Here is a 57671-nt window from a genome sequence, read left to right as displayed (position 1 = left end):
CCGTATTTTAGGGATGGGTGACATGTTGTCGCTGATTGAAAAAGCTCAAGCTAACGTAGATGAAGAAAAAGCGAAAGAGTTGGAAGAGAAATTCAGAACTCAAAGCTTTACGTTAGATGATTTTGTTGAACAACTGAACCAAGTGAAGAAAATGGGTCCTCTTGAGGACATCATTAAAATGCTTCCTGGGGCAGGTAAAATCAAAGGGCTAGAAAATGCCAAAGTTGATGAAAAACAAATGGGGCGTGTAGAAGCGATTATTTACGCTATGACATCTCAAGAAAAAACGACACCGGATATCATTAACTCCAGTCGGAAAAAACGAATTGCAAAAGGATCTGGAACGTCTATTCAAGACGTGAACCGTTTGCTTAAGCAATTCGAAGACATGAAGAAAATGATGAAGCAAATGTCGAACATGCAACAACAAAAAGGCAAGAAAAAGATGAAAATGCCTGGCTTGGATTCCCTTTTCAAGTGATTTTTTAGGCAAAATATTAGGTGTTAAGAAAAAACACTTTACAAACAAATAAATCCTTGATAATATACTATCTTGTGTGAAACTATTCGGAGGTGCTATTAAACATGGCAGTTAAAATTCGCTTAAAACGTATGGGAGCTAAAAAATCTCCTTTCTATCGTATTGTTGTTGCTGACGCTCGCGCTCCACGTGACGGCCGTCAAATCGAAACAGTTGGTACTTACAACCCATTAACAAAACCAGCTGAAGTTAAAATCAACGAAGAATTAGCGTTGAAATGGTTATCAACTGGTGCTAAACCATCTGATACAGTACGTAACTTGTTCTCTGAACAAGGCATCATGGAGAAATTCCATAACGCAAAAAACGCTAAATAATCGGGGGCGGCATAATGAAGCAGCTGATTGAAACAATTGTTAAACCATTAGTTGATTATCCGGAAGAAGTTCGTGTTGAATTAGACGAAAATGCAAACCGTATTGTCTACAAACTTTCTGTCCATGCTGAAGATATGGGGAAAGTTATTGGTAAGCAAGGTCGTGTTGCGAAAGCAATCCGTACCATTGTTTATTCAGCAGCAAGCAGTCACCACAAAAAGAAGACGTATGTCGACATTTTAGATTAAGACGCAAAGGAGGGAGCTTATGGTTCCTTCCTTTTTTGCACTTTAAATCGGGAGTGATTTTAATGAATTGGTATAACGTCGGTAAAATTGTTAATACACATGGAATTCGTGGAGAAGTGCGCGTCATTTCAAGTACAGATTTTCCTGAAGAGCGTTATGCAGTAGGTAATAAGCTGTCTTTGTTCAAAGATGGAAAATCGCCTCTAGTGTTAACTGTTGCAAGTCACCGTCAACATAAGAACTTTGATTTATTGACATTCGAAGGCTATTTGACGATTGAAATGGTGCAAGAGTTCCGCGACGGCATTTTAAAAGTGTCTGAAAATCAGTTGTTCGATTTAGAAGGGGACGAGTACTATTTCCATGAAATCCTAGGTTGTACTGTGTTTGGTCAGGATGGACAGGAAATTGGAGTGGTGACGGATATTTTGCAAACGGGAGCAAATGATGTTTGGACCGTAACGCCTGCAAAAGGGAAAGCTCATTACATTCCTTATATTGAAGATGTAGTAAAAGAAATTGATGTCGATGAAAAGAAAATCGTCATTGATGTATTGGACGGCTTATTGTCATGATGCGTATTCATGTGTTGTCGTTATTCCCAGACATGTTTAATGGTGTCTTCGGATCTTCGATTTTAAAAAAAGCACAGGAAAAGCAGGCAGTCTCACTGGCAGTAACCGATTTCCGTACGTATTCGGGCAATAAACATAACCAGGTGGACGATTATCCATATGGTGGCGGTGCAGGCATGGTGTTAAAGCCAGAGCCTTTATTTCAAGCCGTGGAGGCAATTACCGCTAGCTCCAAGAAACCTCGCATCATTTTGATGTGTCCTCAAGGGGAGCGCTTTACTCAAGCGAAAGCTGAAGAATTGGCGCTTGAAGAAGAGTTAGTGTTTTTGTGTGGACATTATGAGGGTTATGATGAACGAATCCGCGAACACTTAGTGACGGATGAAATCTCGATTGGGGATTTTGTTTTGACTGGTGGAGAACTTGGTGCAATGACTGTCATCGATAGTGTCGTACGATTGTTACCTGGCGTACTTGGAAATGGAGAGTCACCCGTACAGGATTCATTTTCAACTGGATTGCTTGAACATCCACAATATACACGACCTGCCGATTTCAGAGGGCTGAAAGTGCCAGACGTATTACTTTCAGGAAATCATGCACACATTGATCAATGGCGCAGTGAACAGTCTTTATATCGTACGTGGAGCAGACGACCAGATTTGTTGTCCAATCATGAATTGACAGTAGCTGAGAAAAAGCTCATCGCACGGTGGGAGAATGAAAAAAACAACTAATTTGCCTTGCTAGCTTCGATGAATTGTGGTATCATCTATTCTGTACTTCTATGTGAAGTGCTGAATTACGGTGTTCCGCTGCAGCCATTGTCGCTGGCATGAGCATCTGTCTAAGGAGAGAAAACCATGCAAAACATTATTACTGAAATCACTAAAGAACAACTTCGTTCGGATCTTCCTGAATTCCGTCCTGGTGACACTGTACGTGTACACGTTAAGGTCGTTGAGGGAACTCGCGAACGTATTCAAATGTATGAAGGTATTGTTATTAAACGTCGCGGTGGCGGTGTAAGCTCGACTTTCACAGTTCGTAAAATTTCTTACGGTGTAGGTGTTGAACGTACATTCCCTGTACACACACCAAAAATTGCTCGTTTAGAAGTTCTTCGTCGTGGTAAAGTACGTCGTGCGAAATTGTACTACCTACGTGAATTACGTGGTAAAGCAGCTCGTATTAAAGAAATTCGATAATTATCAAATCAGAAAGGGAGCTTGGCTAACAAGCTCTCTTTCTTTTTGCTTGTCTTTATAAATACTTGTACAATATAAGTAATTGACGCAAGGGGGCAACAAAATGGAACAGACGAAAAAAGAGAAAAATGAGTTATGGGAATGGTCAAAAGCTTTGCTTATCGCATTTGGACTAGCCTGGCTTATTCGATATTTTTTATTTACACCAATCGTAGTTGATGGGGAATCGATGATGCCGACTCTTGAAGACGGAGATCGGATGATTGTCAACAAAATCGGCTATGAAGTGGGGGAACCAGACCGTTTCGATATCGTCGTGTTCCATGCACCTGAGAAGAAGGATTACATTAAACGTGTCATCGGTGTACCAGGAGATCATATCGCTTATAAAAATGATCAGCTTTATATTAATGGGAAACCTCAACCGGAACCATATTTGGACGCCTATAAAAAAGATATTATTGAAGGTACATTAACAGAAGATTTTACACTTGAAGAACTGATTCAAATGGAAGTTGTTCCTGAAGGGCATGTATTTGTCATGGGGGACAACCGGAGATACAGTAAAGACAGCCGAATTATCGGTGTGGTGCCAATGGAAGAAATAATAGGCAGTACGAAAGTTATTTTCTGGCCACCAACTGAAATGGGACTTGTTGAGTAACACAGGAGGAGATTAGAAAATGACCATTCAATGGTTTCCGGGTCATATGGCGAAAGCTCGTCGTGAAGTTACGGAAAAATTAAAATTAGTCGATATTATATTTGAATTGATTGATGCAAGATTGCCGCTGTCTTCACGAAATCCGATGATTGATGAAGTGATCGGACAGAAGACACGTCTTTTGATTTTAAATAAAATGGACATGGCTGATGATTTTCAAACGAAAAAGTGGATTCAATATTTTGAAGAACGTGGGCACCGTGCTGTTGCCATCAATTCGCTTGAAGGCAAAGGGTTACAAGTTGTGACCAAAGCAGCAAGTGAGCTGTTGTTCGAAAAGTGGGAGCGTATGCGCCTTCGTGGAATCAAACCACGAGCTATTCGTGCGATGATCGTCGGGATTCCTAACGTTGGTAAATCAACGTTAATCAACCGTCTGGCGAAGAAGAATCTAGCTAAAACGGGCAATACGCCTGGTATCACAAAAGCCCAACAGTGGATAAAAGTTGGGAAAGAACTAGAGCTTTTGGATACACCAGGTATCCTATGGCCGAAGTTTGAAGACCAGGCTGTAGGTTACAAACTGGCATTGACAGGTGCAATCAAAGACACCATAACCAATATGGAAGACTTGGCTGTATATGGTCTGAAGTTCTTAGCTGCACATTATCCAAAACGTATGGAAGAACGCTACAAATTATCTGAAGTAGATGAGGACTTAGTTGTCACATTTGACCATATCGGGAAACTTAGACGTGCCTACGCAGGTGGTGGGGAAATAGATTATGATCAAGTTGCGCAACTTATTGTACGTGATATCCGTGGGCAACATCTCGGTAAATTGACGTTTGATATTGTGGATGAATTGGTATCAGAACCTGAACAGTAACCTTTTTTACCTTCGGGTAAGAAAGGTTTTTTTATAAATACAAGACGTTTTTTGTGGAATATCAACGGCAACCTTCAAATTGGGTTCTTATTAGAGCAAGGTGTAAATGCACGCTCTCGTTTTATATTCAATATCATCAACATTCATACATATATAGCAAAACACAGACAAAGAGGTGAAGCGGAATGCTAACAATAAAGGCAATTTCAGAACAACTTAGGAACACATCAAAACCTAATGACTGGACGAATGAACTCATGAACGATCAACGGACGGGTGTTCAAAAGCTGGTTGCGTCCTGGCTAAAGAGACTAGAAATGGAGAAAAAAGTTCAACTTGAACATGAAGAAAAGATTCATTTTGACAATAGTCACAAGCTATCGATGAATGATTTGGTAGCTGGCATAGATGAAGCAGGGAGAGGTCCTCTTGCTGGTCCTGTCGTAACTGCGGCTGTCATTTTCAAGGATTACCCGAGCGAACTTTTTGGGATAAATGACTCCAAACAGCTGTCACGCAGTAAAAGGCAGAGTTTCGCAGAAGTCATTAAAAAACATGCACATTGTTATTCCATACATATTCAAGAAGTTGAACAAATTGATACCTTAAATATCTACGAAGCGACACGGTTATCCATGATGCAAGCAGTTGACAACTTGTCGATTGAACCGCACGTCTTATTGGTTGACGCCATGAAGCTGCCTACAACAACATCACAACACTCGATTATCAAAGGGGATGCCAAGAGTCTGGCCATCGCTGCAGCATCGATATTAGCAAAAACAACGCGTGATGAAATAATGGATAAGTTTGATAAAATCTATCCAGAATATCATTTTGCGAAAAATGCCGGGTACGGGACAGCATTACATTTGGAGGCTTTGAGTGAGTTTGGTCCAACGCCCATTCATAGAAAATCATTTGAACCTATAAAATCCATGACTTCATAAAGGAGGTTTGAGCATGTCATCCACTATAAAGCCTTCTATACGAACCGCAGTCACAAGTGAACAGATTTTCTCGTTAAAACACGGTCAAGTAATTCATGGGAGTGTGAAAAAATTATTTCCTGACCAAAGAGCCGAAGTTCAAGTGGGAAATCAAAAAATGATGGCGATATTAGAAGTTCCTTTAAAAGCCGGAGATACTCATTACTTTCAAGTAGTAGGTGATAAAGCAGCTTTGCAATTAAAGGTAGTGACAGATGCTCTAAACTCTTCCAAAGCCACATCCAGTCAAACGAAGCAGTTAATGGACTCCCTTCAGTTGCCGAAAACAACCGAAATGGAGAGTATTGTACAACAGATGGTCAAAGAAAAAATACCTCTATCTAAAGAACAGTTACTATTGGCAGAACAATGGCTGAAAGAAATCCCACCACAGGTTAAAATAGCAGAAGGTTTGTTGGCGATTCAGAAACTGAGTGAGCTCAAATTATTATTTACGAATGAAAACTTTCGCACGTTAATCAGCGGACAAGATAAAAATGGCATACACCAGCTATTGGATGCGTTTAAAATAGCCTTACAAAATGATACGTCCATTCCATCCAGCCAAAAGGGAAACCTAGAGAAAGCATTAGCGCAAATATCTCAGCCTTTCTCAAATGAACTTGGCGGGGCAATACTCGGACAAGTGATTGAACGATTACAATCACAGAATACAAGCGAAAGTGACAAGCTGGCATTGTTGAATTTGTTGAAAGACGTTGGACTTGTCCCAAAACAAGCAACACTTGCCAACTGGTTAAGTTCACAAGTAACATCCATTGAAGCGCCAGTTGATGGGCAAAGTTTGCAAGTTGGACAACTACTTCTTCAATTGCAAGACCCAGTTCGAGCTCAGGAACTATTGAAATTTCTTCAAAACATGATTCAACAAAACCAACTTCTATCAGTTGAAGGAAAAGATGAAATCCAACAACTGATTCAAAAAGTAGTGCAGATAGCACCTCAATCGCGAGAATGGAATGCGGCTATAAAGTCTTTAATAAATGAAGTAATAAAGGCATTTGCCGAAGCAAGTCAATCCCAACCATTTCACACTGACCAGAAATTGTTTGCACCAAAGGATTATGTGTTGTCCATATTAACTTCCTTGAACGGTAAAGAGTTGGACGCAAAGGTATTTGAACAATTAACACTGCTATCTAGTAAATCCAATCAACTACCCGTTCAGCAAGCTTTTATTACAGCAGAAGCTACAATTCAATCTGGAATAAACAGCATAGCGATCGAACAAGCAATGAAACAAATACTTGGCAATATCGGATTTGCTTACGAAGCAAAATTAGCGAAAGGAGCGAATCTGAGCCAAATAAGTGAATCGCTTAAACCGCAATTGCTGGCATTACTACAAAATCAAGTGATTGCAGCCACGTTGAAAGAAACAGCAGAAATGATTGTTTCCCGGTTGAATGGGATGCAAATATTATCGGGTGAAAATGGTCCTCAACATCAGTTTCTTATGCAAGTTCCACTGGATTTTCTCGGAAAACGCATGGATGCCTCACTGCAATGGAATGGTCAAATGAAAGAGGATGGGAAAATCGATTCCAATTATGCCCGTGTCATGTTTTATCTGGACTTAGCTTCTTTGAAAGAGATTGTAATTGATATGCAAATACAAAATCGTGTCATCACAATTAATATTTTTAACGAAAGTGATGCATTAATGCCTTATGCAGAACAGTTCAGGGAAGCGCTTAAAACAGGTCTTAGCTCGTTAAATTATCAATTATCAGGCGTATTTATGAAAAGTTATATAAAGCAATCGGAGCCCCATCCTATATTGACAGAGGCGCAAGTAAGCAAGTGGGGAGTAGATGTTCTAATATGAGGGAAGAAAACAAGACCATCAAAGAAGCTGTCGCATTGACATATAAACAGAATGTAGAAAATGCCCCGACAGTCATAGCTAAAGGCAAAGGTGTAATTGCTGAAAATCTAATAAAAAAAGCACTTGAACATAAAATTCCCATACAAGAAGATCCTAGTTTAGTGTCGCTGCTTGGCCAATTGGATATCAATGAATCGATTCCTGAAGAGTTGTATCAAGCGGTTGCAGAAGTGTTTGCATTTATTTACCGGATTGATAAGTCTCATGGCATGAATAAATAGAAAAACTTTTTTTCGACAAAAAAGTACAGAATATTCGATGTTTCAGTAATATTAAGGACAAGTGTGGACATTGTATGACAGGTTTTATACAATGGTTAAGGTAGTAAATTACTTGACAGAAGTTTGATTGGAGGATGTAAAATGAATATCCATGAATATCAAGGTAAACAACTCCTCAGACAATATGGTGTCGCAGTGTCGAACGGTTTAGTTGCTTTTTCTCCTGAAGAAGCAGTAAAAGCTGCAAAAGAACTAGGCACTGAAGTTGTCGTGGTGAAAGCTCAAATCCACGCAGGTGGTCGTGGTAAAGCTGGCGGTGTTAAAATCGCGAAGAACTTGGATGAAGTTCGTACATACGCGAAGGAACTTCTTGGTAAAGTCCTTGTCACTCATCAGACAGGTCCTGAAGGAAAAGAAATCAAGCGTCTTCTAGTTGAAGAAGGCTGCGACATTAAGAAAGAGTACTACTTAGGTTTAGTACTTGACCGTGCAACTTCACGTGTAACTCTTATGGGTTCTGAAGAGGGCGGAATGGACATTGAAGAAGTTGCTGAAGCAACTCCTGAAAAAATCTTCAAAGAAGTAATCGATCCAGTTATTGGATTAACAGGCTTCCAAGCTCGTCGTATGGCTTTCAACATGAACATTCCAGCTAAGCTAGTAAACAAAGCTGTGAAATTCATGCTTGGTCTTTACCAAGTGTTTGTTGAAAAAGATGCGGCAATCGTTGAAATCAATCCACTAGTTGTAACAGGTGGTGGAGACGTTATGGCACTTGACGCGAAGTTTAACTTCGACGCTAATGCTTTATATCGTCATAAAGACATTTTGGAATTACGCGACTATGACGAAGAAGATGCAAAAGAAATCGAAGCTTCTAAATATGACTTAAGCTATATCTCATTGGATGGCAACATCGGATGTATGGTTAACGGTGCTGGACTAGCTATGGCAACAATGGATACAATCAGCTATTACGGCGGATCACCCGCTAACTTCCTTGACGTTGGGGGCGGTGCGACAGCTGAGAAAGTGACTGAAGCATTCAAAATCATTCTTTCAGACAAAAATGTTAAAGGGATCTTCGTTAACATCTTTGGCGGAATCATGAAGTGTGACGTTATCGCTGAAGGCGTAATCACAGCTGCGAAAGAAGTTGGATTGCAAGTACCTTTAGTTGTTCGTTTGGAAGGTACAAACGTAGAACTTGGGAAGAAATTATTGAATGAATCTGGCTTAAACATTATTGCGGCTGGCTCTATGGCTGATGGCGCGCAAAAAATTGTTGAACTTGTAGGCTAAGAAAGGCAGGGACAAAAGATGAGCGTTTATATTAACAAAGATACGAAAGTACTCGTGCAAGGTATTACGGGATCAACAGCTCTTTTCCATACAAAGCAAATGCTTGAGTATGGTACAAAAATCGTCGCTGGTGTAACTCCAGGTAAAGGCGGAACTGAAGCTGAAGGCGTACCCGTTTTCAATACAGTAGAAGAAGCTGTGAAAGCAACTGGCGCTAACGTGTCCGTTATTTATGTTCCAGCTCCATTCGCTGCAGATGCTATTCTTGAAGCAGTAGATGCTGACTTGGATATGGCGATTTGTATTACTGAACACATTCCTGTTCTTGATATGGTAAAAGTTAAACGCTATATGGAAGGCAAGAAAACTCGTTTAGTCGGACCGAACTGCCCAGGTGTAATTACACCTGAAGAATGTAAAATTGGTATTATGCCAGGATACATTCACAAAAAAGGCCATGTAGGTGTAGTTTCTCGTTCTGGTACACTAACTTATGAAGCAGTACACCAACTTTCTCAAGAAGGTATTGGACAAAGTACAGCTGTAGGTATTGGTGGAGACCCAGTAAACGGAACTGACTTCATCGATGCATTATCTGCATTCAATGAAGATCCAGATACGTATGCAGTAGTAATGATTGGTGAAATCGGCGGAACAGCTGAAGAAGAAGCTGCTGAGTGGATCAAAACTAACATGACTAAACCTGTAGTAGGATTCATTGGTGGACAAACAGCTCCTGAAGGTAAACGTATGGGCCATGCCGGTGCGATTATCTCTGGTGGTAAAGGTACAGCTGCTGACAAAATCAAAGCGATGAATGAAGCTGGCATGGAAGTTGCAGCTACTCCATCTGTTATTGGTGAAACTTTAATCAAAGTGATTAAAGAAAAAGGCTTGTACGATCAATGTAAAACACATTAATCTAAAATAAATGCTCGAAACGTTGTTAATTCAACGTTTCGAGCTTTTTTGATTTTGTCTGATAATATAATTCTTTTTAACAAGCGGTTCTAACATCTAATTTATATAGAAGAAACTCAGAAAAGTAGAAGTCGAAAGTAGTCGAAAACTGGTCAATTTATTAATAACAGATTAATATAAAAGGAGGCGACGCATCGTCGGATGTTTTGCTTCTGTTTCTAAAAAAAAGGAGGAAATGCATGATCAATCTATCATTTTATCATCGTTTATTGGCGCTTCACTATGTTTTGCCTATCCCTCTAAATCGCTTGGAGCCCCTACTTCAAGTAGATTCTGAATTAGCCTCATGCGAGGGAATGGATATCTATCAGCTTTCGAAATTATTGAGACTGACTCCTGAACGAGCCAGGAAATTTAAAGATGCATATGCAAAAGTGCTTGAAACCCCCCTTATACAAGCATATAACTCGAATAACATTACCCCAATCCCATTTAACCATCCTAATTATCCCAAACAATTAAGAACACTATATGACCCGCCAGCAATTCTTTACGCGAAAGGCAATATTGATTATTTAACGATGAAAAATTACGTGTCAGTCGTTGGTGCGAGAGACGCAACGGACTATTCGAGAGCTTCGATGTCATTGATTCTTCCTCCACTTATTGAGTATGATATGGTCATTGTCAGTGGCATGGCGAAAGGTGCTGATGCAATGGCTCATCAGACAACTCATAATCTTGGCGGAAAAACCATCGGAATCCTTGGTCATGGTCACTTCACCCGCTATCCCAAAGAGAACGACCAGTTATATACGATCATGGAAAAGCATCATTTAACTGTGACTGAGTATCCACCGTACGTCACTCCACAAAAATGGTATTTTCCTATGCGAAACCGGCTAATCAGCGGTATTTCTCAAGCGCTGGTTGTAACAGAGGCAAAAGAAAAAAGTGGAACAGTCAGTACCCTCCAACATGCTTTGGACAATGGAAAAGATGTCTATTGTGTCCCTGGTCCCATCACCTCAATGCTGTCACTCGGACCCAACCGGTCGCTATTAGATGGGGCTAAACCAATCTGGAATGGCTATCAAATTGTAGAAGATTTTCAAGGATTGTCTATTCAAAATTGAACAATGTAATGAAAAATGGTTGCATTATAGTAAAATCTGTTATACATTTTGCAACAGGTATTTCTTTTATTGATTTATTAGGAACCTCTATGAGGAGGCACATACATGTCGGATTTTTTAGTGATTGTGGAATCGCCAGCCAAAGCGAAAACGATTGAACGTTATCTTGGCAAAAAGTACAAAGTAAAAGCATCACTTGGTCATGTTCGTGATTTGCCACGTAGTCAAATGGGTGTAGACGTAGAAAATGAATACACACCAAAGTACATCACGATTCGTGGTAAAGGCCCAGTTATGCAGGATCTGAAATCAGCAGCCAAAAAAGCGAAGAAAATTTATCTCGCGGCTGACCCCGATCGCGAAGGCGAAGCAATTGCTTGGCATCTAGCGAATTCATTGAACATTGATATTGAATCAGATTGTCGCGTCGTTTTTAATGAAATTACAAAAGACGCAATTAAAGAATCGTTTAAAAACCCCCGTCCCATTGATATGGACTTGGTAGATGCACAACAAGCCCGTCGTATTTTGGATAGGTTGGTTGGTTATAACATCAGTCCGATTCTATGGAAGAAAGTCAAAAAAGGTCTATCTGCAGGTCGCGTGCAATCCGTTGCGTTAAGACTGATCATTGACCGTGAGAACGAGATTAAGAATTTCCAGCCTGAAGAATACTGGTCAATCGAAGGTAGCTTTGAAAAAGGCAAAAAATCATTTGACGCGATGTACTTCGGCAATGGAAACGAAAAGGTCAAGTTGACAAACGAAGACCAAGTAAAAGAAATCTTGAAACAACTTAAAGGTGACAAGTTCGAAGTCACAAGCGTTGTTAAAAAAGAGCGTAAACGCAACCCAGCGCCATCGTTCACTACATCATCCCTTCAACAGGAAGCGGCACGCAAGTTAAACTTCCGAGCACGAAAAACAATGATGCTTGCTCAACAGCTATATGAAGGTTTGAATGTTGGAAAAGAAGGTACTGTCGGTTTGATTACGTATATGCGTACAGATTCTACCCGAATTTCCGATACAGCGAAGAAAGATGCACACAGTTTTATAGAAGGGGAATATGGCAAGGAATATGTCACCACTTCAACAGGACCGACTAAACAATCGAGCAAATCTCAGGATGCCCATGAAGCGATTCGTCCTACGAGCGTATTGAGATCTCCTGATCAGCTGAAATCAATTCTTTCAAAAGATTTATTCCGTCTCTACAAGTTGATTTGGGAACGGTTCTTGGCGAGCCAGATGTCTTCAGCAGTATTAGATACTGTGACGGTTGATTTAACAAATGAAAATGTTGTATTCCGTGCGAATGGTTCACAAGTGAAATTCCCTGGTTTCATGAAATTATATGTAGAAGGCAACGATGATCAAGTAGAGGAAAAAGATCGTATATTACCGGAAATGGAAAAAGGCGATTTTGTGAAGAAGCTTGAAATTGAGCCGAAGCAACATTTCACACAACCACCACCACGTTATTCGGAGGCCCGACTTGTTAAAACGCTTGAAGAGCTTGGGATAGGCCGTCCTTCGACATATGCACCTACACTTGATACAATACAAAAGCGCGGATATGTATCACTCGATGCAAAGCGTTTTGTGCCAACTGAACTTGGTGGCATTGTCCATCAGCTAGTGTTGGAGTTTTTCCCGGACATTATTGACATCGAGTTTACTGCCCAGATGGAAAAAGATTTGGACAGTGTCGAAGAAGGACAGGAAAAATGGGTTCACATCATTGATAAGTTCTACAGAGACTTTGAAAAGCATGTAACACACGCGGACAAAGAGATGGAGAAAGTCGTAATCAAGGATGAACCTGCAGGAGAAGATTGCGAAAAATGTGAATCTCCAATGGTCTTTAAATTAGGCAGATATGGAAAATTCATGGCATGTAGCAACTTCCCGGATTGCCGTAATACAAAAGCAATCGTTAAAAATATCGGAGTGACGTGTCCAAGCTGTAAGGAAGGCGAAGTCGTTGAACGTAAAAGTAAATCGAAACGTATTTTTTATGGATGCGATCGCTATCCAACTTGTGAATTCGTTTCATGGGACAAGCCAATCAGCCGCCCATGTCCGAAATGTAGCGAATTGCTAGTAGAGAAAAAACTGAAAAAAGGTATTCAAATCCAGTGTACTTCTTGTGATTACAAGGAAGATACACAAGCATAATAAAGATAAGCAACAAGTGTCGGTCCAGTTGGTCCTTAGTGGGCTAACTGGACTGATGTTTGGAGCTGTACATAGAAAAAAAGAAATAAAAATCTGTGAAAGTTTCTATTTTCTCAGATTGTATAGAAAAGGTTGGTGTAGGAATTGACAATCGTCAATGTAATTGGAGCAGGTCTTGCAGGAAGTGAAGCTGCGTGGCAAATCGCCAAAAGAGGTGTACGGGTTCGATTGTACGAAATGCGCCCGGTTAAACAAACAGCTGCTCATCACACGGATAAATTCGCAGAGTTAGTATGTTCAAATTCTTTACGTGCGAACACATTAACTAATGCTGTCGGCGTCATTAAAGAAGAAATGAGAATGCTGGACTCCGTTATAATGGGTGCTGCAGATCAATGTGCTGTCCCTGCGGGTGGCGCTCTTGCGGTAGATCGTCATGAATTTGCGGGGTATGTAACAGAAAAAGTGAAAAATCATCCTCTTGTTGAAGTCATCAATGAGGAAGTAACTGAAATTCCTGAAGGCATTACCATTATTGCTACAGGACCATTAACTTCTCAGGCTTTGGCTGAAAAGATACAACAACTGACTGGTCAGGATTATTTATACTTTTATGATGCAGCTGCCCCAATAGTTGAAAAAGACAGTATTAACATGGACAAGGTTTATGTGAAATCCCGCTATGATAAAGGGGAAGCAGCATACATCAATTGTCCGATGACAGAAGAAGAGTTTGACCGTTTTTATGAAGCTCTGATTTCTGCTGAAGTAGTGCCTTTAAAAGAATTCGAAAAAGAAATCTATTTCGAAGGTTGTATGCCGTTTGAAGTGATGGCTGAACGTGGGAAAAAGACTTTATTATTCGGTCCAATGAAGCCAGTTGGACTGGAAAATCCGAGAACTGGCAAGGTTCCTTTTGCTGTTGTACAGTTGCGACAAGATGATGCAGCAGGCACTTTGTACAACATTGTCGGATTTCAGACACATTTAAAATGGGGTCCACAAAAACAAGTTTTGCAGTTAATTCCAGGTTTGGAAGATGTGGAAATCGTCCGCTACGGCGTGATGCACCGTAATACGTTCATCAATTCACCAAGAGTTTTGAAACCTACATATCAACTAAAGACAAATGATCAATTGTTCTTTGCGGGACAAATGACAGGTGTTGAAGGATATGTTGAATCAGCCGGAAGTGGCTTGATAGCAGGGATAAACGCTGCAAGATTAGCTTTGGGGGAAGAATTACTTGTATTCCCTGAAGCTACCGCACTAGGCAGTATGGCTCGCTATATTACAGAAGCTGATCCGAAAAACTTCCAACCGATGAACGTCAACTTTGGTTTATTCCCTACTTTGTCGCAACGGTACAAAACGAAAGAAAAGCGTGGAGAGAAGCAAGCTGAACGTGCACTTGGCACAATTCAAAATTTTATGAATTCATATTCGATTTAATTGCTGAAAGCCTCTAATTATTGTTATAATTTAGAGGCTTTTTACTTTGTCATATTTATAAATTCGTATACAATTCATTTTTCACGTGTTTTGCCATCCAGCTGCTCCGGCTGTTTCAAGACGGGACGGTTCCTGGCGCTTTAACTATTTGGAGGTGCAGACACCTATGACTCCCTTAGAAGCTTTGTCTCAATTTAAAAGCTATATCCAGCTTGAAAAGAACTATTCAGAACACACTGTTCGAGAATACGAATCGGACTTACTGTACTTTTTTGATTTTTTACAATCAGAAGGTATTACAAGCTTACATGATGTCGAATATATTCACGCTAGACTGTATGTGACAAAACTGTACGATGAATCACTTTCACGTACTTCGATTTCCAGAAAAATATCTGCGATCCGTTCTTTCTTCAAGTTTGGCAACCGGGAATTCGGTTTAAAAGAAGATGCATTTCGCTCGTTATATCATCCCAAAAAAGAGGAACGACTTCCTCATTTTTTTTATGAAGAAGAGTTACAACAACTATTCCAGGCAACTGAAGGCGAAGAACCCATGGTGCTTCGTAATCGGGCAATCCTTGAAATGTTGTATGCAACCGGAATTCGGGTAAGCGAGTTAACATCTTTGGAAGAACGCGATATTGATAAGCGTCTCGGCATCATGAGAGTAATGGGTAAAGGCAGAAAAGAGAGATATGTACCGTTTGGTCAGTTTGCTCAAGATGCGTTGGAACTCTATATGGACGAAGCGCGTCCTAAATTAATGAAACAAGCTAAACACAATTTTGTATTTACAAATATGCGTGGTCAGCCTTTGACTCCGCGTGGTGTTAGATATATACTGAGCGACTTAGTGGAAAAAGCAGCATTGCATACTAAAATCTATCCGCATATGTTGCGGCATACATTTGCAACACATTTACTGAACAATGGAGCCGACTTGCGTACTGTCCAAGAATTACTTGGGCATAGTCATTTGTCTTCGACACAAGTTTATACACACGTAACGAAAGAACATTTGCGAAGAACTTATATGAATGCACATCCTAGAGCATAATGAAGGATGAGCTAAACGAGAGGTGAACTTCATGGGAGAAATACATGCAACCACGATTTTTGCGATTCAGCATAAAGGAAAATCTGCAATGTCTGGCGATGGTCAAGTTACTTTAGGAAATCAAGTTGTCATGAAGCATACAGCAAAAAAAGTTAGACGCTTATACAACGGTCGAGTGCTTGCAGGTTTTGCTGGATCAGTGGCAGACGCTTTTACTTTATTTGAAATGTTTGAAGCGAAATTGATGGAATACGATGGCAACTTACAAAGAGCTGCAGTCGAACTTGCCCAACAATGGAGAGGCGACAAAATGTTACGAAGACTTGAAGCGATGTTGCTCGTGATGAATAAAGAAACACTTTTATTGGTTTCAGGTACTGGTGAAGTAATTGAACCCGATGATGGCATTTTAGCAATCGGTTCTGGTGGGAATTTTGCATTGGCAGCAGGACGTGCACTGAAACAATATGCTGGTGAAACATTGAATGCCACCGAAATTGCCAAAGCAGCACTTACAACTGCAGCTGATATTTGTGTATTTACCAATCATCAAATTATTGTGGAGGCGTTAAGTGAATGAATAAACAACAGTTAACACCAAAACAAATAACCGAGCACTTAGACCGTTTTATTGTCGGACAAAAAGAAGCTAAAAAATCAGTAGCTGTAGCGTTGCGAAATCGCTATCGTAGAAGTTTGTTGTCTGATGAGATGAAAAATGAAGTTATACCGAAAAATATACTGATGATTGGTCCTACTGGTGTCGGTAAAACGGAAATTGCGAGAAGAATAGCTAAACTTACGAACGCACCGTTTATCAAAGTAGAAGCCACCAAGTTTACAGAAGTTGGCTATGTTGGCCGTGACGTGGAATCAATGGTTCGTGATTTAACAGAAGCGGCTGTACGTATAGTCAAAGAAGAAATGACTGAAGGCGTAAAAGCACAAGCTGAGCGATTGGCGAATGATGCCATCGTCCGTCTTCTCGTACCATCCTTGAAAAAGAAACATAATACGCAAAATCCATTTGAAATGTTATTTGGTCAAAAAGCAGAACAGGAAGAACCTGCAAATGACGATACAGACATTCGTTTAAAACGCTCCCAAATTGCCGAAGACTTAAGAGACGGTAAATTGGAAGATGAATGGGTAAACGTAGAAGTTACAGAACAGGCTCCTTCCATGTTTGATGCCTTCCAAGGCTCTGGGATGGAAAGTATGGGGCAGAATATGCAAGATGCATTATCTAACCTGATGCCGAAGAAAAAGAAAAAGCGCCGCTTGCAAGTGAAAGATGCACGACGAGTCTTAACTCTAGAAGAAGCTCACAAGCTTATCGACTCAGAGGAAGTAGCTCAAAAATCCATCGAACGTGCCGAGCAAACGGGAATCATTTTTATTGATGAAATCGATAAGATTGCGAGCAAGGGGGGCAACGGTTCATCTGCGGATGTTTCGCGTGAAGGTGTACAACGTGATATATTACCGATTGTAGAAGGATCGACTGTTCAGACGAAGTATGGTGCAGTCAAAACTGACTACATGCTTTTCGTAGCTGCTGGAGCATTTCACACAGCAAAGCCTTCGGATTTAATACCGGAACTACAAGGACGCTTCCCAGTCCGTGTGGAACTTGAAAAGTTAACAAAAGATGATTTTGTTCGTATTTTGAAAGAACCAGATCATTCATTGATACGCCAGTACAAATCTTTGCTGGAAACTGAAGGGGTAACGCTTGAATTTACTGACAGTGCAATTGAGCGAATTGCTGAAATTGCAACAGAAGTGAATCAAGAGTCCGATAATATAGGTGCACGTCGATTGCATACGATTTTGGAGAAGTTACTTGAAGAGCTTTCTTATGAGGCTTCTGACATTGCTCCCGCGCATATCGACATTACTCCTGTATATGTCGACCAAAAACTTGGAAATATCGTAAAAAACAAAGATTTGTCACAATTTATTTTGTAATGTAAGTTATAGCTATTCCCAAAACAATTAAAAACCTTTAGAATATTTAATAAATAGCAGTACCCAATATAGGAGGCCACATTAATGAATTTATTAGGAAAAACAAGAAAAATTAACTCGATGCTTCAAGCGTCTGCTGGTAAGCCAGTAAACTTTAAAGAAATGGCAACAACTCTTAGCAATGTAATCGAATGTAACGTGTTTATCGTTAGCCGTAAAGGAAAGCTCCTAGGATTCGACATCAATCAACAAATTGAGAACGAGCGCATGATCAAAATGATGGAAGAGCGTCAATTCCCTGAAGAATATACGAAAAACCTTTTTAACGTAAATGAAACATCTTCTAACTTGGATGTGTACAGCGAACATACAGTATTCCCTGTTGAGAATCGTGAGTTATTCAAAGAAGGTTTAACTACAATCGTTCCAATCATCGGTGGTGGGGAACGTCTTGGAACATTAATTCTTGGACGTTTGAAAGCTGAATTCCATGATGATGATTTAATTCTTGGTGAATACGGTGCAACTGTTGTTGGGATGGAAATCCTACGTGAAAAATCAGAACAAATTGAAGTAGAAGCTCGCAGCAAAGCGGTTGTTCAAATGGCGATTAACTCTTTGTCATATAGTGAATTAGAAGCTATTGAACATATTTTCGAAGAACTTGACGGAAATGAAGGTTTGCTTGTAGCATCAAAAATTGCTGACCGCGTCGGTATTACTCGTTCTGTAATCGTTAATGCTTTACGTAAATTGGAAAGTGCTGGTGTTATCGAATCTCGTTCTTTAGGAATGAAAGGAACATACATCAAAGTATTGAACGATAAATTCTTGAACGAATTAGCTCAATTAAAATTAAAATAAGTAAAACCAAACGACAACAAAGGCTCAGCCTTTGTTGTCGTTTTTTGTAGCTTTAAAGGTGAGTAGAAGTCTAGTTGGAATAATTGAAGGCTTAGATGGAAAATATGAAGGTTTAGTTGGGAAAATAGCGACCTTAGTTGGAAAACGATAAAATCGAGCCTGCGTCAGACTCTAACTGTATTCAAAAAAACTGCGATTAGTAAGCCGAACTATTATTGTTTGTAGATTTTTGTTAGAAACACTTGCGAGGTTAGTCTAGATATGGTATATTATCAAATGGTGTTATCACACACGCATTTGGATAGTGACAAGTGGTCCTTAACAAAGTTAAGGTCTTGAGCTCTAGTTGAAGAATGCGGAGGAAAAAAACCATATCAGGAGGAAACAAAACATGTCAGTAATTTCTATGAAACAATTACTTGAAGCTGGTGTACACTTTGGTCACCAAACTCGCCGTTGGAACCCGAAAATGAAGAAATACATTTTTGTGGAACGTAACGGAATCTACATCATCGATCTACAAAAAACGGTTAAGAAGTTAGAAGAAGCATATGACTTCATGCGCCAAGTTGGAGCAGACGGTGGTAAAGTTCTTTTCGTTGGTACGAAAAAACAAGCACAAGAAGCTATCAAAGAAGAAGCAGAACGCTCAGGTATGTACTATGTTAACCAACGTTGGTTAGGTGGTACATTAACAAACTTCGGTACGATCCAAAAACGTGTAAACCGTTTGAAAGCGATCGAAAAAATGGAAGAAGACGGTACTTTCACTGTGCTTCCTAAAAAAGAAGTTGTTCAACTTAAAAAAGAACACGAACGTCTTGTTAAATTCTTAGGCGGTATTCGCGACATGAAAGGTGTACCGGACGTAATGTTCGTAGTAGACCCTCGTAAAGAGCGTATTGCTGTTGCAGAAGCTATTAAATTAAACATCCCTCTAGTTGGAATCGTTGATACAAACTGTGACCCAGATGAAATCGACTATGTAATTCCTGCAAACGACGATGCTATTCGTGCCGTTAAATTATTAACTGGTAAAATGGCTGATGCGTTACTTGAGTCAAAACAAGGTGAAGATCTAACTCCAGCTGAAGCTGCTGAGTAATCCCCACGTATGTTACAGGTGATAAGCGGCTAAACCCCTTATCACCTTTTTTTGAGAAATAACACAGAGTTGATACTTGAATAGGAGGAAACAACAATGGCAGTTACAGCACAAATGGTTAAAGAATTACGCGAAAAAACAGGCGCAGGTATGATGGACTGTAAAAAAGCGTTAGTAGAAGTAAACGGAGATATCGATGCAGCAGTAGACTTTTTACGTGAAAAAGGTCTTTCTAGCGCAGCTAAAAAAGCTGATCGTATCGCTGCAGAAGGTACTACTTACATTTTAGAACAAGGTAATGACGCTGTTCTTCTTGAAGTTAATGCTGAAACAGATTTCGTTGCTAAAAACGAAGGTTTCCAAACATTAGTTAAAGAATTGGCTGAGCACTTGCTTGCTACTAAACCAGAAACAGTTGAAGTAGCAAATGCTTCTACAATGTCTAACGGTTTAACTGTTGCAGATCACATTTCAAATGCGATTGCAAAAATCGGTGAAAAAATTACATTACGTCGTTTTGTTGTTCGCACAAAAACAGACAACGACGCTTTTGGTCCTTACCTACACATGGGTGGCCGCATTGGCGTACTTGTAACTCTTGAAGGATCTACTGATGCTCAAGCAGCTAAAGATGTTGCAATGCACGTTGCAGCTTTAAACCCAACTTATATTTCTCGTGACGAAGTGTCTGAAGAAGAAGTTGACCGCGAGCGTAAAATCTTGACTGAGCAAGCTCTAAACGAAGGCAAACCAGAAAACATCGTAGCTAAAATGGTTGAAGGCCGCCTTGGTAAATATTTCGAAGACGTTTGTTTGCTTGATCAATCATTCGTTAAAAATTCAGATCAAAAAGTTCGTGAGTTCGTGAAATCTACGGGCGGTACTGTTACTGAATTCGTACGTTACGCTGTTGGTGAAGGTATCGAAAAACGCCAAGATAACTTTGCTGAAGAAGTAATGAGCCAAGTTAACAAAGGTTAATACTAAACGAATATATTATTACTCCGGGGAGCACGATTTTGTGTTCCCTATTTTTCGAGAAAAAAGTGTAATGGAGGCTACCCATGAGCGAGACTAAATACAATCGAGTCGTGTTAAAATTAAGCGGAGAAGCTTTAGCAGGAGAACAAGGTTTTGGACTTTCTCCTCAAATYATTAAATCCGTAGCTGATCAAGTGAAAGAAGTTGTAGAGTTAGGTGTTGAAGTTGCTGTTGTAGTTGGTGGCGGAAATATCTGGCGCGGTAAAGTAGGTAGTGAAATGGGTATGGACCGTGCAACTGCGGACTATATGGGCATGTTAGCTACTGTTATGAATTCTTTAGCACTGCAAGATTCACTTGAAAAATCAGGCATTGAAACACGCGTTCAATCATCAATTGAAATGCGTCAAGTAGCTGAACCTTATATTCGTAGAAAAGCAATCCGCCATTTAGAGAAGAAAAGAGTCGTTATTTTTGCTGCTGGAACAGGGAATCCTTACTTCTCTACTGATACGACAGCTGCGCTACGTGCTGCAGAAATTGAGGCAGATGTTATTTTAATGGGCAAAAACAATGTGGATGGCGTCTACTCAGCTGATCCAAAAACAAATAGCGATGCCATTAAGTATGACACTCTTTCATTCCTCGATGTCATTCAACAAGGCTTGCAAGTAATGGATTCGACTGCTTCAACACTATGTATGGACAATGATATCCCGCTCATAGTATTCTCAATTATGGAGAATGGAAATATTAAACGTGCCGTTTTAGGTGAAACAATTGGTACGATCGTTAGGAGGAATACGTAATGTCAAAACAAGTGATTGATCAAACAAAAGAAAGAATGACAAAAGCGATTCAAGCTTTAAGTCGTGAACTTTCAACAATTCGTGCGGGTCGTGCGAGTGCTTCTTTATTGGATAAAATCTTTGTTGATTATTATGGTGCACCGACGCCAATCAACCAGATTGCCGGAATCGCGACACCTGAAGCACGCTTGCTGACAATTCAACCTTATGACAAGACTGCTCTTGGTGACATCGAAAAAGCAATTCAAAAATCAGATTTAGGGATTTCCCCATCAAATGATGGTACATTAATCCGTATTGCTATACCAGCTTTGACAGAAGAACGTCGTAAAGACTTAGTGAAATTAGTCAAAAAAGAAGCAGAAGAAGCAAAAGTCGGCATTCGTAACATCCGCCGTGATGCGAATGATGAATTGAAAAAATTAGAGAAGAAAAGCGAGATCACAGAAGACGATTTACGCGGATTTTCTGAAAATGTTCAAAAACTAACTGATGATTATATTGTTCAAATTGATCAAGTTGCCAAAGATAAAGAGAAAGAAATTTTGGAAGTTTAAGCTTTTGAACTTTTTTTCAATTAAGACGTTCCTATTTCATAGGACGTCTTTTTTTATGGGAAAGAAGTAAATTCCATCGATTTTTGATATGATAGGAAAGACGACATTCCGATAAGCGAGTAAAGTGGAGGATTCAGCATGTTACATAAACTCATTCGGAGAAAACCCGAACGACAAAATCAATCGCTGGCGGAGCGTATTTCGCATTCTAAAAAAGAACAAATACCTGAACACATTGCGATTATTATGGATGGCAATGGGAGATGGGCGAAGAAACGGGCTCTTCCACGAGTAGCCGGTCATCATGAAGGTATGAAAACGGTTCGGAAAATTACTCGACTTGCCAATGATTTAGGTGTAGGTGTATTAACCGTATATGCATTTTCGACCGAGAATTGGAAACGACCAAAACTTGAAGTTGATTTTATTATGCGATTGCCCGAAGAGTTTTTAGGTACTTATCTACCTGAGCTGATCGAACAAAATGTGCGTGTGGTCATGATGGGTGAAAGTGAAACATTACCTCGACATACACATAATGCTGTTCGCAAAGCAATGGAAGCAACTAAAGATAATACGGGACTAATATTGAATTTTGCTTTGAATTATGGAAGTCGTGCAGAGATTGCACAAGCGATGCAAAAAATTGCACAACTCGTTGAAGAGGGTTCGCTTAGCTATAGCGACGTAACGGAAGATTTAATTTCACAGCATTTAATGACGTGTGAGTTACCCGAACCTGATTTACTTATCCGCACAAGCGGAGAAGTTCGTCTCAGCAACTTTATGCTTTGGCAATTGGCCTATACAGAGTTCTGGTTTACGGATACGCTGTGGCCAGATTTTGACGAAAGCTGCTTGCTCGACGCAGTGGATAGTTACCAAAACCGAAATCGCCGTTATGGAGGATTGAAGGGAGAAGAAACAAATTGAAACAACGCATCATCACTGCAGTAATTGGAGCTGCATTATTCATTCCGATTGTTTGGCTAGGAGGTCTTCCTTTTACACTTCTCGTTTACGCTATGGCGGCAATCGGATTCTTTGAATTATTACGTATGAAAGGTCATACCATTTTTTCAGTTCATGGAGCAATCGCTCTTCTTGCATTATTTGTTTTTCTAATGCCTAATCAATGGTCGATACCATTAATGGAAACAACGGGGTATACCAAAATAGATTTAGCACTTATTGCTGTACTTTTATTACTTATCTACACCGTTGTCGTGAAGAATCGCTACACATTTGAAGATGCTGCATTTTCTATTATGGGCGTATTGTATATTGGAATCGGATTTTTCTATTTCATTGAAACGCGTATGGATGGCATTGAATATGTCATTTATGCCTTGCTGGTTATTTGGACAACCGATTCAGGAGCTTATTTTACTGGGAAAAAATTTGGTAAAAAGAAATTGTGGCCTGATATTTCTCCTAATAAAACCATTGAAGGATTTATCGGAGGAATCTTGACGGCTATTATTTTTGCTTTACTTTTCCAATGGATTTACCCAATTAGTTCGTCCTATACGATTCTAGTCATTGTGACGATATTAGCTTCCATTTTTGGTCAAATGGGCGATTTGGTTGAATCTGCACTTAAGCGCCACTACAACGTTAAGGATTCAGGTGATATCTTACCTGGACACGGAGGAATTTTAGACAGATTCGATAGCTTATTATTTGTGTTACCACTTTTACATTTCTTGCATTTTGCTGGCTAAGGGGATTTGACGTTTATGACAAAGCTGATTAGTTTATTGGGAGCAACAGGCTCTATCGGTATTCAAACGATTGACATCATAAGAGAACATCCACATCAATTTAAACTAGTGGCTTTTTCTGCTGGACGCAATCTTGAAAAGACTAGAGAAATAATTCGTGAATTTAATCCTACACTTGTATCTGTTCAAGAAGAAGTTGATGCAATTTCACTTAAGAAGGAATTTCCGAGCATTGAACTTGCATATGGTAGCAATGGATTGATCGACGTTGCGACTCACCCAGAAGCGTCCGTTTTAGTAAATGCTGTTTTGGGAAGTGTTGGTCTTGAAGCGACATTAGAGGCAATAAAACAACGAAAGACAATTGCTCTCGCAAACAAAGAAACGCTGGTCACAGCAGGGCATTTGGTGATGGCTGCGGCAGAGAAATACAAAGCTCCTATTTTACCGGTTGATAGCGAGCATTCAGCTCTTTTCCAATCGATGAATGGTGAAAAGAGAAGCCAAGTAAGCAGGTTGATTTTGACGGCATCCGGTGGTAGCTTCCGTGACCGTACGCGGAAAGAATTGGAGAACGTAACAGTACAGGATGCTTTGAGTCATCCTAACTGGTCCATGGGCGCAAAAATCACGATTGATTCTGCAACAATGATGAACAAAGGATTAGAAGTGATTGAAGCACAAGTGCTTTTCGACATGCCTTATGATGATATTGAAGTTGTCTTGCATAGGGAGAGTATCATTCATTCAATGGTGGAATTCCATGACACAAGTGTAATGGCACAACTTGGGACACCAGATATGCGTGTTCCCATTCAATATGCTCTTTCTTATCCGGACAGGCTTCCAAGAAAAAGTGCAAAACGTTTAAATCTTGTTGAAATAGGTAAACTTCATTTTGAAGAAATGAATATGGAACGTTTTCATGCATTAAAACTTGCATACGATGCAGGCCGGGCGGGTGGTACAATGACCACAGTTTTGAATGCTGCAAATGAAGCAGCCGTTGCCTTGTTTTTAAATGGAGAGATTCGATTCCTCCAAATAGAAGAATGTATTGAACGAATTATGGACAAACATACGCTTATTAGTACTCCGGATTTGGAAACGATATTGCATGTGGATGCAATTACGAGAAAAGATGTTCGAAACATGATAAAATGATGAAAGAATGATGACGGCGAAATGCTGTAAAAAAGGTGGGACTTTATGGAGACAACCATTGCTTTTATCCTGATATTTGGTTCACTTGTATTTTTTCATGAACTAGGTCACTTTATTTTTGCCAAACGTGCCGGAATCATGGTACGTGAATTTGCAATTGGCTTTGGTCCAAAAATACTTGGAATCACAAAAGGGGAAACTCTTTATACCCTTCGTCTTCTGCCTCTTGGTGGATATGTGCGAATGGCTGGAGAAGATATGGATTCGGTTGAATTACAGCCAGGATTCCGTGTCGGACTCATGTTAAACTCAAAAGAAGAAGTTCGTAAAATCGTCCTCAATCATAATAAACAACAACAAGACATGTTGTTTTTGGAAACTGAACGTTCCGATTTGGAAAAAGAACTCTGGATTGAAGGATACGATGAAGATGAACGTTTAGTACGATATAATGTTTCACGCAAAGCCGTAATCGTAGAGAATGGCAAAGAAACATTAATAGCACCTTATGATCGCCAATTTGGTTCGAAATCACTTGGCAAGCGTGCTATGACCATTTTTGCTGGTCCTTTATTTAACTTTATTTTATCTTTCTTCATCTTCTTGGCAATTGGTCTGTTGCAAGGGGTTCCGACTTACGAGCCTGTCATTTCGGGAGTCTCTGATGATAGCCCTGCCCTTGCAGCCGGTATGCAGGATGGAGATTTAGTTACTAAAATTGATGGTCAGCCCATTAATAAATGGCAAGATCTCGCTGCAAAGGTACAAGCTAGTGCAGGAGAAGAATTAACGTTTGAATACGTACGAGATGGTGAAACCATTTCTTCAACTATCACACCAAAAACCGTAGAAAAAGACGGCGAAAAGTATGGACAAATTGGAGTTATATATGAAAGTCCAGTTGAAAAAAATCCTTTGAAAGCATTAGCTTTCGGTGCTGATCAAACCATCACTTGGATTGCGAAAATTTTTGAACTCCTTGGCATGTTGGTAACTGGACAGTTTACAATTGATGCTTTGTCAGGACCAGTAGGAATTTATAAAGCAACCGAAGCAGTGGCACAATATGGTGTTTTCAATCTAATGAATTGGGCAGCTATTCTAAGCATTAACTTAGGTATCATGAATTTACTACCACTTCCGGCATTGGATGGTGGACGATTATTATTCTTCTTATTTGAAGCGATTCGAGGGAAACCATTGGACCGACAAAAAGAAGGAATGATCCATTTTGTCGGCATAATGTTATTGATGGTGCTGATGGTTGTTGTTACATGGAATGATATACAAAGATTTTTCTTTTAAAATTTAATCTACGGATGGTATGAGGAGCTTTTAACTTATGAAACAAAGTCTTACATTCATCCCTACACTTCGTGAAACTCCAGCTGATGCAGACGTTAAGTCTCATCAGCTGCTACTTCGTGCAGGGTTTATTCGTCAAAATACAAGTGGCATTTATTCTTTCTTACCTCTTGGAAAACGCGTTCTTCAAAAAGTAGAGAGCATTGTTCGGGAAGAAATGGATGCTATCAATGGTGTTGAAGTGTTAATGCCTGCGATGCAACAAGCTGAACTTTGGCAGGAAACTGGACGATGGTATTCATATGGTCCGGAATTAATGCGTTTAAAAGATCGACACAATCGTGATTTCGCTTTGGGGGCAACACATGAAGAAGTCATTACTTCTTTGCTTCGTGACGAAATCAAGTCATATAAAAAATTGCCTTTAACTCTTTACCAGATTCAAACGAAATTCCGTGACGAAAAACGTCCTCGTTTTGGCTTGCTTCGTGGCCGTGAGTTTCTTATGAAAGATGCTTACTCTTTCCATGCTACACGTGAGAGTTTAGATCAGACTTATGAAGACATGGTCAAAGCTTATTCAAATATTTTCTCTAGATTAGGATTGAATTTCCGTGCGGTTATTGCGGATTCAGGAGCAATCGGTGGAAAAGATACGCATGAATTCATGGTCCTTTCTGAAATCGGGGAAGATACGATTGCATATTCTGACGCATCTGACTTTGCTGCTAATATTGAAATGGCTGAAGTTAAAGTTTCATATGAAGCATCAACAGAAGAGCTAAAAGAGGTCGAGAAAGTAGCTACTCCTGACCAAAAAACGATTGAGCAAGTAGCGAGCTTCCTGAATCTAGATGCTCAACAATGTATCAAAACGTTGGTGTTTAACGTGGATGGGGAATTAGTATTGGTTCTCGCTCGCGGAGATCACGAAATCAATGATATAAAAGTTAAAAATGCATTGCAGGCAAAAGTGGTAGAGTTTGCATCTGAAGAAGAGGTGCAAAACTTGCTTCAATGTGAAGTTGGGTCTCTAGGTCCTGTAAAAATTCCATTAGGTGTAAAAGTCATTGCTGATCATGCTGTAGCGTCGATTCGTAATGGCGTATGTGGAGCAAATGTTGCTGGATTCCATTTAACGAATGTTAATCCAGAACGTGATTTTGCAGTAGACCAGTATGAAGATTTACGTTTCATCATGGAAGGCGACGCTTCTCCTGACGGCAATGGAACAATCGTTTTCGCTAAAGGAATTGAAGTAGGACACGTCTTTAAACTTGGTACAACCTACTCTGAACCGATGAATGGAACTTTCCTTGATGATAATGGCCGTTCACAGCCTTATATTATGGGGTGTTACGGTATTGGGGTTTCCCGTGTCATGGCTGCTGTTGCGGAACAGTTCCAAGATGATAAAGGATTTATCTGGCCAAGTGCAATCGCGCCATATAATGTACATTTAGTGCCTGTAAATACAAAGGACGAAGCACAAGTTGCTCTTTCTGATGAATTATATAATTTAATGAAATCATATCGCTACGATGTGTTATATGATGACCGTGCTGAACGTGCGGGTGTGAAATTTGCCGATTCAGATTTAATCGGTTTACCGATCCGAATAACAGTCGGTAAAAAAGCAGCCGAAGGTTTAGTCGAAGTGAAAATAAGAAAAACCGGCGAAACATTTGAATGGAAAAAAGAAGAGGTAGTTGACCATCTTCAAGCTTTCTTTTCGTCATTAAACGATTAATCAAAAGGAGGACCTTGAAATCGGGTCTTCCTTTCTTTTTCTTATGAAAGAAAGGAGGCATAGAGTATGAGTAACGAACAAGATGCCAAAAAAAGGTTACAACTATTATTACAACAATTGGAACTTACCGCTGATGAATACATGACTCATTTTGAATCGGCTTCCCTAAGTCGTATGACGGTACATAAAAAAGAGCGTGTATGGCGTTTTACTATAGAAGTAGAGAAACTGTTGCCTTATAACATGTTTCAACTATTCAATTTGCGGTTACGTGAAAAGTTTGCTGGCATTGCGGATATAAAATTATCACTTACTTGTGAATCACCTCAAGTCGATGCTGAGTCAATCGCTTCTTACTGGCCGTTTGTATTGCAGGAAATTGATGATATGTCGCCTCCTCTACGAAATCTTCTACATGCACAAATTCCATCTTTCAATGGTCAGACCGTCCATTTTACGTGTGCACAGGAAATTGAATTCCGTACACTAAAAGGCAAATATGCGTCTAAAATTGCTGATGTCTATGCTTCGTATGGTTTCCCAATCTTACCGATTGATTTTAAATTGATCGAACAAGAGGCAGAACTGGCAGAAGCACAGCAAGCGTTTATGGAGCAACGAAGAATCGAAGAAGAAGAGCTGGGCAAGAAAGCATTGGCTGATATGCAGAAACGTGAAAAAGATCGTGCATCAAATCCTGGGGTAACCTTGAATGGACCCTTCCAACTGGGTACCCCGATTAAAGCGGACGAGCCAATTATGGAAATCAAGCAAATTCAGGATGAAGAAAGACGCATCACGATTGAAGGCTTTGTTTTTGATGTTGAGGTAAAAGAACTTCGAAGCGGCCGCTCATTATTAACAGTCAAAGTTACGGATTACACAGACTCGATTCTTGTTAAAATGTTTTCCCGGGACAAAGAAGATGCAGAGCTTATGGGTCTGCTGAAAAAAGGGACATGGCTAAAAGTGCGTGGTTCAGTACAGAACGATACATTCGTTCGAGACTTGATCATAATGGCACAGGATATTATGGAAATTAAAGTGGATTCCAGAAAAGATACTGCTCCAGAAGATGAAAAAAGGATTGAACTTCATTTACACACACCAATGAGTCAGATGGACGCTGTCTCTTCTGTAGATGCCTTGGTAAGTCAGGCAGCCAAATGGGGACACCCCGCTGTCGCAATTACGGATCATGCTGTTGTTCAATCCTTCCCGGATGCTTATGCAGCCGGAAAAAAACATGGTATTAAAATCATTTATGGATTGGAAATCTACATGGTCAATGACGGAGTAAACATTGCCTATGAAGAGGAGCATCGAGCACTAGCGGATGCTACCTATGTCGTATTCGACGTTGAAACGACAGGCCTTTCTGCGGTATACGATACCATTATTGAGCTTGCAGCTGTGAAAATCAGAGATGGTCAAGTCATCGACAAATTCGAAAGCTTTGCAAATCCGCATCATCCATTGTCTGCTACTACCATCGATTTGACGGGTATCACCGATGATATGGTGCGTGATGCACCGGATATTGAAGACGTCATCAAGCGTTTCCACGATTGGATCGGCGATAGCATCATGGTTGCACATAATGCGTCATTCGATATGGGTTTCCTGTACGTAGGCTATAAGAAAGTCGGTCTGGAACAAACGGTCCATCCTGTCATCGATACGTTGGAATTATCACGTTTCCTTCACCCGGAAATGAAAAACCATCGATTAAACACGATGGCCAAAAAATTCAATATCGAGCTCACCCAGCATCACCGGGCAATCTATGATACGGAAGCCACGGGCTACTTACTGTTGAACTTGTTGAAAGAAGCTGAACAAAAAGGGATTCACTATCACGATGAGTTCAACCATCAAACAGGTAATGGAGAGTCGTACAAGAGAGCACGTCCATCTCACTGCACGCTTCTTGCCACGGATGAAGACGGATTGAAAAACTTGTTTAAACTAGTCTCGTATTCCCATATGAACACATTTTTCCGGGTTCCGAGGATCCCGCGTTCCGTTCTAGTCAAGCATCGTAAAGGGCTGTTGATTGGTTCTGGGTGTGATAAAGGGGAAGTATTCGAAGGATTAATGCAGAAATCTCCTGAAGAAGTCGAGGGAATTGCAAAATTCTATGACTACTTGGAAGTCCATCCGAAAGAAGTTTACGCACATTTAATTGAACTCGAGCTTGTGAGAGATGAATGGAATCTTGAAGACATCATTCGAAAAATGATTAAACTGGGCAAAAAAATTGCACGTCCGGTAGTCGCTACTGGAAATGTCCATTATGTAAACGAGAACGATGCGATTTTTAGACAGATTCTAATTGGAGGGCAAGGTGGAGCCAACCCACTGAACCGCCACAAGTTACCGAAAGTTCATTTCCGTACTACAAATGAAATGTTGGACGCTTTCGCCTTCCTGGGTGAAGAAACCGCGAAACAAATTGTTGTGGAGAACAGCCATAAAATTTCGGAGAGAATCGGAGACATCAAACCAATTAAAGATGATTTGTATACGCCGAAAATCGAAGGTTCTGATGAAGAAGTTCGAGAATTAAGCTATGCGATGGCAAGACAGATTTACGGAGATTCATTGCCGGAAATTGTGGAAGCCCGTATTGAAAAAGAACTTACTTCCATTATTGGACACGGATTTGCAGTTATTTATTTGATTTCTCATAAGCTAGTAAAGAAATCTTTGGATGACGGCTACTTAGTAGGTTCCCGTGGTTCCGTTGGATCTTCTCTTGTAGCGACGTTAATGGAAATTACGGAAGTGAATCCATTGCCGCCACATTATGTATGTCCTTCATGCCAGCATGCTGAATTCTTTGATGATGGTTCCGTCAGTTCAGGCTTTGATTTGCCAAACAAAGTCTGCCCGCATTGTGAAATACCTTACAAAAAAGATGGACAAGATATTCCTTTCGAAACGTTTCTTGGATTTAAAGGGGATAAAGTACCCGATATCGATTTGAACTTTAGTGGAGAATATCAGCCGATTGCACATAACTACACGAAAGTACTTTTTGGTGAAGACAATGTTTATCGTGCAGGTACGATTGGAACAGTTGCTGAGAAAACAGCATACGGCTACGTACGTGGCTATGCGAATGATCACAACTTAACAATCCGTGGTGCTGAAATCGACCGACTTGTTCAAGGGTGTACTGGAGTTAAACGTTCGACAGGACAACATCCTGGGGGAATCATTGTTGTCCCGGATTACATGGATATTTTCGATTTTTCACCGATTCAGTTCCCTGCTGATGCACAGGACTCCGAGTGGAAAACAACTCACTTTGACTTCCATTCCATCCATGATAACTTATTGAAACTTGATATCCTGGGACACGATGATCCGACAGCTATCCGGATGTTGCAGGACTTGTCTGGCATCGATCCAAAAACGATTCCAACGGATGACCCTGAAGTAATGAAGATTTTCAGTGGCACGGAGTCACTTGGAGTGACACAGGAACAAATTGGCTGTAAGACGGGTACACTCGGGATTCCTGAGTTTGGTACACGTTTTGTTCGTCAAATGTTGGAAGAAACGAAACCATCCACTTTCTCTGAACTTGTTCAAATCTCAGGACTATCTCATGGTACTGACGTATGGCTTGGAAATGCACAGGAACTTATTCAAAATGGGACTTGTCAGCTTTCGGATGTAATTGGTTGCCGGGATGATATCATGGTGTATTTAATTTACCAGGGTCTTGAACCGTCTCTGGCATTTAAAATCATGGAATCTGTGCGTAAAGGGAAAGGGTTAACTCCGGAATTTGAAGAAGACATGAAGTCAAATGGCGTTCCTGCATGGTATATCGAAGCGTGTAAAAAGATTAAGTACATGTTCCCAAAAGCCCATGCAGCCGCTTATGTATTAATGGCTGTTCGAATTGCATATTTCAAAGTACATTTCCCGATCCTTTACTACGCAGCATATTTCACAGTACGTGCAGCAGATTTTGACTTGCACGCTATGACGAAAGGTTCTGCATCGATCCGTGCAAAAATTGATGAGATTAATGCCAAAGGATTGGATGCCGCTCCGAAAGAAAAAAGCTTGCTGACGGTTATGGAAATTGCCTTGGAGATGTGTGAACGTGGTTACCACTTTAAAAAAGTGGATCTCTACGAATCAAAGGCATCTGAATTTGTCATTGATGGCAAAGGATTGATTCCGCCTTTCAATGCGATTCCGGGACTCGGAACAAACGTAGCCAAAACGATTGTGGAAGCACGGAAAAATGGCGAGTTCCTATCGAAAGAAGATTTAGGACAACGTGGACGTGTTTCCAAAACATTGATTGAATACATGGATCAACTTGGTTGTCTCGAAGGCATGCCAGATGCGAATCAATTGTCGCTATTCTAGGCCTGATTTGCACTGCGAGCATTCGTATGGTATCATTTGTATAACAAGTTGTTGATAGATTTACGGCAAAAGAGTGGGATTTCCCGCTCTTTTCTGTTTGTTATGTCGAAAATAAGTTGCAGCGGGAGGCATATATGAGCAAAATATTAACCGAAGTAGAAAAGCTTGTGACGCCCATTGTTGAAGAGTTGAATTTGGAGCTCGTTGATACGGAGTTCGTAAAAGAAGGTCGTAATTGGTTTTTACGTATTTATGTAGATACTCCTCAAGGTGGCATTGACATTGAGCATTGTGCGCTTGTAAGCGAGCGTATCAGCGAAGTGTTGGATGCAAAGGATCCAATTGAGCAAAACTACTTTTTAGAAGTTTCTTCACCTGGGGCAGAACGTCCATTGAAAAAAGAGAGTGACTTCGAACGTGCAGTTGGTCAATTCATTCATGTGAAAACATATGAACTGGTGAATGGCCTGAAAGAAAAAGAGTTTGAAGGCTTTTTGACTGCTTATAGCGAACAAGGCTTAGAAATGGAAGTTCGAATTAAAACTAGAAAAATTAAAGTTCAACTTACAAAAGAGAAAATTGCATTCGCGCGTTTAGCGATTAATTTCTCTGCATAATGTGAATGTAGGAGTGAAAAATAATGGCAAATGAGTTGCTGGATGCTTTAATAGCTCTTGAAAAACAAAAAGGAATTTCACGAGATGTACTAATTGAAGCGATTGAAGCGGCGCTTGTTACAGCGTATAAACGCAATTTTAATCAAGCACAAAACGTACGTGTTGATTTGAATCTGGATAATGGTTCGATGAAGGTTTACTCACGCAAGGATGTAATGGAAGAAGTGTTGGATGACCGTCTACATATTTCATTAGAAGACGCGAAACAAGTAAATCCTGCGTTTGAACTGGGAGATATTGTAGAACAAGAAGTAACACCTAGAAACTTCGGACGTATCGCAGCACAGACTGCTAAACAAGTGGTTACACAACGTGTTCGTGAAGCAGAACGTGGATTGATTTATGAAGAGTATGTTGATCGCGAAGAAGATATCGTAAATGGTGTTGTTGAGCGTCTAGATGCTCGTAATATTTATGTAGGACTTGGTAAAGTTGAAGCGGTATTACCGGTGAATGAACAAATTCAAACTGAAACATACCGTCCGCATGAGCGCATTAAAGTGTATATCACGAAAGTAGAACGTACAACTCGTGGACCACAAGTATTTGTATCTCGTACACACCCTGGATTACTTCGTCGTCTATTTGAAATGGAAGTTCCTGAAATATACGATGGCATCGTAGAAATTAAATCAATCGCTCGTGAAGCTGGCGATCGATCGAAAATATCAGTTGTTGCCCATAATGATGATGTAGATCCAGTAGGTTCTTGCGTAGGTGCAAAAGGTTCTCGCGTTCAAACAATCGTAAATGAGTTGAATGGTGAGAAGATTGATATTGTAGAATGGTCTGAAGATCCAGTGGTATTTGTTGCCAATGCACTTAGCCCATCTAAAGTATTAGATGTTCAAGTCCATGAAGAAGAGAAATCGACAACAGTGGTAGTACCTGACTATCAATTATCTTTAGCGATTGGTAAACGTGGACAAAATGCACGTCTAGCAGCTAAATTGACAGGGTGGAAAATCGATATCAAGAGTGAAACAGATGCTCGTGAATTAGGTATTTACCCATCTGCCCATGCTTCTGAAAACTTCGACCTTGAAGATGAAGAGTATGAAGAAAATATCGATGACAATTTTGATTTATATAAAGATGACGAAGAATAAGCGAAGAGGGTGAATTTTGATGTCTAGTCAAAAGAAAATACCTTTACGAAAATGCGTGGCAACAGGCGAAATGTTTCCTAAAAAAGAAATGATTCGAGTTGTACGATCAAAAGAAGGCGAAGTTTCAGTCGATCTAACTGGCAAAAAGTCTGGTCGTGGAGCGTATGTCTCCAAAACCAAGCAGGCAGTAGAAATCGCTAAAAAACGCAAAGTGCTGGATAGTCAATTGGAAGCAAAAATACCAGAAAGCATTTTTGAAGAATTGTTAACTGTGATTGAAAGAGAGCAAATTATATGAATACACAGCAACGAATCTTACAATTGATTGGTCTGGCAGTGCGTGCAAGAATGTTGATATCTGGAGAAGAGCTTGTAGTCAAAGATATTCGTACTAACCGTGCGAAACTCGTTATCATCTCTTCAGATGCATCAGACAATACGATGAAAAAAATTCAAGATAAATGCAACACATACAACGTTGAGTTACATGTTTTCGGTGATCGTTCTGATCTCGGACATGCTACAGGAAAAGAGGCCCGCGTGGTACTCGCAATTACTGACGACGGTTTCGCTAAAAAACTGTCCGGACTTCTCAACGAATTTAACCGGGGGTGACCAAATGACCAAATTACGCGTCCATGAATATGCAAAGCAAATAAATAAAACGAGTAAAGAAGTTATTGAGCAATTAAGTAAGTTGAACGTACAAGTGACGAATCATATGTCGACATTAGAAGGCGACGCAGTTTCGAAGTTGGACTCTGTCTACAAGAAACCGTCTGCTCCTGCTCATAAAACTGCACCACAAAGCAACAATCGTCCACAGGGTTCAGGTTCTCAAAACAGCCGTCCCCAAAGTTCTGGTTATCAAGGAAATCGCCCACAGGGTTCAGGTTCACAAGGCAGCCGTCCACAGGGTTCAGGTTCTCAAGGCAACCGTCCACAAAGTGACCGTCCTCAAGGCAATCGTCCACAAGGGTCTGGTTCACAAGGCAGCCGCCCACAAGGTAGTGGATATCAAGGAAATCGTCCACAAGGGGATCGTCCAGCTGGAAGTGGTTATCAAGGAAATAAACCAAGTACACCAGCTAAACCATCATCTGGTCAAAGCCGTGGGATGACGAATACACCTTCTCGTGACAAGCAAAAACCTGCAGCAACTGCTACAGGGGACAGCCGTAAACAAGATCAAGGTGCACAATCAAAAGAAAAGAAAGTCTTCGGACAAAACCGTCCTGCAGGTTCAGGATTTGGTGGACGTCCAGGTGGCGGCGGAAATCACCGTCCAGGCACTGGTAATCGCGCTGGAAGAAACAAAGGGAAACAAAACCGTCAACCTGTTGCTCCTCCAGTACCAAGAAAAGAAAAAGAATTACCTGAAAAAATCACATTCTATGAATCATTGACAGTGGCTGAACTGGCAAAAAAATTAGGCAGAGAGCCATCTGAAATTATCAAAAAATTATTCTTGCTTGGCGTGATGGCAACAATCAACCAAGAATTGGATAAAGATGCAATTGAATTGATCTGTACCGATTATGGTGTTGAAGTAGAAGAAGAAATCCGCGTTGATATTTCGGATTTAGAAGGCTATTTCGAAGGTGAAGCAGAAGAACAAGGCGTTCAAAAAGAACGTCCACCAGTTGTAACAATTATGGGTCACGTTGACCATGGTAAAACAACACTTCTAGATTCTATCCGTAATACAAAAGTGACAGCTGGCGAAGCTGGCGGGATTACACAACATATTGGTGCATACCAAGTTGTTGAAAACGGCAAGAAAATCACTTTCCTGGATACTCCTGGTCACGCGGCTTTCACAACAATGCGTGCTCGTGGTGCCAAAGTAACTGATATTACCATTTTAGTAGTTGCAGCAGATGACGGTGTAATGCCTCAAACGATTGAAGCAATCAATCATGCCAAGGCTGCTGAAGTGCCAATTATCGTTGCTGTGAATAAAATGGATAAACCATCTGCTAATCCTGAACGTGTAATGCAAGAATTGACTGAACATGGTTTAGTATCTGAAGAATGGGGCGGCGATACAATTTTCGCACCAATCTCAGCACTAAAAGGTGAGGGAATTGACAACTTACTTGAAATGGTTTTATTAGTTTCAGAAGTTGCAGAACTAAAAGCGGATTCTAAGCGTCGTGCAATTGGAACAGTAATTGAAGCTCAACTTGATAAAGGTCGCGGTTCAGTTGCTACACTTCTAGTGCAAGATGGAACGCTTAAAGTTGGAGACCCAATCGTAGTCGGTCATACTTTCGGTCGCGTACGTGCAATGGTCAATGATTTAGGTCGTCGTGTGAAAGAAGCAGGTCCAAGTACACCTGTTGAAATTACAGGATTGAATGATGTGCCTCAAGCTGGTGACCGTTTTGTAGTATTCGAAGATGAGAAAACAGCACGTCAAGTAGGGGAATCACGTGCATCCACTGCGCTTCAAGCTCAACGCTCTGAAAAAACACGTGTGACGCTTGATAACTTATTTGACCAAATGAAACAAGGTGAAATGAAAGAATTAAATCTGATTGTGAAAGCAGACGTACAAGGATCTGTTGAAGCAATGGCCGCATCTCTGATGAAGCTTGACGTTGAAGGCGTTAATGTTCGCATCATCCATACTGGTGCTGGTGCAATTACTGAATCAGATATTTCACTAGCTGCAGCTTCCAATGCAATTGTTATTGGTTTCAACGTACGACCTGATACCAATGCAAAACGTGCAGCTGAGGCTGAAGGCGTAGACATTCGTCTGCACCGTGTAATTTATAAAGTAATTGAGGAAATTGAAGCGGCAATGACTGGCTTACTTGATCCTGAATTCCAAGAAAAAATTATCGGTCAGGCTGAAGTTCGTGAAACGTTCAAAGTTACGAAAATCGGTACGATTGCCGGAAGTTATGTAACAGAAGGTAAAATCAGCCGAGATAGTGGCGTTCGTGTCATTCGTGACAGCATCGTTGTATTTGAAGGTGAGTTAGAGTCACTAAAACGCTTCAAAGATGATGTAAAAGAAGTCGCTCGTGGGTATGAATGTGGGATCACTGTGAAAAACTACAATGATGTTAAAGAAGGCGACATTATTGAAGCATTCGTAATGGAAGAAATTAAACGCAAATGATTGCCTACGCGGAATGCGAGTTCATCATTCCGACGTCGCACTCGTTAAAAGAGAAGCGCGCTGTTCTACAGCGCATGCTTACTCGAACGAAGCAAAAGTTTAACGTATCTATTTCTGAAGTAGATCATCAAGATAAATGGCAAAGAACGCGTATTGCGATTGTTTGTGTAGCTTCATCAATTGATGCAAGCGACCGTGAGTTGACCCACGCCATACATTACTTGGAGTCAAATCCAGAATGGGAACGAACGGAAACCATCCGTGAACATTTATAGATAGAACAGAGGTGAAGCCATCATGGCGAATCGCTCAAATCGAGTAGCAGAACAAATGAAGAAAGAATTAGGCGAAATTATTGCTCGTAGACTTAAAGATCCCCGCATTGGGTTTGTCACTGTAACTGATGTAGAAGTTACTGGTGATTTACAACAAGCGACGGTCTATATTACTGTTCTAGGTGACGATAGAAAACGTCAAGAAACATTAAAAGGTTTAGCTAAAGCTAAAGGATTTATCCGTACTGAAATTGGCCAACGAATTCGATTACGTAAGACACCTGAACTTATGTTTGAATTTGACGAGTCATCTGCTTACGGAAACAAAATTGACACTTTACTTAAACAGATTAATGATACAACTGAAGAAACTGAGTAACAAAAAGAAGTCTGCTTTTTATAAGCAGGCTTTTTCTAAATTACATAATTAAAGGAGTGGGAACGAATGCAAAACGGCATTCTTCCGCTATGGAAAGAACAAGGGATGACGTCACACGATTGCGTCTTTAAGTTACGAAAAATTTTAAAAATGAAACGCATCGGTCATACAGGAACTCTCGATCCAAGTGTGGAAGGAGTCTTGCCCATTTGTTTAGGGGAATCAACCAAAGTAGCGGAGTATCTTACAAATGCAGGGAAAATATACGAAGCAGAAGTGACAATTGGTACTGCAACAACCACAGAGGACGCAGACGGTGAAGTGGTAGAGGCGGATGAATCCAACAAGCATTTCTCACGACAGCAAATCCTTGATTCTTTACTTTCCTTGACTGGTACGATTGAGCAAACGCCACCGATGTACTCGGCAGTAAAAGTGAATGGAAAGAAACTATATGAATATGCTAGAGCCGGCCAATCCGTTGAACGACCTAGCAGACAAGTAAAGATTTATGAACTATCTCTGCTTAGTGAAGAGGATATTTTTTCTGGAGAACTTGTTACCTTCAATATTCGTGTATCATGCAGCAAAGGTACGTATATACGAACACTGGCTGTACAAATCGGTGAAAAACTAGGCTATCCAGCACATATGTCAAAACTAGTTCGCACGGCTTCTGGTACATTCACCGCTGAAGATTGTCTGACGCTGAATCAAGTACAGGAACTGGTCGAAAACAACATATTGACTGAGAAATTGTATGACTTGGATTATGCACTTCAAGATATGCCGAAATTTGAAGTACCACCGTTTTTGATGAAATCGGTTCAGAATGGTCAGGTATTGGATGCCATTGATGCACTGAAGAATCATGACCGTATTGTCTTTACCGTGGAGGAAAAGGCTGTTGCTGTTTATGTCAACCATCCGACCAAAGAAGGCAAGATGAAACCAGAAAAAATGTTTAATCGATTAGGAGGAGATACAGAATGAACATTGTGCACTTATCATATCCACATCACCTCAATGATTCAGTAATATCTGGTCCTTTTTCTTTAGCGATTGGCTTTTTTGATGGCGTTCATTTAGGTCACCGAGAAGTGATTGGACATGCTCAGAAAATCGCAACTGAACGGGGACTTAAATTAGCGGTCATGACGTTCGACCCGCATCCTTCCATTGTTCTAGGTAAGCGTAATGAGAAAGTATTTTATATAACGCCCTTGGATCAAAAAATGGAATTGCTTGAATCCATGGGGGTCGATACAGCATTCGTTGTTCGTTTCACTTCAGATTTCGCTCAGCTGACTCCAGAAAAATTCGTTCAAACGTTCATTCGTCAATTGCATGTAAAACACGTCACCGCAGGTTTTGATTTCACATTCGGTGCATTCGGAAAAGGTGATATGAATGTGATGACTCAATTGGCGAATGATGATTTTGACGTTTCGGTTGTGGAGAAAAAATCGGATGAACAGGAAAAAATCAGTTCCACACGAATTCGCCAAGCCTTGACCGAGGGAGATATGGAAAAAGTCCATGAATTACTCGGCAGACCATTCCAAATTCCGGGTGTCGTTGTTCATGGGGATAAACGAGGTCGTACAATCGGTTTTCCAACAGCGAATATACAGGCAAAAGAAGGGTCGTACATTCCAGCAACGGGTGTTTACGCCGTGCGCATGTTCATTCAAGACGAATGGGTGGATGGCGTTTGTAATGTAGGATATAAACCGACTTTTAAAAATCCGGATGAAAAAAAATTAACGATTGAAGTTCATTTGTTTAATTTTGATAAGAACATCTATGGAGAAGAAGTATCCTTGGATTGGTATCATCATATCCGGGATGAACGCAAATTTGATGGAATTGACTCCTTGAAACAACAAATTGAAAAGGATAAACAAACGGCCATTTCGTTTTTTCAAGAGTTGAAGTAACAGTTGCATATCCATCTAAACTGTGCTACTATTTTTAAGTGCATAGAGATATGCTTAACCGTTGCTTGGCAAGGCGATTCACCAACGCTTGCTCGGTAATTGGGGATATTATGAGAGTATTGGAGGTGAACCGGATGGCAATTACACAAGAACGTAAAAATGAACTTATCGCTGAGTATCGTACTCATGAAAGCGACACTGGTTCTGCAGACATTCAAATCGCTGTGTTAACAGAAGAGATTAATAACTTGAACGAGCATTTACGTACACACAAGAAAGATCACCACTCACGTCGTGGCCTATTCAAAATGGTAGGACGTCGTCGTAACTTGTTAAAATACTTACGTGAAAACGAAGTATCACGTTACCGTGACTTGATCGCTAAACTTGGTTTACGTCGATAAGATGCATTTTAGTGAAAGCGGGATTCGTCCCGCTTTTTCTTTATGTTCAAAAAGATTTCTTTGTATAGAACCAACTCTCAATGACAATTTTATAATTTATCGCATGATAAACGCTTTTTTGATACACTACTAATGATACATACAACTAAATTTAATAGGATTTTTAGTACGAGAGGAGTTCATTCAATGACAGAAAAACAAATTTTTAATTTCGAATGGGCAGGTCGTCCATTGCAAGTAGAAGTAGGCAAATATGCAAAACAAGCTAACGGTGCTGTTATGGTCCGTTACGGAGATTCTACAGTTCTTTCAACAGCTACTGCTTCAAAACATCCTAAGCCATTAGATTTCTTCCCACTTACATGTAACTATGAAGAGCGTCTTTACGCAGCAGGGAAAATTCCAGGTGGTTTCATTAAACGTGAAGGACGCCCATCAGAAAACGCAGTATTGACGAGTCGTCTAATTGACCGTCCAATTCGTCCGTTATTCCCTGATGGATTCCGTAATGAAGTTCAAGTTATTTCAATCGTTATGTCTAAAGATCAAGATTGCACGACTGAAATGGCTGCGATGTTAGGATCTTCTTTAGCATTATCTGTTTCTGATATTCCTTTCGATGGCCCGATTGCAGGCGTACAAGTAGGATTGATTGATGGTCAATTTATCATTAACCCTAATCAAGCACAATTGGCAGTTAGTACAATTGATTTAATTGTTGCTGGTACAAAAGAGGCAATCAACATGGTTGAGGCAGGGGCACTTGAAGTTCCTGAGGAAGTAATGTTGGAAGCGATTATGTTCGGTCATGAAGAAATCAAAAAATTAATCGCGTTCCAAGAAGAAGTAGTTGCGGTTATGGGTAAAGAGAAAACGGACATCAAACTTTTCGAGCTTGATGCTGAACTTTCTGCCGAAATTAGTGAAATGTGCGAAACAAAATTAAACAGTGCCATTCAAGTGTATGAAAAACATGCTCGCGAATTAGCAATCACTGAAGTTAAAGAAGAAGTTGTAGCGATCTACGTTGAACGTGAAGCTGATGAAGCAACACTAAAACAAGTTCGCCAAATTTTAGATAAAATGGTGAAAGAAGAAGTTCGCCGTTTAATTACAGAAGATAAAGTTCGTCCTGATGGCCGTAAATTAGATGAGATCCGTCCATTATCATCTGAGACAGGGATTTTGCCTCGTACTCATGGTTCTGGATTGTTTACTCGTGGGCAAACACAAGCACTTAGTATTGCTACTTTAGGTGCATTAGGCGATGTTCAAATCATCGACGGTTTAGGAATCGAAGAATCGAAACGTTTCATGCATCATTATAATTTCCCACAATTCAGTGTTGGGGAAACAGGACCTATCCGTGGACCAGGTCGTCGCGAAATCGGTCATGGTGCTTTAGGTGAGCGTGCACTTGTTGCTGTTATTCCTGATGAAAAAGATTTCCCATACACAATTCGTTTAGTTTCTGAAGTATTGGAATCAAACGGTTCTACTTCTCAAGCAAGTATTTGTGCATCAACTCTTGCCATGATGGATGCGGGTGTTCCAATTAAAGCGCCAGTTGCAGGTATTGCTATGGGTCTTATCAAGCGCGGTGAGCATTATTCTGTTCTTTCGGATATTCAAGGAATGGAAGATCACTTAGGTGATATGGACTTCAAAGTAGCCGGTACTGCTAAAGGTGTTACGGCACTTCAAATGGATATTAAGATTGATGGCTTGTCTCGCAGCATTTTAGAAGAGGCATTGACACAAGCAAAAATCGGCCGTATGCATATTTTAGATAGCATGATGGCAACAATTTCTGAACCACGCACGAATTTGTCTCAATATGCTCCGAAAATTATCATGATTAAAATCAATCCTGATAAGATCCGTGACGTTATTGGACCGGGTGGTAAGCAAATCAACAAAATCATCGATGAAACTGGCGTGAAAATCGATACAGAGCAAGATGGTACGATTTACATTTCTTCAATTGACCAAGAAATGAATGCACGTGCAAAAGAAATCATTGAAAATATCGTGCGCGAAGCAGCTGTTGGTGAATACTATATGGCTAAAGTGAAACGTATTGAAAAATTCGGTGCATTCCTAGAAATCTTCCCTGGTAAAGATGGACTACTTCATATTTCAGAAATCCAGGAAGAACGTACGAAAGCAGTTGAAGATGTTTTAAAACTTGGTGATGAAATGTTCGTCAAAGTTATTGAAATTGATAACCAAGGTCGCGTGAACTTGTCTCGTAAAATTGTCGTAAAAGAAGAAAAAGAAGCGGCAGAAAAAGAGCAAGCATAATATAAGAAGAGCGATAACCTCACGTAATCCTGACAGGCGTTTGGAGCTTAGATATAGCTAAACTTGAAAAAAGAAAACAACTGAAAAAAAGTTTATTCTTTCTTAATAGTAAACAAAGAAAAAAGGTTGCCAATCAGTGTATGGCAACCTTTTTTCTAAAGTTTGGGGGCTTTTAGTGTGTTACAAAAAAGAACAAGTCAAAACGGTGTGCGTATTGTCTATGAACACATCCCACATGTCCGATCAGTTGCTGTCGGAGTATGGGTTGATGTTGGATCTAGACATGAAAAACCTGAAGAAAATGGCTTAACTCATTTTATCGAACATATGCTTTTTAAAGGAACTGCTACTCGGTCTGCTCGTCAGATTGCTGAAGAGTTCGATCGTATTGGTGGTCATGTCAATGCATTTACATCAAAAGAACAAACCTGCTATTATGCAAAAGTATTAGACCATCATGCGAAGCATGCCATTTCGGTATTGGCAGATATGTTTTTCCATTCTCAGTTTGATGAACAGGAATTAGAGAAAGAACGCCAAGTGGTATTGGAAGAAATACTGATGGTAGAAGATACACCTGATGATGATGTCCATGAACAATTATGGAATGTGATGTATCCGAACCAGACGCTAGGTGCATCGATTTTGGGTACTAAAGAATCACTCGAAACGTTCAACAAAGATTCCATCCATCAATTTATGGATCATCATTATCGACCTGAACATATTGTGATTTCTATCGCGGGGAATATTCCGGATGGCTTGATAGATTACACTGATTCCTTATTCGGCCAATTCAGATCAAGTACGGCAATGTCTGCTCGTCCATCGTTTGACACACCAGTTTTCCAACCGGGTGAATCACGTAAATCACGCGAAACGGAACAAGGGCATATTTGTCTTGGCTATCCTGGACTAAGCGTGAAAGATAAGCATATTTATGATCTTGTTGTATTGAATAATATTCTGGGTGGAAATATGTCTTCCCGTCTGTTCCAAGAAGTCCGTGAAGAAAAAGCGTTGGCCTACTCCATCTATTCGTATCATTCTTCATATGAAGATGCAGGATCCGTTGCTATTTATGGAGGCACTTCCAGCAATCAGTTGCAGAAACTCCAGGAAACCATTTATGAAACCATTCAAAAAGTGGTGGATGAAGGGGTTACCGATACAGAAGTGAACAATGCAAAAGAGCAATTAAAAGGAAATTTAATGCTCGGTTTAGAGAGCACGAACGCTCGAATGAATCGCAATGGGAAAAATGAATTAATTTTCAATGAACATAAAACGTATGATGAAGTATTGGAGTCGATTGATGAAGTGCATATCCATCAAGTACAGAAACTCGTAACGGATATTTTCACCATTCAACCAGCCATCTCAATCATTACACCAAAAGACTAATCCTTTGTAATTGTCTCAGACTGTAGACAAACTCTTATTTTTGAGTTTGTTTGCAGTCTTTTTAATTTGATTTAGATATGAAATATGTAGGGGATTTGCTAAAACCCTGCTCCTACAATGCTGCACTGCTTCGTAGGTGGTGCGTATCAAAAAACTGACATWCCAACAATTGTTGAGGGGTGGACGAAGTGACTTAGTCACAAGTCTACCTTCTTTGCTTTTAAGACCTTCCAGGGTAGGAGGCAGTTTAACATGGCCTTCTTTGTCTAGTTCCGAAGGCCAGACCGCACCTAAGCTTCAGGCCCTCTTTCGAAAGCAAGCTTTCGAATCGGCCCTTCCAGCGCCGGCGTCGGTCTAAATTGGCCTTCTTCACTTTTCGTGTGAACATGTGGTCTTTTTTTGCATATATTTAAGGAGATGAACATGGAGGAGGAGTCATATGTTGCTATCAGAATTGGCGGTAAAAGAATTAATCCAAGTTGAAGACGGCAAACGATTTGGATTGCTTGCTGATACTGAATTACTATTTGAGCCAACGAGTGGAAAAATCATTGGATTTCTCGTATTAAAAGAACAAGGCAATCGGCCATTTAAATCGAAACCAAGCAGTCAAAATGTCTACATTGCTTGGGAAGATATCGTCCTTATCGGTGAACATCGGATACTCTTCACTAAGACGTCTCATCTACATGCGGATCAATCCATATGACGAACCGAAAGTGGTGTGTCATAGGTACGGATCCTCGCATGGAAAAGCTTGCTACTTTGTTGAAAAACATTGACGAGCAAGTATTATATATCCCATCCAGAGCATGGAGTTATCAAGTGGAACGGGATTTGTTGTCTTTTCAACCAGAAATCATGGTCTTACCTATTCAGCCACTTGAAATTGTAACCGATACAATTGGAATGGAATTTTTTCAAAACGTAAAAAAATGTTTCATCGGAAAATTATCTCCAGAGTGGACACGCTTTTTTGAAGCAAGTGAACTGAATACCGTAGCCTACCTTGAAGATGAACAATTTATTTGGTTGAATGCAAAGTTAACGGCAGAAGGATTTATTGCTGCCTATTATCTAGAAGAACATGAAACCGTTGCAGGCAAACAATTTATGATATCCGGTTTCGGGCGAGTAGCAAAATTGTTGGCGACACAGCTTAAACGGATGGATGCACATCCACTGATAGTCGTACGCTCACCAGTTCAATTGGCTGAAGCTCAGGCGATGGGCTACGAAGTGAAAAAATTAGAAAAAGGAATTTCGTGTGATCAGGCAATATTCATCAACACAATTCCTGCAAAATGGTTAACAGAAGATTATCAATCGTTACTAAAAACCAGCAAACGGTTTTATGATATTGCTTCCGCTCCTGGCTGCTTAGAATTGGAGGGCGATTATGCTGAATGCTATCGCCTCTGTACTTCTTTGCCAGGGCAATTTTTGAAAGAAGATGCATCAAAAATATTGTTTAAATGTTTGACAGAATCAGCTAAAGATATCTAAGGAGGAACGGTGTGCTAACAGGTAAACGAATAGGTTTTGGTATAACAGCATCACATTGTACGTATGAAGAAGTGGTTCCGAAAATCACTATTTTGAGAGAACAGGGTGCAGTGGTTGTACCAGTCGTTTCACATTCCGTGCTAGTAGCTGCCACTCGCTTTGGCACAGGGGATGAATGGGTAAGAAAAATAGAGGATGCTGCTGGGGCAAAAGTAATTTCTACTATTGCCGATGCGGAACCACTCGGACCAAAAGCGCCACTTGATTGCATGGTCATTGCACCAATAACGGGCAATTCAATCAGTCGCTTAGCTAATGCAATAACGGATTCACCTGTTTTGATGGCTGCCAAAGCAACCATGCGAATCGGTCGACCTGTCGTCCTTGGCATTTCAACTAATGATGCACTTGGATTAAATGGCGTAAACGTCATGAGATTAATAAATGCCAAACACATTTACTTCATTCCATTCGGTCAGGATGATCCATATAAAAAACCAAACTCCCTCATCTCCGATTTCAATCAGATTCTACCAACGATTGTCAAAGCTCTAGAACATCAACAACTTCAACCCTTACTAATCCAACACGGGCAATCGGATTAATTTTCATGCACAATCACGCAAGTTTATGATACAATACCGTCATTATGACCAATTAGTTGGCTAGAGGGAGTGAGTGTCATGGCTAAAAGCTACACAGTAGCTGTTGTCGGTGCAACCGGTGCAGTTGGAGAGAAAATGATGGAACAACTCGTAAAACGAAATTTTCCGATTCAACATATAAAGTTCCTGGCTTCAAAACGTTCAGCCGGAAAAAACATTGAATTCAAAGGGAAATCTTATACGATTGAAGAAGCGACACCTGAGGCATTCGAGGGTGTTGATATTGCATTATTCAGCGCAGGAGGCTCAGTTTCGAAAGTCCTTGCGCCAGAAGCGGCTAAACGTGGGGCAGTCGTTATCGACAACACAAGTGCATTCCGAATGGATAAAGATATTCCACTCGTCGTGCCTGAAGTGAATCGTCAAGATCTTAAATTGCACAATGGCATCATAGCCAACCCAAACTGTTCGACGATTCAAATGGTTTGTGCATTGCAACCAATTAAAGAAGCGTTTGGTTTGAATAATGTGATCGTCTCCACGTATCAAGCTGTTTCAGGTGCTGGAGCTGTTGCAATTAATGAGCTCGAAGCCCAAAGTGCTACATTTGGGGAAACTAAAAATGCAGTGGCTCAAGTATTGCCAGTTAAAAGTGCTGAGACACATTATCCAATCGCGTTCAATGCTATTCCTCAAATTGATACATTTGATGATAATGGCTTTACGCTGGAAGAAATGAAAATGATTAATGAAACGAAGAAAATCATGCATGCTCCGGATTTATCGGTTGCAGCTACATGTGTACGTTTGCCAGTTGTATCTGGCCACTCTGAGTCTGTTTTTATTGAAGTCGATAAAGAGGGCGTAAGCGTTGCTGAAATAAGGTCCATTTTAGAAGCGGCAAAGGGAATTGAAGTACTTGATAATCCTGCGAAACAACATTATCCTATGCCTTTATTTGCAGAAGGTCAAGATGCAGTTTTCGTTGGTCGCATACGAAAAGATCTGTCAAATGACAAAGGGTTCCACATGTGGATTGTTGCAGATAATTTATTAAAAGGTGCAGCATTGAACTCAATCCAAATAGCTGAAGCAATGATTGAAGACGGAATTATTTAAAAGGGGAGATTCTAATGAATATCGGTCGCGTATCTACTGCGATGGTCACACCATTCTTACCAGATGGCTCCATACATTTTGAAATGGTCGCAAAACTTATCGAACATTTAATCGCAACTGGCACAGACTCGATTGTGGTCTGTGGAACAACGGGAGAATCTCCTACATTAACGAATCAAGAAAAAGCAGACTTAATCCGTTTTACTGTAGAATCAGTTAACAAACGAATCCCAGTCTATGCAGGTACTGGTAGCAATAGCACGAGAGCATCAATCGAACTGACCAAAATAGCTGAAGAAGCTGGAGTGGATGGCATTATGCTCGTTACTCCGTATTACAATAAGCCGGATCAACGAGGGATGTATGAGCATTTTAAAACGATCGCGAATGAAACGAAATTGCCTGTTCTTCTTTATAATATACCGGGTCGTTCAGTAGTTAATATGTTGCCAGAGACGGTTCTGGCATTAAGTAAGATTTCAAACATCCAAGCAATCAAAGAGGCTGGCGGGAATTTGGAGCAAATGTCTGATATTATTTCAGAATGCCAGGCAGATTTCGCAGTTTATAGTGGGGATGATGGATTAACATTGCCATTGCTTTCAATCGGAGGTGCAGGTGTAGTGTCTGTAGCTTCTCATATTGTAGGCGAAGATATGCAAAAGTTAATTCGTGCTTTTGAAGAAGGTAGACACACTGATGCAGCGGAAATACACCATGCGATGTTACCACTCATTCGTGCTCTATTTGCAAAACCGAATCCCGTGCCAGTGAAATATGCATTATCTAAACTGGGTTTAGATGTTGGATCAGTTCGACTTCCGCTTGTTGATATGACGAGTGATGAGAAGCAAGATTTCGATCAAGCTTGGGCGAAATATGAGGCAAAAAGAAAAAGTTTTAAATAAATTTTGAAAGGTCAGTGTTCAGCTGACCTTTTTTTGTTTGTACTGTTGTCATACGTCCCGTATAATGATTACTAGTGGATGTTGATCGGGTAATTTTTAGGAGGAAAGCAAGTGACTAAAACAATAAATGAAACCATCCGTATTATCCCCCTCGGTGGAGTTGGGGAAATCGGAAAAGCAATGTACGTAGTAGAAATAGATGAAGAAATCTTTGTCGTAGACAGTGGACTCATGTTCCCTGAAGACGAAATGCTTGGAATTGATATTGTCATTCCGGACGTAACATACTTAGAAGAAAATAAAGCGCGCGTAAAAGGAATCTTTTTAACACACGGACATGAAGATGCAATCGGCTCCATTTCCTATTTGTTGAACAAGATCCATGCACCAGTCTACGGGTCTCGTTTGACGATTGCCTTAGCAAAAGAGCATCTGAAAGAATTGCCGGCTGCACAGCCTGTAAAATTCTTTGAAGTGACTAACAAAAGTCGCATGAACTTCAAATCGACTCATGTTACATTTTTCCATACAACACATAGTATTCCCGATTCATTAGGGATTGTCTTCCATACATCTGAGGGCGCGATTGTGCATACGGGAGAATTTAAATTCGACCAATCTGCTAAAGGGAGCTACCGTCCAGACATCGCTAAAATGGCTGGTCTTGGTGAAGATGGAGTATTTATATTAATGTCTGATTCTACTGAAGCGGAGCGACCTGGCTACACAACTCCTGAATCGGTGATTGAAGAACAACTTTCGGAAACTTTCCACGGTGCAAAAGGCCGTATTCTCGTTTCCTTGTATTCTTCTAACTTCATTCGTATCCAACAAGTGTTTGACACAGCAATTGAGTCAAAACGCAAAGTAGCGGTAGTAGGTAAAACATTGGAAAACGTCTTTGATGTTGGGAAACGTCTCGAATACTTGAAAATTGATGAAGAAACATTAATTTCAATCAAAGAAATCGGCAATTATGCAGATGATGAAGTAGTTATTATCGTTTCGGGTAACCAAGGGGAACCTCTTGAAGCGCTTGAAAAAATGGTTAGAAAACATCATAAAGATGTGAAAATCAAAGATACAGACACAGTGTTAATTACATTCACTCCGTCACCAGGTATGGAAGTTGCGATGTTTAAAACAATGAATCACTTAGCAAAAACTGGTGCAAAAGTTTTAACTGCCAGTAAAAAAGTGCATGTTTCCGGACATGGCAGCCAAGAAGATTTAAAAATGATGCTGAACTTGATGAAACCTAAATTCTTTATCCCGATTCAAGGTGAATACCGCATGCTGATGGCTCACTCAAAACTTGCCCAGGCTACTGGTTTGGCCAAGTCACAAATCTTTATTGCAGATAAAGGGGATATTGTCGAATATAAAGCTGGTAAAATGCGTATGAGCGGCCGCGTTCAGGCAGGTAACGTGTTAATCGATGGTATTGGTATAGGAGACGTTGGGAACATTGTTCTACGTGACCGAAAACTTCTGTCACAAGACGGTATCTTTATTGTAGTCGTTACCTTAAACCGCGCACAAAAGAAAATTGCATCTGGTCCAGAAATCTTATCCCGTGGATTTGTCTACGTGCGTGAGTCTGAACAGCTTATGGATGAATCAGCTGAGTTAGTGAAGAAAATCGTTGAGAAATATGTCAGCAAAGAAACGTTCGAATGGACAAACATAAAACAAGAAATACGTGATACCTTAAATTCGTACTTATACCAAAAAACGAAAAGACGTCCGATGATCATCCCGATTATTATGGAATATTAAGGTGAAAAAACGGAAGGATTTCCTCGCTATTTGTAGCGGCAGGAAATCCTTTTTCTTTCACATAAAGATGAAAGCACTAAAGACGACCGAGCTTTGAACAGTGGAGTAGTCTTCATATGTATATCGCTTTAAATGCTTTTCACTAATTAACTGACCAAAGAAGGTGATCGAAGTGACAAGAAGAAAGAAAAAGGTTGTTAAAAAGAAAAAGCCCACTTCTATACATCCACTCATGTATGAAATTGCTGGCTTACTGATAATCGGACTCGGCATCATTACTTTTTTTGAATTAGGAGCTGTTGGCTTCATTTTTTCGTCAATCGCCAGGTTTCTCTTTGGAAATTGGCATTTTGCAGTCCCATTATTATGTATTGTCATTGCACTCATGATGATGATTAATCGAGCCGTACCAGGAATGAATAATCGAATTGTTTTAGGACTATTCAGTATCTTAGGCAGCTTGACACTTTTCAGCCACTTAGCATTATTTGAACAATTGTTTCAAGGTGGCGCACTTATAAGCGATTCTGTTCTTCGTGAAACATGGCGAATATTGATTGAAAGCGAAGGAATTGTTAACCGTGACCAATCGTTGGGGGGCGGGATATTGGGGGCATTTCTTTTTGCCACATTCCATGTCCTGTTTGATTCTGGCGGGGCGACTATTGCCGCATGGCTGCTAGTCATGATTGGCTTTATTCTGCTGTCTGGTAAAGCACTCGTTCCTTATTTAGCCAGCCAGGCACCGATTTGGAAAAAGAATTGGTCGGCCATGATGACACAAAAGAGAAAAACAAAAACTGCTGCTCCAAAAGTGCAACGAAGAAGTGACAAACGGAAAAAATCCGAGAGTTCGCCTCCAGTTGCACAAGATCTAGAAGTCGCTACAACCCTCAGAGAACCTGAACCCGTTCATACTTCGCCAATTATATCTGCCTTTTCCGAACGTGCAGAGAAAGTTGTTGAAATAAAGCCGGAGCCAGAAATAGAGAAAAATGAAGAATTAAATGAAAAAGTATTCGATTCCGTATCAGAAGCAGTGATGGAAAATAAAGATTACCAACTTCCTGCTGCTTCTCTTTTGAATGCACCACCACATAGTGACCAAAGCGGTGAATATTCAATCATTCAAGCCAATGCAAAAAAACTGGAGAAGACGTTTAACAGCTTTGGTGTCAAAGCTCGTGTGACGCAAGTGCATTTAGGTCCTGCAGTTACAAAATATGAAGTCTTGCCTGACACTGGTGTGAAAGTAAGTAAGATTGTCAGTCTCAGTGATGACCTGGCATTAGCTCTTGCAGCTCGGGATATCCGAATTGAGGCCCCGATTCCTGGAAAATCCGCAATCGGAATAGAAGTACCGAATCAGGAAGTAGCCATCGTAAGTTTACGTGAAGTGCTGGAAGCAAAAGAAAACAATAAACCAGATGCGAAATTGATGATCGGACTTGGTCGTGATATTACCGGACAAGCTGTTCTTGCGGAATTAAATAAAATGCCTCATCTACTTGTTGCCGGTTCGACCGGAAGCGGGAAAAGTGTATGTATTAACGGCATTATTGTTAGTATCATTATGCGTGCGAAACCTCACGAAGTGAAAATGATGATGATTGACCCGAAAATGGTCGAGTTGAATGTTTACAACGGAATTCCTCATTTGTTGGCACCTGTCGTAACAGATCCTCGAAAAGCATCTCAGGCACTTAAAAAAGTGGTGTCAGAAATGGAACGTCGATATGATCTGTTTTCTCATACAGGTACACGCAATATAGAAGGATATAACGATCACATTCGTAAGTGGAATGAAGAGAACGATGAAAAACATCCCCAGTTACCTTATATTGTTGTCATTGTAGATGAATTGGCAGATTTGATGATGGTCGCGTCAAATGACGTGGAAGATTCAATTACAAGACTTGCACAAATGGCTCGGGCGGCTGGGATACATTTAATTATTGCGACGCAACGTCCAAGTGTGGATGTTATTACAGGGGTAATTAAAGCGAATATCCCTTCACGAATTGCGTTTGCTGTTTCTTCTTCCATTGATTCCCGTACGATTTTGGACATGGGGGGAGCAGAGAAACTACTTGGCCGTGGAGATATGTTATTTTTAGCAGCCGGTGCATCGAAACCAGTCCGTGTACAGGGAGCTTTCTTATCGGATCAGGAAGTAGAAAAAGTAGTTGATTTTGCAATTGCTCAGCAAAAAGCACAATATCAAGAAGAAATGATTCCAACCGAAATTGAAGAAGTATCAGTGGATGAACAGACGGATGATTTATATGATGAAGCTGTGCAACTCGTTACGGATATGCAAACAGCATCGGTTTCTTTATTGCAACGAAGATTCCGAGTCGGCTATTCAAGAGCGGCACGAATTATCGATCAGATGGAAATGCGCGGAGTGATTGGACCTTATGAAGGTAGCAAGCCAAGACAAGTTCTTCAATCCAAGCAAGATGACATAACATAAGATCTTTTATATGACAAAAGCATTACAAAAAAATTAAGTTTTTTACGAAACTTTTCGTAAATACCCAAAAATCTATTTATTTACACAAATAAAAGTGGTATAGTATGTCTGATTAGTAGGAAAGTTTTACATCAGATGTCTGATCTCTGCTGTTGGTGGTGATATGTATGTCAATAAAAACAGATCATCGTCATTTGTATCTTCAAGTGATCGATCGTCTTAAAGACGATATTGCAAAAGGTGTATTCGAAGAGAAGGAGAAATTGCCTTCAGAATTTGAACTGGCCAAATCACTTGGAATCAGTCGTGCGACACTTCGTGAAGCACTTAGACTGTTGGAAGAAGAAAATGTTATCGTAAGACGTCATGGTGTAGGTACATTTGTTAATTCGAAACCAGTTTTCACTTCTGGTATCGAACATTTAACAAGTATCTCCTCTATGATACGGAAAGCGGGCATGGAACCAGGTACTATTTATTTGAGTTCTTTGGAAGCGCTTCCGTCTGAAGATGATATAAAACGCTTTCATTGCGAAATAGACGAATCAGTCATTACAATTGAACGTGTAAGGACAGCAAATGGTGAACCAGTTGTGTATTGTGTGGACAAAGTTCCCGCAAAGTATTTGCCTTCTGATTTTTTAAGTAGGCAAGAAGGATCGATTTTCACAGCAATTGAAGAATCCGGGGAAATCCGGGTAACTTATGCTGTTACTTTTATCGACCCAACAGGCTACCACGAAGTGGCATCTCCGATTTTAGAGTGTGAACCTGAAACGGCGTTACTAGTTCTGAAGCAATTACATTATAATGACAAAGATCAAGTAGTATTATATTCAAAAAACTATTTTAGAGCTGACAAATTCAGTTTCCATGTAGTCCGTAAAAGGGTGTAAAACATCAAACTTCCTGCTAATATGAAAAAACATTTTTTGGGGGGTCTCAAATTGACAAAGCGTAAATTTGGTTTAGCTTTATCGATGGTATTAGCTGCTAGTACAATTCTAGGAGCATGTGGTACTGACAAAGATAAGAATGAAGGTAACGGTTCTGCTGGAGAAAAAGAAGCAATTGATTTCTCAGTAGCAATGGTAACTGACGTTGGTGGAGTAGACGATAAATCATTCAACCAATCAGCTTGGGAAGGTTTAAAAGCATTTGGTGCAGACAATGGTCTTGAAAAAGGCGACGGTGGAATCGATTACTTACAATCACAATCGGACGCTGACTATAACACAAACTTAAATCTCTTAGTACGTCGTAACTTTGATTTAGTATTCGGAATTGGTTTCTTAATGGAAAAATCAGTAAATGAAATCGCAACTCAAAAACCTGATAATAATCTTGCTATTATTGATGCAGAAGTAGATCAACCAAATGTTGCTTCAGTATTATTCAAAGAGCAAGAAGGTTCTTACCTTGCAGGTGTTGCTGCAGCATTAATGACTAAATCGAAAAAAATCGGTTTCGTTGGTGGTATGGATATCCCTGTAATCGAACGTTTTGAAGCTGGATTCGTTGAAGGCGTAAAAGCTGTCGATCCAAGCATCGAAGTTGATGTTCAGTACACAGGTGCATTTGACAAAGCTGAACTTGGTAAAACAACTGCTAACCGCATGTATTCTTCAGGCGTAGATATTATTTTCCACGCTGCAGGTGGTACTGGTAACGGTGTATTCGCAGAAGCTAAAGAATTAAAAACTAAAGATCCAGATGCTTACGTTTGGGTAATTGGGGTTGACTCTGACCAATATGACGAAGGTGCTGTTGGCGACGATAACATAACATTAACTTCAATGTTAAAACGCGTTGACGTAGCTGTACAAAACATTTCTAAATTGGCTGCAGAAGGTAAATTCCCAGGTGGCGAAACAACAGTTTACGGTTTAGCTGAAGATGGCGTTGGCTTAGCGGATTCTCGTGGAGCAATTCCAGACGATGTTTTAGCTCAAATCGATGAGTATGCTAAGAAAATCGCTGATGGCGAAGTAACAGTTCCTGAAACTGTAGAGTAATTTAACACTTGAATAAGTCATCATAAAGACCGGATTTCCGGTCTTTATGATGTTTTTATTGCCCTTTATAAATTAATAGATGAAAGGTTTTATAGATAAAGCCTTTCCTGTGTTAATTTAATTTTCATTTAAAAAGTGCCTAAGGGAGTGAATATATTGGAACACGTTATTGAAATGCTGAATATCCGAAAAGAGTTCGGAAATTTCGTTGCAAATGACAACATTACCCTTCAACTTAAACAAGGCGAAATTCATGCCCTTCTCGGTGAGAATGGTGCAGGGAAATCGACGTTGATGAACGTACTCTTCGGCCTTTACCAGCCAGAGGGCGGAGAAATCCGTGTTCGTGGTCAAGAAGTTAAGATTACGGATCCAAATGTTGCGAATAACCTCGGAATCGGGATGGTTCACCAACATTTCATGTTAGTTGAAGATTTTTCTGTTACAGAAAACATCATTTTAGGTAGTGAGCCAACTAAGTTTGGTATGATTTCTGTGAAAACTGCTGCCAAAAAAGTACAAGAGCTGTCTGAACTTTATGGATTAGACGTCGACCCGTATGCAAAAATTGAAGACATTTCAGTTGGTATGCAACAACGTGTTGAGATTTTGAAAACATTGTATCGTGGCGCTGAAATATTAATTTTTGATGAACCGACTGCATCTCTGACTCCACAAGAAATTACGGAATTAATTCAGATTATGCGTCGCTTAATTGAAGAAGGAAAATCTATTATCTTAATTACTCATAAATTAAAAGAGATTATGGATGTTTCGGACCGTGTGACGGTTATTCGAAAAGGGCAAGGCATCGGTACAGTGGTGACTGCTGAGACAAACCCCAATGAACTTGCTTCCTTGATGGTTGGACGACAAGTGGAATTTAAAACAGTCAAAGGTCCTGCTAACCCTACGACAGATGTTCTGGACGTGAAAGATTTAGTGGTTACTGATTACCGGGGGATTGAAAAAGTAAGAGGCCTTAACCTAAATGTTCGTAAAGGTGAAATTGTCGGAATTGCCGGTATTGACGGAAATGGTCAATCGGAATTGATTGAAGCAATCACGGGTCTGCGTAAAGTGAAAAGCGGACAAGTTTTCATGAATGGTCAAGATATTACAGGTAAACGACCACGCAAGATTACGGAATCTGGTGTTGGTCATATTCCTCAAGATCGTCATAAACATGGTCTTGTCCTTGATTTCCCAATAGGTCATAACATTGCTTTACAAACGTATTATACAAGCCCAAATTCAAAAAATGGTTTTATGAATTATTCGACCATTTCGAAAAAAGCGAATGAAATCATTCAAAAATACGATGTACGTACTCAGGGAGATCATGAACCTGCACGTGCATTATCAGGTGGTAATCAACAAAAAGCCATCATCGGCCGTGAAATTGATAGGGATCCGGATTTACTGATTGCCGCTCTGCCTACCCGCGGATTGGACGTCGGTGCGATTGAATTTATTCATCAGCGTTTAATCGAACAACGCGATAAAGGAAAAGCTGTCTTGTTAATTTCATTTGAATTAGATGAAGTCATGAACGTATCTGATCGTATTGCGGTCATATATGATGGGCAAATCGTGGATACTTTGGATCCTCTTCAAACAAACGAACAAGAACTTGGATTGTTAATGGCGGGTCAATCGAAAAAAGGCGCTATGACAAATCAAGTGAAAGAGGAGGGCAGCTCCCATGTCTAATCGTTTAGTTAATATTCTTGTTCCTGTCATTTCCGTTATTCTGGGATTACTTGTAGGGGCAATTGTTATGTTAGTTAGTGGATACGATCCAGTCGCTGGCTATGCAGCATTATGGAACGGAATTTTTGGTGATGTTTATACGATGGGTGAAACCGTCCGACAAATTACACCATACATTCTTGCTGGTTTAGCGGTTGCATTTGCATTCCGTACAGGACTATTTAACATTGGTGTTGAAGGACAATTAATCGTTGGCTGGTTTGCAGCGGCGTATGTAGGAGTTGCCTTTGATTTTCCAAAATACATTCACTTGCCACTTGCGTTAATTGCTGCAGCTGGAGCGGGAGCATTATGGGGCTTCATTCCTGGACTTCTAAAAGCTCGCTTTAAAGTCCATGAAGTAATTGTCACAATCATGATGAACTATATAGCACTTCACACAACAAACGCATTAGTGAAAACGTTTTCTAATGGAGGAGACAATACGGGGGCAATTCACCCAACGGCGTCACTTCGTTCAGAATTCCTTGAAAACATGACAGATTTCTCACGTCTTCATTACGGAATTCTAATTGCACTTGCCATGGTTTTAGTAATGTGGTTAATTTTAGAGAAAACGACTCGCGGATTTGAATTGAAAGCAGTTGGTTTAAACCAAAATGCTTCAGAATATGCGGGAATGAACGTCAATAAAAATATCATTCTAGCAATGGTCATTTCTGGTGCCTTTGCTGGTCTAGGTGGAGCGATGGAAGCATTGGGTACGTTTGAATATGCTTCTGTTAAAGGCGGCTTTACAGGTATTGGTTTTGATGGTATTGCGGTTGCACTACTTGGTGCTAACACGCCACTTGGTGTTATTTTCGGGGCAGCATTATTTGGTTCATTAAAATATGGAGCTTTAAATATGCCAAATGAAGCGGGTATTCCTACCGAAATCGTATCTATTGTCATTGCGATTATCATTTTCTTCGTAGCTTCAGGCTACGTCATTCGATTATTTGTTGAACGCTTCAGCAAGAAAAAGGAGGCGAAGTAACATGAGTTTCTTGGAAGTATTATATTTTCTAGTCCCTGCAGCCATTGCTTATGCAGCGCCTCTAATTTTAACCGCTATCGGTGGGGTTTTCTCTGAGCGTTCTGGTGTAGTAAACATTGGATTGGAAGGACTCATGGTCATGGGTGCTTTCATTGGTATTCTATTTAACTTATCTTTCGTTCATATATTTGGACAAGGTACAGAGTGGATGGCTCTTCTTGCTGCTATGGTTGTCGCTTCATTATTTTCATTACTGCATGCCGTGGCTTCTGTATCATTCCGTGCGGATCAAGTCGTTTCTGGTGTAGCGATTAACTTATTGGCAGTGGCGCTTTGTTTGTTCCTAGTAAAAATGATTTACGGAAAAGGCCAAACAGACTTTGTTCAAGAGCGATTCTTGCGTGACGATATTCCGTTCTTAAAAGATATTCCAATTTTAGGCCCGATGTTTTTCCAGAACGTCTATTGGACTTCTGTTTTAGCAATTGGGATTGCTATTCTAGCATGGGTTGTCCTGTATTACACTCCATTCGGTCTGCGTCTTCGTGCTGTAGGTGAACATCCAATGGCCGCTGATACAATGGGAATAAATGTAACACGTATGCGTTATATTGCTGTCATGATTTCAGGTGGTTTAGCCGGTATCGG

General features: G+C 40.3%; 54 protein-coding genes (1 of these 54 running past the window's edge). All 54 read left to right on the top strand.

Going from position 1 to position 57671, the window contains the following annotated elements; translation table 11 throughout:
* A protein-coding gene (gene ffh, locus AC1DSL_RS02085; RefSeq protein ID WP_477531015.1) for a signal recognition particle protein crosses the window boundary here: on the top strand, nt 1-481 show its end. Its footprint begins 878 nt before the window's first position; 481 of the gene's 1359 nt are visible here — the last part of the coding sequence; the start codon falls outside the window, past its left edge; the stop codon is at nt 479-481.
* 104 nt (nt 482-585) lie between these two features.
* Nucleotides 586-858 carry a 30S ribosomal protein S16 gene (rpsP, locus tag AC1DSL_RS02080; protein WP_016427708.1) on the top strand — a complete coding sequence of 91 codons (273 nt, stop codon included), beginning with the start codon at nt 586-588 and terminating at the stop codon, nt 856-858.
* Between the two features lie 14 nt (nt 859-872).
* Nucleotides 873-1106 carry a KH domain-containing protein gene (locus AC1DSL_RS02075; RefSeq protein ID WP_016427707.1) on the top strand — a complete coding sequence of 78 codons (234 nt, stop codon included), beginning with the start codon at nt 873-875 and terminating at the stop codon, nt 1104-1106.
* A gap of 62 nt (nt 1107-1168) precedes the next feature.
* Complete coding sequence (gene rimM / locus AC1DSL_RS02070; protein WP_477531014.1) at nt 1169-1681, top strand: ribosome maturation factor RimM; 513 nt, start codon at nt 1169-1171, stop codon at nt 1679-1681.
* Complete coding sequence (gene trmD, locus AC1DSL_RS02065) at nt 1681-2418, top strand: tRNA (guanosine(37)-N1)-methyltransferase TrmD (protein ID WP_477531032.1); 738 nt, start codon at nt 1681-1683, stop codon at nt 2416-2418. The genes rimM and trmD overlap by 1 nt, the downstream gene beginning before the upstream one ends.
* Nucleotides 2419-2544: 126 nt before the next feature.
* Complete coding sequence (gene rplS, locus AC1DSL_RS02060; protein ID WP_477531013.1) at nt 2545-2889, top strand: 50S ribosomal protein L19; 345 nt, start codon at nt 2545-2547, stop codon at nt 2887-2889.
* A gap of 103 nt (nt 2890-2992) precedes the next feature.
* The gene (lepB, locus tag AC1DSL_RS02055) at nt 2993-3553 is read left to right on the top strand and encodes a signal peptidase I (RefSeq protein ID WP_016427703.1); all 561 of its coding nucleotides are present in this window, start codon (nt 2993-2995) and stop codon (nt 3551-3553) included.
* Between the two features lie 19 nt (nt 3554-3572).
* On the top strand, nt 3573-4442 hold the full coding sequence (ylqF, locus tag AC1DSL_RS02050) for a ribosome biogenesis GTPase YlqF (RefSeq protein ID WP_016427702.1): 870 nt from the start codon (nt 3573-3575) through the stop codon (nt 4440-4442).
* Between the two features lie 185 nt (nt 4443-4627).
* Nucleotides 4628-5392, top strand: coding sequence for a ribonuclease HII (locus AC1DSL_RS02045; RefSeq protein WP_477531012.1), 765 nt, complete (start codon nt 4628-4630; stop codon nt 5390-5392).
* A gap of 13 nt (nt 5393-5405) precedes the next feature.
* Nucleotides 5406-7280, top strand: coding sequence for a hypothetical protein (locus AC1DSL_RS02040; protein ID WP_477531011.1), 1875 nt, complete (start codon nt 5406-5408; stop codon nt 7278-7280).
* On the top strand, nt 7277-7561 hold the full coding sequence (locus tag AC1DSL_RS02035) for an EscU/YscU/HrcU family type III secretion system export apparatus switch protein (RefSeq protein ID WP_477531010.1): 285 nt from the start codon (nt 7277-7279) through the stop codon (nt 7559-7561). Before AC1DSL_RS02040 ends, AC1DSL_RS02035 begins: the two co-directional genes overlap by 4 nt.
* A 141-nt stretch (nt 7562-7702) precedes the next feature.
* Nucleotides 7703-8863, top strand: coding sequence for an ADP-forming succinate--CoA ligase subunit beta (sucC, locus tag AC1DSL_RS02030; protein WP_016427698.1), 1161 nt, complete (start codon nt 7703-7705; stop codon nt 8861-8863).
* Between the two features lie 18 nt (nt 8864-8881).
* Entirely contained in the window at nt 8882-9784 is a 903-nt protein-coding gene (sucD, locus tag AC1DSL_RS02025; protein WP_016427697.1) for a succinate--CoA ligase subunit alpha, read from the top strand.
* A gap of 239 nt (nt 9785-10023) precedes the next feature.
* A complete protein-coding gene (locus tag AC1DSL_RS02020) occupies nt 10024-10920 on the top strand; it encodes a DNA-processing protein DprA (protein ID WP_477531009.1) in 897 nt (298 codons plus the stop codon).
* A gap of 105 nt (nt 10921-11025) precedes the next feature.
* Nucleotides 11026-13101, top strand: coding sequence for a type I DNA topoisomerase (topA, locus tag AC1DSL_RS02015; RefSeq protein WP_477531008.1), 2076 nt, complete (start codon nt 11026-11028; stop codon nt 13099-13101).
* Between the two features lie 144 nt (nt 13102-13245).
* Nucleotides 13246-14553: an FADH(2)-oxidizing methylenetetrahydrofolate--tRNA-(uracil(54)-C(5))-methyltransferase TrmFO gene (gene trmFO / locus AC1DSL_RS02010; protein WP_477531007.1), complete on the top strand. Its 1308-nt coding sequence runs from the start codon at nt 13246-13248 to the stop codon at nt 14551-14553.
* A gap of 166 nt (nt 14554-14719) precedes the next feature.
* Nucleotides 14720-15613 carry a tyrosine recombinase XerC gene (gene xerC, locus AC1DSL_RS02005; RefSeq protein WP_016427616.1) on the top strand — a complete coding sequence of 298 codons (894 nt, stop codon included), beginning with the start codon at nt 14720-14722 and terminating at the stop codon, nt 15611-15613.
* Between the two features lie 31 nt (nt 15614-15644).
* Nucleotides 15645-16193: an ATP-dependent protease subunit HslV gene (hslV, locus tag AC1DSL_RS02000; RefSeq protein ID WP_016427615.1), complete on the top strand. Its 549-nt coding sequence runs from the start codon at nt 15645-15647 to the stop codon at nt 16191-16193.
* Nucleotides 16190-17584 (top strand): HslU--HslV peptidase ATPase subunit, encoded by a 1395-nt coding sequence (gene hslU, locus AC1DSL_RS01995; RefSeq protein WP_477531006.1) that lies wholly within the window; start codon nt 16190-16192, stop codon nt 17582-17584. Before hslV ends, hslU begins: the two co-directional genes overlap by 4 nt.
* 84 nt (nt 17585-17668) lie before the next feature.
* Nucleotides 17669-18448, top strand: a complete 780-nt coding sequence (gene codY / locus AC1DSL_RS01990; RefSeq protein ID WP_016427613.1) for a GTP-sensing pleiotropic transcriptional regulator CodY — start codon at nt 17669-17671, stop codon at nt 18446-18448.
* Nucleotides 18449-18839: 391 nt separating this feature from the next.
* On the top strand, nt 18840-19553 hold the full coding sequence (gene rpsB / locus AC1DSL_RS01985) for a 30S ribosomal protein S2 (RefSeq protein WP_016427612.1): 714 nt from the start codon (nt 18840-18842) through the stop codon (nt 19551-19553).
* 96 nt (nt 19554-19649) lie between these two features.
* Entirely contained in the window at nt 19650-20534 is an 885-nt protein-coding gene (gene tsf, locus AC1DSL_RS01980) for a translation elongation factor Ts (protein WP_016427611.1), read from the top strand.
* 83 nt (nt 20535-20617) lie between these two features.
* A complete protein-coding gene (gene pyrH / locus AC1DSL_RS01975; protein WP_016427610.1) occupies nt 20618-21343 on the top strand; it encodes a UMP kinase in 726 nt (241 codons plus the stop codon).
* Nucleotides 21343-21900, top strand: a complete 558-nt coding sequence (frr, locus tag AC1DSL_RS01970; protein WP_016427609.1) for a ribosome recycling factor — start codon at nt 21343-21345, stop codon at nt 21898-21900. Before pyrH ends, frr begins: the two co-directional genes overlap by 1 nt.
* A 138-nt stretch (nt 21901-22038) precedes the next feature.
* Complete coding sequence (locus AC1DSL_RS01965; RefSeq protein ID WP_016427608.1) at nt 22039-22833, top strand: isoprenyl transferase; 795 nt, start codon at nt 22039-22041, stop codon at nt 22831-22833.
* Complete coding sequence (locus AC1DSL_RS01960; protein WP_477531005.1) at nt 22830-23624, top strand: phosphatidate cytidylyltransferase; 795 nt, start codon at nt 22830-22832, stop codon at nt 23622-23624. Before AC1DSL_RS01965 ends, AC1DSL_RS01960 begins: the two co-directional genes overlap by 4 nt.
* A gap of 15 nt (nt 23625-23639) precedes the next feature.
* Entirely contained in the window at nt 23640-24788 is a 1149-nt protein-coding gene (dxr, locus tag AC1DSL_RS01955) for a 1-deoxy-D-xylulose-5-phosphate reductoisomerase (RefSeq protein ID WP_477531004.1), read from the top strand.
* Between the two features lie 45 nt (nt 24789-24833).
* On the top strand, nt 24834-26093 hold the full coding sequence (rseP, locus tag AC1DSL_RS01950; protein ID WP_477531003.1) for an RIP metalloprotease RseP: 1260 nt from the start codon (nt 24834-24836) through the stop codon (nt 26091-26093).
* Nucleotides 26094-26130: 37 nt separating this feature from the next.
* Entirely contained in the window at nt 26131-27843 is a 1713-nt protein-coding gene (locus tag AC1DSL_RS01945; protein WP_477531002.1) for a proline--tRNA ligase, read from the top strand.
* Between the two features lie 66 nt (nt 27844-27909).
* A complete protein-coding gene (locus AC1DSL_RS01940) occupies nt 27910-32238 on the top strand; it encodes a PolC-type DNA polymerase III (RefSeq protein ID WP_477531001.1) in 4329 nt (1442 codons plus the stop codon).
* A gap of 134 nt (nt 32239-32372) precedes the next feature.
* Nucleotides 32373-32855 carry a ribosome maturation factor RimP gene (rimP, locus tag AC1DSL_RS01935; RefSeq protein WP_342541808.1) on the top strand — a complete coding sequence of 161 codons (483 nt, stop codon included), beginning with the start codon at nt 32373-32375 and terminating at the stop codon, nt 32853-32855.
* A 23-nt stretch (nt 32856-32878) separates the two neighbouring features.
* Entirely contained in the window at nt 32879-34024 is a 1146-nt protein-coding gene (nusA, locus tag AC1DSL_RS01930) for a transcription termination factor NusA (protein ID WP_016427601.1), read from the top strand.
* 19 nt (nt 34025-34043) lie between these two features.
* Nucleotides 34044-34322 carry an RNase P modulator RnpM gene (gene rnpM / locus AC1DSL_RS01925; RefSeq protein WP_016427600.1) on the top strand — a complete coding sequence of 93 codons (279 nt, stop codon included), beginning with the start codon at nt 34044-34046 and terminating at the stop codon, nt 34320-34322.
* Entirely contained in the window at nt 34319-34639 is a 321-nt protein-coding gene (locus tag AC1DSL_RS01920; RefSeq protein ID WP_016427599.1) for a YlxQ family RNA-binding protein, read from the top strand. The genes rnpM and AC1DSL_RS01920 overlap by 4 nt, the downstream gene beginning before the upstream one ends.
* A gap of 4 nt (nt 34640-34643) precedes the next feature.
* The gene (infB, locus tag AC1DSL_RS01915; protein ID WP_016427598.1) at nt 34644-37157 is read left to right on the top strand and encodes a translation initiation factor IF-2; all 2514 of its coding nucleotides are present in this window, start codon (nt 34644-34646) and stop codon (nt 37155-37157) included.
* The gene (locus AC1DSL_RS01910; RefSeq protein ID WP_016427597.1) at nt 37154-37432 is read left to right on the top strand and encodes a DUF503 domain-containing protein; all 279 of its coding nucleotides are present in this window, start codon (nt 37154-37156) and stop codon (nt 37430-37432) included. Before infB ends, AC1DSL_RS01910 begins: the two co-directional genes overlap by 4 nt.
* A 22-nt stretch (nt 37433-37454) precedes the next feature.
* Nucleotides 37455-37811, top strand: a complete 357-nt coding sequence (gene rbfA / locus AC1DSL_RS01905; protein ID WP_016427596.1) for a 30S ribosome-binding factor RbfA — start codon at nt 37455-37457, stop codon at nt 37809-37811.
* Between the two features lie 66 nt (nt 37812-37877).
* Nucleotides 37878-38804 carry a tRNA pseudouridine(55) synthase TruB gene (truB, locus tag AC1DSL_RS01900; protein WP_016427595.1) on the top strand — a complete coding sequence of 309 codons (927 nt, stop codon included), beginning with the start codon at nt 37878-37880 and terminating at the stop codon, nt 38802-38804.
* Entirely contained in the window at nt 38801-39751 is a 951-nt protein-coding gene (gene ribF, locus AC1DSL_RS01895; RefSeq protein WP_477531000.1) for a riboflavin biosynthesis protein RibF, read from the top strand. The genes truB and ribF overlap by 4 nt, the downstream gene beginning before the upstream one ends.
* A gap of 134 nt (nt 39752-39885) precedes the next feature.
* On the top strand, nt 39886-40155 hold the full coding sequence (gene rpsO, locus AC1DSL_RS01890) for a 30S ribosomal protein S15 (RefSeq protein WP_016427593.1): 270 nt from the start codon (nt 39886-39888) through the stop codon (nt 40153-40155).
* A gap of 186 nt (nt 40156-40341) precedes the next feature.
* Nucleotides 40342-42459 (top strand): polyribonucleotide nucleotidyltransferase, encoded by a 2118-nt coding sequence (pnp, locus tag AC1DSL_RS01885; RefSeq protein ID WP_477530999.1) that lies wholly within the window; start codon nt 40342-40344, stop codon nt 42457-42459.
* Between the two features lie 177 nt (nt 42460-42636).
* Nucleotides 42637-43863: a M16 family metallopeptidase gene (locus AC1DSL_RS01880; RefSeq protein WP_016427591.1), complete on the top strand. Its 1227-nt coding sequence runs from the start codon at nt 42637-42639 to the stop codon at nt 43861-43863.
* Between the two features lie 439 nt (nt 43864-44302).
* On the top strand, nt 44303-44572 hold the full coding sequence (locus tag AC1DSL_RS01875) for a YlmC/YmxH family sporulation protein (RefSeq protein ID WP_477530998.1): 270 nt from the start codon (nt 44303-44305) through the stop codon (nt 44570-44572).
* Entirely contained in the window at nt 44569-45369 is an 801-nt protein-coding gene (locus AC1DSL_RS01870) for a hypothetical protein (RefSeq protein WP_477530997.1), read from the top strand. The genes AC1DSL_RS01875 and AC1DSL_RS01870 overlap by 4 nt, the downstream gene beginning before the upstream one ends.
* Before the next feature lie 11 nt (nt 45370-45380).
* Nucleotides 45381-45974, top strand: a complete 594-nt coding sequence (locus tag AC1DSL_RS01865) for a dipicolinate synthase subunit B (protein WP_016427587.1) — start codon at nt 45381-45383, stop codon at nt 45972-45974.
* Between the two features lie 78 nt (nt 45975-46052).
* Entirely contained in the window at nt 46053-47093 is a 1041-nt protein-coding gene (locus AC1DSL_RS01860; RefSeq protein WP_477530996.1) for an aspartate-semialdehyde dehydrogenase, read from the top strand.
* Nucleotides 47094-47107: 14 nt separating this feature from the next.
* Nucleotides 47108-48001 carry a 4-hydroxy-tetrahydrodipicolinate synthase gene (dapA, locus tag AC1DSL_RS01855; protein WP_342541802.1) on the top strand — a complete coding sequence of 298 codons (894 nt, stop codon included), beginning with the start codon at nt 47108-47110 and terminating at the stop codon, nt 47999-48001.
* 111 nt (nt 48002-48112) lie between these two features.
* Nucleotides 48113-49780 (top strand): ribonuclease J, encoded by a 1668-nt coding sequence (locus AC1DSL_RS01850; protein WP_477530995.1) that lies wholly within the window; start codon nt 48113-48115, stop codon nt 49778-49780.
* Between the two features lie 172 nt (nt 49781-49952).
* On the top strand, nt 49953-52256 hold the full coding sequence (locus AC1DSL_RS01845; RefSeq protein ID WP_477530994.1) for an FtsK/SpoIIIE family DNA translocase: 2304 nt from the start codon (nt 49953-49955) through the stop codon (nt 52254-52256).
* 167 nt (nt 52257-52423) lie between these two features.
* Nucleotides 52424-53152, top strand: a complete 729-nt coding sequence (locus tag AC1DSL_RS01840) for a GntR family transcriptional regulator (RefSeq protein ID WP_477530993.1) — start codon at nt 52424-52426, stop codon at nt 53150-53152.
* Between the two features lie 51 nt (nt 53153-53203).
* Nucleotides 53204-54271, top strand: a complete 1068-nt coding sequence (locus tag AC1DSL_RS01835) for a BMP family lipoprotein (RefSeq protein WP_477530992.1) — start codon at nt 53204-53206, stop codon at nt 54269-54271.
* 156 nt (nt 54272-54427) lie between these two features.
* Nucleotides 54428-55984 (top strand): ABC transporter ATP-binding protein, encoded by a 1557-nt coding sequence (locus AC1DSL_RS01830; RefSeq protein WP_016427580.1) that lies wholly within the window; start codon nt 54428-54430, stop codon nt 55982-55984.
* On the top strand, nt 55977-57023 hold the full coding sequence (locus AC1DSL_RS01825) for an ABC transporter permease (protein ID WP_016427579.1): 1047 nt from the start codon (nt 55977-55979) through the stop codon (nt 57021-57023). Before AC1DSL_RS01830 ends, AC1DSL_RS01825 begins: the two co-directional genes overlap by 8 nt.
* A 1-nt stretch (nt 57024) precedes the next feature.
* A partial coding sequence (locus AC1DSL_RS01820; RefSeq protein WP_477530991.1) for an ABC transporter permease occupies nt 57025-57671 on the top strand: 647 nt, incomplete at its 3' end.

The organism is Paenisporosarcina sp. P4_D4 (assembly GCF_056401835.1).
The sequence above is the reverse complement of the archived record's forward strand: the minus strand, read 5'-3'. Positions and strand labels throughout refer to the sequence as shown.

Excerpts from the sequence above, each read along its gene's own strand:
- rpsP (WP_016427708.1), top strand. The coding sequence starts at position 586 with ATGGCAGTTAAAATTCGCTTAAAACGTATGGGAGCTAAAAAATCTCCT.
- AC1DSL_RS02075 (WP_016427707.1), top strand. The coding sequence starts at position 873 with ATGAAGCAGCTGATTGAAACAATTGTTAAACCATTAGTTGATTATCCG.
- rimM (WP_477531014.1), top strand. The coding sequence starts at position 1,169 with ATGAATTGGTATAACGTCGGTAAAATTGTTAATACACATGGAATTCGT.
- trmD (WP_477531032.1), top strand. The coding sequence starts at position 1,681 with ATGCGTATTCATGTGTTGTCGTTATTCCCAGACATGTTTAATGGTGTC.
- rplS (WP_477531013.1), top strand. The coding sequence starts at position 2,545 with ATGCAAAACATTATTACTGAAATCACTAAAGAACAACTTCGTTCGGAT.
- lepB (WP_016427703.1), top strand. The coding sequence starts at position 2,993 with ATGGAACAGACGAAAAAAGAGAAAAATGAGTTATGGGAATGGTCAAAA.
- ylqF (WP_016427702.1), top strand. The coding sequence starts at position 3,573 with ATGACCATTCAATGGTTTCCGGGTCATATGGCGAAAGCTCGTCGTGAA.
- AC1DSL_RS02045 (WP_477531012.1), top strand. The coding sequence starts at position 4,628 with ATGCTAACAATAAAGGCAATTTCAGAACAACTTAGGAACACATCAAAA.
- AC1DSL_RS02040 (WP_477531011.1), top strand. The coding sequence starts at position 5,406 with ATGTCATCCACTATAAAGCCTTCTATACGAACCGCAGTCACAAGTGAA.
- AC1DSL_RS02035 (WP_477531010.1), top strand. The coding sequence starts at position 7,277 with ATGAGGGAAGAAAACAAGACCATCAAAGAAGCTGTCGCATTGACATAT.
- sucC (WP_016427698.1), top strand. The coding sequence starts at position 7,703 with ATGAATATCCATGAATATCAAGGTAAACAACTCCTCAGACAATATGGT.
- sucD (WP_016427697.1), top strand. The coding sequence starts at position 8,882 with ATGAGCGTTTATATTAACAAAGATACGAAAGTACTCGTGCAAGGTATT.
- AC1DSL_RS02020 (WP_477531009.1), top strand. The coding sequence starts at position 10,024 with ATGATCAATCTATCATTTTATCATCGTTTATTGGCGCTTCACTATGTT.
- topA (WP_477531008.1), top strand. The coding sequence starts at position 11,026 with ATGTCGGATTTTTTAGTGATTGTGGAATCGCCAGCCAAAGCGAAAACG.
- xerC (WP_016427616.1), top strand. The coding sequence starts at position 14,720 with ATGACTCCCTTAGAAGCTTTGTCTCAATTTAAAAGCTATATCCAGCTT.
- hslV (WP_016427615.1), top strand. The coding sequence starts at position 15,645 with ATGGGAGAAATACATGCAACCACGATTTTTGCGATTCAGCATAAAGGA.
- hslU (WP_477531006.1), top strand. The coding sequence starts at position 16,190 with ATGAATAAACAACAGTTAACACCAAAACAAATAACCGAGCACTTAGAC.
- codY (WP_016427613.1), top strand. The coding sequence starts at position 17,669 with ATGAATTTATTAGGAAAAACAAGAAAAATTAACTCGATGCTTCAAGCG.
- rpsB (WP_016427612.1), top strand. The coding sequence starts at position 18,840 with ATGTCAGTAATTTCTATGAAACAATTACTTGAAGCTGGTGTACACTTT.
- tsf (WP_016427611.1), top strand. The coding sequence starts at position 19,650 with ATGGCAGTTACAGCACAAATGGTTAAAGAATTACGCGAAAAAACAGGC.
- frr (WP_016427609.1), top strand. The coding sequence starts at position 21,343 with ATGTCAAAACAAGTGATTGATCAAACAAAAGAAAGAATGACAAAAGCG.
- AC1DSL_RS01965 (WP_016427608.1), top strand. The coding sequence starts at position 22,039 with ATGTTACATAAACTCATTCGGAGAAAACCCGAACGACAAAATCAATCG.
- dxr (WP_477531004.1), top strand. The coding sequence starts at position 23,640 with ATGACAAAGCTGATTAGTTTATTGGGAGCAACAGGCTCTATCGGTATT.
- rseP (WP_477531003.1), top strand. The coding sequence starts at position 24,834 with ATGGAGACAACCATTGCTTTTATCCTGATATTTGGTTCACTTGTATTT.
- AC1DSL_RS01945 (WP_477531002.1), top strand. The coding sequence starts at position 26,131 with ATGAAACAAAGTCTTACATTCATCCCTACACTTCGTGAAACTCCAGCT.
- AC1DSL_RS01940 (WP_477531001.1), top strand. The coding sequence starts at position 27,910 with ATGAGTAACGAACAAGATGCCAAAAAAAGGTTACAACTATTATTACAA.
- rimP (WP_342541808.1), top strand. The coding sequence starts at position 32,373 with ATGAGCAAAATATTAACCGAAGTAGAAAAGCTTGTGACGCCCATTGTT.
- nusA (WP_016427601.1), top strand. The coding sequence starts at position 32,879 with ATGGCAAATGAGTTGCTGGATGCTTTAATAGCTCTTGAAAAACAAAAA.
- rnpM (WP_016427600.1), top strand. The coding sequence starts at position 34,044 with ATGTCTAGTCAAAAGAAAATACCTTTACGAAAATGCGTGGCAACAGGC.
- AC1DSL_RS01920 (WP_016427599.1), top strand. The coding sequence starts at position 34,319 with ATGAATACACAGCAACGAATCTTACAATTGATTGGTCTGGCAGTGCGT.
- infB (WP_016427598.1), top strand. The coding sequence starts at position 34,644 with ATGACCAAATTACGCGTCCATGAATATGCAAAGCAAATAAATAAAACG.
- AC1DSL_RS01910 (WP_016427597.1), top strand. The coding sequence starts at position 37,154 with ATGATTGCCTACGCGGAATGCGAGTTCATCATTCCGACGTCGCACTCG.
- rbfA (WP_016427596.1), top strand. The coding sequence starts at position 37,455 with ATGGCGAATCGCTCAAATCGAGTAGCAGAACAAATGAAGAAAGAATTA.
- truB (WP_016427595.1), top strand. The coding sequence starts at position 37,878 with ATGCAAAACGGCATTCTTCCGCTATGGAAAGAACAAGGGATGACGTCA.
- ribF (WP_477531000.1), top strand. The coding sequence starts at position 38,801 with ATGAACATTGTGCACTTATCATATCCACATCACCTCAATGATTCAGTA.
- rpsO (WP_016427593.1), top strand. The coding sequence starts at position 39,886 with ATGGCAATTACACAAGAACGTAAAAATGAACTTATCGCTGAGTATCGT.
- pnp (WP_477530999.1), top strand. The coding sequence starts at position 40,342 with ATGACAGAAAAACAAATTTTTAATTTCGAATGGGCAGGTCGTCCATTG.
- AC1DSL_RS01875 (WP_477530998.1), top strand. The coding sequence starts at position 44,303 with ATGTTGCTATCAGAATTGGCGGTAAAAGAATTAATCCAAGTTGAAGAC.
- AC1DSL_RS01870 (WP_477530997.1), top strand. The coding sequence starts at position 44,569 with ATGACGAACCGAAAGTGGTGTGTCATAGGTACGGATCCTCGCATGGAA.
- AC1DSL_RS01860 (WP_477530996.1), top strand. The coding sequence starts at position 46,053 with ATGGCTAAAAGCTACACAGTAGCTGTTGTCGGTGCAACCGGTGCAGTT.
- dapA (WP_342541802.1), top strand. The coding sequence starts at position 47,108 with ATGAATATCGGTCGCGTATCTACTGCGATGGTCACACCATTCTTACCA.
- AC1DSL_RS01840 (WP_477530993.1), top strand. The coding sequence starts at position 52,424 with ATGTCAATAAAAACAGATCATCGTCATTTGTATCTTCAAGTGATCGAT.
- AC1DSL_RS01825 (WP_016427579.1), top strand. The coding sequence starts at position 55,977 with ATGTCTAATCGTTTAGTTAATATTCTTGTTCCTGTCATTTCCGTTATT.